This window comes from Streptomyces plumbidurans (assembly GCF_019857225.1).
Taxonomy (GTDB): Bacteria; Actinomycetota; Actinomycetes; order Streptomycetales; family Streptomycetaceae; genus Streptomyces; species Streptomyces plumbidurans.
In genome coordinates this window covers 57524-98065 of sequence record NZ_JAFJSY010000048.1, presented here as the reverse complement: position 1 = coordinate 98065, position 40542 = coordinate 57524, and the positions used below count along the sequence as shown (strand labels likewise).

39 protein-coding genes and 2 tRNA genes (1 of these 41 running past the window's edge) are annotated in these 40542 nt (G+C 68.1%); 19 read left to right on the top strand and 22 right to left on the bottom strand.

The window, feature by feature from the left end:
* The 7 genes from JYK17_RS27325 to JYK17_RS27295 form a co-directional block, all read left to right on the top strand.
* On the top strand, window positions 1–366 hold a 366-nt coding region (locus JYK17_RS27325), incomplete at its 5' end, for an FHA domain-containing protein (RefSeq protein WP_222811376.1).
* A gap of 10 nt (window positions 367–376) precedes the next feature.
* Window positions 377–895, top strand: a complete 519-nt coding sequence (locus tag JYK17_RS27320) for an FHA domain-containing protein FhaB/FipA (RefSeq protein WP_016437088.1) — start codon at window positions 377–379, stop codon at window positions 893–895.
* Window positions 896–982: 87 nt separating this feature from the next.
* Window positions 983–2554 (top strand): Stp1/IreP family PP2C-type Ser/Thr phosphatase, encoded by a 1572-nt coding sequence (locus JYK17_RS27315; RefSeq protein WP_108011086.1) that lies wholly within the window; start codon window positions 983–985, stop codon window positions 2552–2554.
* Window positions 2555–2581: 27 nt separating this feature from the next.
* Complete coding sequence (locus JYK17_RS27310) at window positions 2582–4006, top strand: FtsW/RodA/SpoVE family cell cycle protein (protein WP_108010489.1); 1425 nt, start codon at window positions 2582–2584, stop codon at window positions 4004–4006.
* On the top strand, window positions 4003–5481 hold the full coding sequence (locus tag JYK17_RS27305; protein ID WP_108010487.1) for a peptidoglycan D,D-transpeptidase FtsI family protein: 1479 nt from the start codon (window positions 4003–4005) through the stop codon (window positions 5479–5481). The genes JYK17_RS27310 and JYK17_RS27305 overlap by 4 nt, the downstream gene beginning before the upstream one ends.
* 169 nt (window positions 5482–5650) lie before the next feature.
* On the top strand, window positions 5651–7642 hold the full coding sequence (gene pknB, locus JYK17_RS27300; RefSeq protein ID WP_222811375.1) for a Stk1 family PASTA domain-containing Ser/Thr kinase: 1992 nt from the start codon (window positions 5651–5653) through the stop codon (window positions 7640–7642).
* A 451-nt stretch (window positions 7643–8093) separates the two neighbouring features.
* Window positions 8094–8540 (top strand): hypothetical protein, encoded by a 447-nt coding sequence (locus JYK17_RS27295; RefSeq protein WP_234548021.1) that lies wholly within the window; start codon window positions 8094–8096, stop codon window positions 8538–8540.
* 155 nt (window positions 8541–8695) lie between these two features.
* Here JYK17_RS27295 and JYK17_RS27290 read toward each other — a convergent pair whose 3' ends face one another.
* From JYK17_RS27290 to JYK17_RS27265, 6 genes are read right to left on the bottom strand one after another with little or no spacing between them, the layout of a single operon-like run.
* Window positions 8696–9451: a class E sortase gene (locus tag JYK17_RS27290; protein WP_181362422.1), complete on the bottom strand. Its 756-nt coding sequence runs from the start codon at window positions 9449–9451 to the stop codon at window positions 8696–8698.
* A gap of 6 nt (window positions 9452–9457) precedes the next feature.
* Window positions 9458–10606 (bottom strand): class E sortase, encoded by a 1149-nt coding sequence (locus JYK17_RS27285; protein WP_128802409.1) that lies wholly within the window; start codon window positions 10604–10606, stop codon window positions 9458–9460.
* On the bottom strand, window positions 10603–11241 hold the full coding sequence (locus JYK17_RS27280; RefSeq protein ID WP_108010481.1) for an aminodeoxychorismate/anthranilate synthase component II: 639 nt from the start codon (window positions 11239–11241) through the stop codon (window positions 10603–10605). The genes JYK17_RS27285 and JYK17_RS27280 overlap by 4 nt, the downstream gene beginning before the upstream one ends.
* Window positions 11238–11399 carry a hypothetical protein gene (locus tag JYK17_RS27275; RefSeq protein WP_108010479.1) on the bottom strand — a complete coding sequence of 54 codons (162 nt, stop codon included), beginning with the start codon at window positions 11397–11399 and terminating at the stop codon, window positions 11238–11240. The genes JYK17_RS27280 and JYK17_RS27275 overlap by 4 nt, the downstream gene beginning before the upstream one ends.
* Before the next feature lie 53 nt (window positions 11400–11452).
* Entirely contained in the window at window positions 11453–12145 is a 693-nt protein-coding gene (locus tag JYK17_RS27270; protein WP_128802408.1) for a class E sortase, read from the bottom strand.
* Between the two features lie 25 nt (window positions 12146–12170).
* Window positions 12171–12950 (bottom strand): DUF881 domain-containing protein, encoded by a 780-nt coding sequence (locus JYK17_RS27265; RefSeq protein WP_108010475.1) that lies wholly within the window; start codon window positions 12948–12950, stop codon window positions 12171–12173.
* Window positions 12951–13091: 141 nt separating this feature from the next.
* Between JYK17_RS27265 and crgA the strand changes: the two genes are divergently transcribed.
* Entirely contained in the window at window positions 13092–13346 is a 255-nt protein-coding gene (crgA, locus tag JYK17_RS27260; RefSeq protein ID WP_108010473.1) for a cell division protein CrgA, read from the top strand.
* A 282-nt stretch (window positions 13347–13628) separates the two neighbouring features.
* On the opposite strand, the gene JYK17_RS27255 is transcribed toward crgA, so the two are convergent.
* Window positions 13629–14540 carry a rhomboid family intramembrane serine protease gene (locus tag JYK17_RS27255; RefSeq protein WP_128802407.1) on the bottom strand — a complete coding sequence of 304 codons (912 nt, stop codon included), beginning with the start codon at window positions 14538–14540 and terminating at the stop codon, window positions 13629–13631.
* Window positions 14541–14640: 100 nt separating this feature from the next.
* On the bottom strand, window positions 14641–15174 hold the full coding sequence (locus tag JYK17_RS27250; RefSeq protein ID WP_222811374.1) for a peptidylprolyl isomerase: 534 nt from the start codon (window positions 15172–15174) through the stop codon (window positions 14641–14643).
* 376 nt (window positions 15175–15550) lie between these two features.
* Here JYK17_RS27250 and JYK17_RS27245 point away from each other — a divergent pair, with 376 nt between their 5' ends.
* Window positions 15551–16252, top strand: coding sequence for a DUF5324 family protein (locus JYK17_RS27245; RefSeq protein WP_108010467.1), 702 nt, complete (start codon window positions 15551–15553; stop codon window positions 16250–16252).
* A 139-nt stretch (window positions 16253–16391) separates the two neighbouring features.
* Here the strand turns inward: JYK17_RS27245 and JYK17_RS27240 are convergent, their stop codons facing one another.
* Complete coding sequence (locus JYK17_RS27240) at window positions 16392–17363, bottom strand: NAD-dependent epimerase/dehydratase family protein (protein WP_222811373.1); 972 nt, start codon at window positions 17361–17363, stop codon at window positions 16392–16394.
* Window positions 17364–17600: 237 nt separating this feature from the next.
* On the opposite strand from JYK17_RS27240, the gene JYK17_RS27235 reads away from it, so the two are divergent.
* A complete protein-coding gene (locus tag JYK17_RS27235; RefSeq protein WP_128802404.1) occupies window positions 17601–18320 on the top strand; it encodes a ScbR family autoregulator-binding transcription factor in 720 nt (239 codons plus the stop codon).
* Window positions 18321–18412: 92 nt separating this feature from the next.
* Here JYK17_RS27235 and JYK17_RS27230 read toward each other — a convergent pair.
* Window positions 18413–18485, bottom strand: a tRNA-Ala gene (locus JYK17_RS27230).
* A 181-nt stretch (window positions 18486–18666) separates the two neighbouring features.
* On the opposite strand from JYK17_RS27230, the gene JYK17_RS27225 reads away from it, so the two are divergent.
* Both JYK17_RS27225 and JYK17_RS27220 read left to right on the top strand, forming a co-directional pair.
* Window positions 18667–19215, top strand: a complete 549-nt coding sequence (locus JYK17_RS27225; RefSeq protein ID WP_108010461.1) for a helix-turn-helix domain-containing protein — start codon at window positions 18667–18669, stop codon at window positions 19213–19215.
* Window positions 19216–19409: 194 nt separating this feature from the next.
* Complete coding sequence (locus tag JYK17_RS27220; protein ID WP_222811372.1) at window positions 19410–20996, top strand: serine/threonine protein kinase; 1587 nt, start codon at window positions 19410–19412, stop codon at window positions 20994–20996.
* A gap of 21 nt (window positions 20997–21017) precedes the next feature.
* Here JYK17_RS27220 and JYK17_RS27215 read toward each other — a convergent pair whose 3' ends face one another.
* Together JYK17_RS27215 and JYK17_RS27210 are read right to left on the bottom strand one after the other, a co-directional pair.
* Complete coding sequence (locus JYK17_RS27215; protein WP_222811371.1) at window positions 21018–22391, bottom strand: hypothetical protein; 1374 nt, start codon at window positions 22389–22391, stop codon at window positions 21018–21020.
* A gap of 194 nt (window positions 22392–22585) precedes the next feature.
* Window positions 22586–22714 (bottom strand): DLW-39 family protein, encoded by a 129-nt coding sequence (locus tag JYK17_RS27210; protein ID WP_003999697.1) that lies wholly within the window; start codon window positions 22712–22714, stop codon window positions 22586–22588.
* A gap of 326 nt (window positions 22715–23040) precedes the next feature.
* Here JYK17_RS27210 and JYK17_RS27205 point away from each other — a divergent pair, with 326 nt between their 5' ends.
* The gene (locus JYK17_RS27205; protein ID WP_108010455.1) at window positions 23041–23409 is read left to right on the top strand and encodes a DUF6344 domain-containing protein; all 369 of its coding nucleotides are present in this window, start codon (window positions 23041–23043) and stop codon (window positions 23407–23409) included.
* 128 nt (window positions 23410–23537) lie between these two features.
* Here JYK17_RS27205 and JYK17_RS27200 read toward each other — a convergent pair whose 3' ends face one another.
* From JYK17_RS27200 to dnaA, 10 genes are all read right to left on the bottom strand, one after another.
* Window positions 23538–24329: a hypothetical protein gene (locus tag JYK17_RS27200; RefSeq protein ID WP_222811370.1), complete on the bottom strand. Its 792-nt coding sequence runs from the start codon at window positions 24327–24329 to the stop codon at window positions 23538–23540.
* Between the two features lie 72 nt (window positions 24330–24401).
* Window positions 24402–24478 (bottom strand) — tRNA-Ile (locus tag JYK17_RS27195).
* A gap of 88 nt (window positions 24479–24566) precedes the next feature.
* On the bottom strand, window positions 24567–25340 hold the full coding sequence (locus tag JYK17_RS27190) for a DUF3566 domain-containing protein (protein WP_108010451.1): 774 nt from the start codon (window positions 25338–25340) through the stop codon (window positions 24567–24569).
* Between the two features lie 18 nt (window positions 25341–25358).
* Window positions 25359–27953 carry a DNA gyrase subunit A gene (gene gyrA / locus JYK17_RS27185; protein WP_108010449.1) on the bottom strand — a complete coding sequence of 865 codons (2595 nt, stop codon included), beginning with the start codon at window positions 27951–27953 and terminating at the stop codon, window positions 25359–25361.
* Window positions 27954–27995: 42 nt separating this feature from the next.
* Window positions 27996–30080, bottom strand: a complete 2085-nt coding sequence (gene gyrB, locus JYK17_RS27180) for a DNA topoisomerase (ATP-hydrolyzing) subunit B (RefSeq protein WP_108010447.1) — start codon at window positions 30078–30080, stop codon at window positions 27996–27998.
* A gap of 387 nt (window positions 30081–30467) precedes the next feature.
* Entirely contained in the window at window positions 30468–31013 is a 546-nt protein-coding gene (locus JYK17_RS27175; RefSeq protein WP_222811369.1) for a DciA family protein, read from the bottom strand.
* The gene (gene recF, locus JYK17_RS27170) at window positions 31010–32131 is read right to left on the bottom strand and encodes a DNA replication/repair protein RecF (RefSeq protein ID WP_108010443.1); all 1122 of its coding nucleotides are present in this window, start codon (window positions 32129–32131) and stop codon (window positions 31010–31012) included. Before recF ends, JYK17_RS27175 begins: the two co-directional genes overlap by 4 nt.
* 96 nt (window positions 32132–32227) lie before the next feature.
* Window positions 32228–33103, bottom strand: coding sequence for a phosphogluconate dehydrogenase (NAD(+)-dependent, decarboxylating) (gene gnd / locus JYK17_RS27165; protein WP_108010441.1), 876 nt, complete (start codon window positions 33101–33103; stop codon window positions 32228–32230).
* A 167-nt stretch (window positions 33104–33270) separates the two neighbouring features.
* Window positions 33271–34401 carry a DNA polymerase III subunit beta gene (gene dnaN / locus JYK17_RS27160; protein WP_108010439.1) on the bottom strand — a complete coding sequence of 377 codons (1131 nt, stop codon included), beginning with the start codon at window positions 34399–34401 and terminating at the stop codon, window positions 33271–33273.
* An 869-nt stretch (window positions 34402–35270) separates the two neighbouring features.
* Entirely contained in the window at window positions 35271–37253 is a 1983-nt protein-coding gene (gene dnaA, locus JYK17_RS27155; RefSeq protein ID WP_222811368.1) for a chromosomal replication initiator protein DnaA, read from the bottom strand.
* A 377-nt stretch (window positions 37254–37630) separates the two neighbouring features.
* Here dnaA and rpmH point away from each other — a divergent pair, with 377 nt between their 5' ends.
* The 6 genes from rpmH to rsmG form a co-directional block, all read left to right on the top strand.
* The gene (gene rpmH / locus JYK17_RS27150; protein ID WP_015659252.1) at window positions 37631–37768 is read left to right on the top strand and encodes a 50S ribosomal protein L34; all 138 of its coding nucleotides are present in this window, start codon (window positions 37631–37633) and stop codon (window positions 37766–37768) included.
* A gap of 21 nt (window positions 37769–37789) precedes the next feature.
* The gene (rnpA, locus tag JYK17_RS27145; RefSeq protein WP_078516731.1) at window positions 37790–38161 is read left to right on the top strand and encodes a ribonuclease P protein component; all 372 of its coding nucleotides are present in this window, start codon (window positions 37790–37792) and stop codon (window positions 38159–38161) included.
* Window positions 38158–38511, top strand: coding sequence for a membrane protein insertion efficiency factor YidD (gene yidD / locus JYK17_RS27140; RefSeq protein WP_108010433.1), 354 nt, complete (start codon window positions 38158–38160; stop codon window positions 38509–38511). The genes rnpA and yidD overlap by 4 nt, the downstream gene beginning before the upstream one ends.
* A 3-nt stretch (window positions 38512–38514) precedes the next feature.
* Window positions 38515–39801, top strand: coding sequence for a membrane protein insertase YidC (yidC, locus tag JYK17_RS27135; RefSeq protein ID WP_222811367.1), 1287 nt, complete (start codon window positions 38515–38517; stop codon window positions 39799–39801).
* 15 nt (window positions 39802–39816) lie between these two features.
* Complete coding sequence (locus JYK17_RS27130; RefSeq protein ID WP_222811366.1) at window positions 39817–40329, top strand: Jag family protein; 513 nt, start codon at window positions 39817–39819, stop codon at window positions 40327–40329.
* A 114-nt stretch (window positions 40330–40443) separates the two neighbouring features.
* On the top strand, window positions 40444–40542 hold the start of the coding sequence (gene rsmG, locus JYK17_RS27125; protein WP_108010427.1) for a 16S rRNA (guanine(527)-N(7))-methyltransferase RsmG. Its footprint extends 618 nt past the window's final position; 99 of the gene's 717 nt are visible here — the first part of the coding sequence; it begins with the start codon at window positions 40444–40446; the stop codon falls past the right edge of the window.

Below are 40542 nucleotides of genomic sequence, written 5' to 3'. Positions count from 1 at the left end.
CCGCCCGGCGCGCGCCCCGGAGGCTACGGCTACCCGCAGCCCGCCGGCGGCCCGCGACCCCCTGCCGCCCCGGCGGCGGGCGGCCGTACCCGTCACTGGGTCGAGATCAACGGCACCCGCCACCAGATCTCCCGCGCGACTCTGGTGCTGGGCCGCAGCACCGAAGCCGACGTGCGGATCGACGACCCCGGCGTCTCGCGCCGGCACTGTGAGATCCGGACCGGAACGCCCTCGACGATCCAGGATCTCGGGTCCACCAACGGCATCGTGGTGGACGGGCAGCACACCACCCGCGCTACGCTCCGCGACGGCTCGCGGATCGTCGTGGGCAGCACCACCATCATTTACCGGCAAGCCGAAGGGTGAAGCGGGGGCAATGTCAGAGCTGACCCTCACGGTCATGCGGCTGGGTTTCCTGGCCGTACTGTGGCTGTTCGTGATCGTGGCCGTGCAGGTCATCCGCAGCGACCTGTTCGGCACGCGTGTCACTCAGCGCGGGTCCAGGCGCGAGAGCGGACGGCCTCAGCAGCAGGCGGCACGGCAGCAGGCCGCGCCTCCGCAGCAGCGCCAGCAGGCCGGCGGCGGACGCCAGCGCCGCAACGCACCCACCAAGCTGGTCGTGTCCGAGGGCACCCTCACCGGCACGACCGTCGCGCTGCAGGGCCAGACCATCACGCTGGGCCGGGCCCACGACAGCACGATCGTGCTGGACGACGACTACGCCTCCAGCCGCCATGCCAGGATCTACCCGGACCGCGACGGCAACTGGATCGTCGAGGACCTGGGCTCGACCAACGGGACGTACCTCGACCGGAGCCGGCTGACGACCGCCACGCCGATTCCGCTGGGCGCGCCGATCCGCATCGGCAAGACAGTCATCGAGCTGCGGAAGTAGTACGACAATGAGCGAGCGGAGCGAGCACGCAGCGGCAGCCCCCACGGGTTCCGGCGCGCTCCCGACCGGAGGGTGGGCACCGTGCGGATGTACCCGGAGCCGACGGGCGAGGTGCGCATGAGTCTGTCACTGCGCTTCGCCGCCGGATCGCACAAAGGCATGATCCGGGAGGGCAACGAGGACTCCGGATACGCCGGGCCGCGCCTGCTCGCGATCGCCGACGGCATGGGCGGCGCCGCCGCGGGCGAGGTCGCCTCCTCCGAGGCCATCTCCACCATCGTCGCGCTCGACGACGACGTGCCGGGCTCCGACATCCTCACCTCACTCGGCACCGCCGTGCAGCGCGCCAACGACCAGCTGCGCTCGATGGTCGAGGAGGACCCGCAGCTGGAGGGCATGGGCACCACGCTCACCGCCCTGCTGTGGACCGGCCAGCGCCTCGGCCTCGTACACGTCGGCGACTCGCGCGCGTACCTGCTGCGCGACGGCGTCCTCACCCAGATCACGCAGGACCACACCTGGGTGCAGCGGCTGGTCGACGAGGGCCGCATCACCGAGGAAGAGGCCACCACCCACCCCCAACGCTCCCTGCTGATGCGGGCGTTGGGCAGCGGTGAGCATGTCGAACCCGATCTGTCGATCCGTGAGGTCCGGGCCGGCGACCGCTATCTCATCTGCTCCGACGGCCTGTCCGGCGTGGTCTCCCACCAGACCCTCGAGGACACCCTCGCCAGCTACCAGGGCCCGCAGGAGACCGTGCAGGAGCTGATCCAGCTCGCGCTGCGCGGCGGCGGCCCCGACAACATCACGGTCATCATCGCCGACGTCCTGGACCTGGACACCTCGGACACCCTCGCCGGGCAGCTCTCCGACACCCCGGTCGTGGTCGGCGCGGTGGCCGAGAACCAGCACCAGCATCAGCAGCACGACAACGGCATCATGCAGACGCCCGCCGGCCGCGCCTCCGGCCTCGGCCGCCAGGTGCCCGGACAGGGCGGGGGCGGCGAGTTCGGCCCGCCCGGCTCCGGCGACACCACCGGCTACGTGCCCGCGGGCAGCTTCGGTGACTACACCGACGACGACTTCGTCAAACCCCGCAAGGGACGCAAGTGGGCGAAGAGATCCTTCTACACCGTGCTCGCGCTGGCCGTCGTCGGCGGTGGTCTGTACGGCGGCTGGCGCTGGACGCAGACGCAGTACTACGTCGGTACCAAGGACGAGCACGTCGCGCTGTACCGCGGCATCAGCCAGGACCTCGCCTGGGTGTCGCTGTCGAAGGTCGAGAAGGACCACCCCGAGATCGAACTCAAGTACCTGCCGCCGTACCAGCAGAAGCAGGTCAAGAACACGATCGCCGAGGGCGGTCTGACCGACGCCCAGTCGAAGATCGACGAGCTCGGCGTGCAGGCCTCCGCGTGCAAGAAGGAGTCCGAGCGTCAGGCGGCCGAGAGCGAGAACAACTCGAAGACCGGTGCGGGCGAGGCAGGCGGCACCACGGGGACCACGGGAACCACCAAGACCTCCCTCACGTCCAAGGCATCACCGAGCCCCTCGACCTCACCGACCCCGTCCAAGTCAGCGACCGCTCCCACCCCCAGCCCCGGCCCCAGCCTCTCGGAGGATGAGCAGAAGGTCGTCTCGCTGTGCGGTAAGCAGTAGGCAAGCCGTGAGAGGCCCTGTCACACGATGAGCAGTACTACCAACACACCGACGCACCATACGTCCACGATCGGCGCGATCGGCGCCCCGAGCCGCCGCAACACGGAGCTCGCGCTCCTGGTGTTCGCGGTGGTCATCCCGGTGTTCGCCTATGCCAATGTGGGGCTGGCGATCAATGGCTCGGTGCCGAGCGGTCTGCTCGGCTACGGCCTGGGCCTCGGCCTGCTGGCCGGCGTCGGCCACCTGGTCGTAAGGAAGTTCGCACCGTATGCCGATCCACTGCTGCTGCCGCTCGCGACGCTGCTGAACGGGCTCGGGCTGGTGGTCATCTGGCGGCTGGACCAGTCGCCGAGACTCCAGCAACGCGCCAAGTACCTGTTCGGTGCCTTCAGCCCGGACGCGCCGAAACAGCTGCTCTACTCAGCGCTCGGCATCGCGTTCTTCGCGGTGATCATCGTGTTCCTGAAGGACCACCGGCTCCTGCAGCGCTATACGTACATCTCCATGGTCGTCGCGCTCATCCTGCTCGTCGCACCGGTGTTCTTCCCCGCGGTCAACGGCGCCAAGATCTGGATCAGCATCGGCAGCTTCACCATCCAGCCCGGTGAGTTCGCGAAGATCATCATCGCTATCTTCTTCTCCGGCTACCTGATGGTGAAGCGGGACGCGCTGGCCCTGGCCAGCCGCCGTTTCATCGGCCTGTACCTGCCGCGCGGCCGCGACCTGGGCCCGATCATCACCGTGTGGGCGATGAGCCTGCTCATCCTGATCTTCGAAACCGACCTCGGTACGTCACTGCTGTTCTTCGGCATGTTCGTCGTCGTCCTGTACGTCGCCACCGAGCGCACCAGCTGGATCGTCTTCGGTCTGCTGATGTCATCGGCCGGCGCGGTCGGCGTCGCCTCGTTCGAGCCGCACGTCCAGCAGCGCGTCCAGGCATGGCTGCACCCCTTCTCCGACAAGGTCATGGCACAGAGCGACCAGGTCGCCCAGTCGCTGATGTCCTTCGGCTCAGGCGGCGTTCTCGGCACTGGCCTCGGCCAGGGCAATTCCGACCTCATCGGCTTCGCCGCCAACTCCGACTTCGTCTTCGCCACGTTCGGCGAGGAACTGGGCCTGGCCGGCGTGATGGCGGTCCTGCTGCTGTACGGCCTGATCGTGGAGCGAGGCGTGCGCACCGCACTCGCCGCACGCGACCCCTTCGGAAAGCTCCTCGCGGTCGGCCTCTCCAGCGCATTCGCCATCCAGGTGTTCGTCGTCGGCGGCGGCGTGATGGGCCTCATCCCGCTGTCCGGCATGACGATGCCGTTCGTGGCGTACGGCGGTTCCTCCGTCATCGCCAACTGGGCCCTCATCGGCATCCTGATGCGCATCAGCGACACGGCACGCCGACCGGCCCCGGCCCCCATTGCCAACCCCGACGCCGAGATGACCCAGGTGGTTCGCCCGTGAACAAGCCCCTGCGCCGGATCTCGATCTTCTGTGGTCTGCTGATCCTTGCTCTGCTCGTCCGGGACAACTGGATCCAGTACGTCCAGGCCGACTCCCTGCAGAACAACACGCACAACCGCCGTGTCTCCATCGAGCGCTACGCCCAGCCGCGCGGCGACATCATCGTCGACGGCAAGTCGATCACTGGGTCCACGCAGACCTCGGGCAGCGACTTCAAGTACAAGCGCACGTACAAGGACGGCCCGATGTGGGCGCCGGTCACCGGTTATGCCTCGCAGGCCTTCGGCGCCACCCAGCTCGAGTCCATCGACGACGGCATACTCACCGGCAACGACGACCGGCTCTTCTTCCGCAACACCCTCGACATGATCACGGGCAAGGAGAAGCAGGGCGGCAACGTCGTCACCACGCTCAACGCCGCCGCGCAGAAGGCCGCGTACGACGGTCTGAAGACCCAGGGCGGCAAGGGCGCGGTCGTCGCACTCGACCCGCAGACGGGAGCGATCCTCGCGCTCGCCTCCTACCCTTCGTACGACCCGTCCTCGTTCGCCGGCAACTCCACGACCACGGACACCAAGGCGTGGACGAAGCTGCAGAAGAAGAACAATGCGGACGACCCCCTGCTGAACCGGGCGCTGCGCGAGACCTATCCGCCCGGCTCCACCTTCAAGGTGGTCACCGCGGCCGCGGCCCTGGAGAACGGCCTCTACACGTCCGCCGACCAAAAGACCGACTCGCCGCTGCCCTACACCCTGCCGGACACACACACCGAGCTGAAGAACGAGGGGAACATCCCCTGCAAGAACGCCGACATGCGGACCGCCCTGCAGTACTCCTGCAACACGGTCTTCGGCAAGATCGGTGCCGACCTGGGCAAGGACAAGATGGTCAAGGAGGCCGAGAAATTCGGCTTCAATGCCGAGCAGTTCACGCCGGTGCGCTCCAACGCCGCCGTCTTCCCCAAGACGATGGACCGGCCGCAGACCGCGCTGAGCTCGATCGGTCAGTTCGACACCGCCGCCACCCCGCTGCAGATGGCCATGGTCGCTTCCGCAGTCGCCAATGACGGCAAGCTTATGAAGCCGTACATGGTCGACAAACTGCAGGCGCCGAACCTGGACACGCTCCAGCAGACGGACCCCCAGGAGCTCAGCCAGCCCCTGTCCTCGAAGAACGCCCAGATCCTCCAGTCCATGATGGAGACGGTGGTCGAGAAGGGCACGGGCACCAACGCCAAGATCCCCGGCGTCACCGTAGGCGGCAAGACCGGTACCGCGCAGCACGGCGTCGCCAACAGCAAGAACCCGTACGCCTGGTTCATCTCCTACGCCAAGATGCCCGACGGCAGCTCCCCGGTGGCCGTGGCCACGGTCATCGAGGACGACAACGCCAACCGTGACGACATCTCCGGCGGCGGTCTCGCCGCGCCCATCGCCAAGAGCGTGATGGAGGCGGTCATCCACTCCAAGAAGTGACCCCGCTCACGTCCCCTTCACATCGGTGCACGTTGCGATACCGGTCCTGTATCGGGTCACGGGCTTGGCCAGGTCACACAAAGCGATCCGGGTACGGTAGGCCCGGACGGCAGCCTCCGGCCGCACACGAGTGACGGCCGGGACCGACGGAGAGGGCTGGTAGGTAGCTATGGAAGAGCCGCGTCGCCTCGGCGGCCGGTACGAACTGGGCCAGGTGCTCGGTCGTGGTGGCATGGCGGAGGTCTACCTCGCGCATGACACCCGGCTGGGGCGTCAGGTGGCGGTGAAGACGCTGCGGGCTGATCTCGCGCGCGACCCGTCATTCCAGGCCCGGTTCCGCCGGGAGGCCCAGTCGGCCGCCTCGCTCAACCATCCCGCGATCGTCGCGGTCTACGACACGGGCGAGGACTACATCGACGGGGTCTCGATCCCGTACATCGTGATGGAGTACGTGGACGGCTCCACGCTCCGCGAGCTCCTGCACTCCGGCCGCAAGCTGCTGCCCGAGCGGGCCATGGAGATGACCGTCGGCATCCTCCAGGGCCTGGAGTACGCCCACCGCAGCGGCATCGTCCACCGCGACATCAAGCCGGCCAACGTCATGCTCACGCGCAACGGCCAGGTCAAGGTCATGGACTTCGGCATCGCCCGCGCCATGGGCGACTCCGGCATGACGATGACCCAGACCGCCGCCGTCATCGGCACCGCGCAGTACCTCTCGCCCGAGCAGGCCAAGGGCGAGCAGGTCGACGCCCGCTCCGACCTGTACTCCACGGGCTGCCTGCTCTACGAACTGCTCACCGTACGGCCCCCGTTCGTCGGGGACTCCCCCGTAGCGGTGGCATATCAGCACGTACGTGAAGAAGCACAGGCCCCGTCGGTCTTCGACCCCGAGATCACGCCCGAGATGGACGCGATCGTCCTGAAGGCTCTGGTCAAGGACCCCAACTACCGCTACCAGTCCGCCGACGAGATGCGCGCCGACATCGAGGCCTGCCTCGACGGCCAGCCGGTCGCGGCCACAGCGGCCATGGGCGCGGTCGGCTACGGCGGCTACCCCGACGACCAGCCGACGACCGCCCTGCGCTCCGCAGACGGCGGCGCCACGTCGATGCTGCCGCCGATGAACCCGGACGACGGCGGCTACGGCTACGACGACCGCCCCGACCGCCGCCGCCAGAAGAAGTCCAACACCTCCACGATCCTCCTGGTCGTGGCGGGCATCCTGGTGCTGGTGGGCGCGATCCTGATCGGGAAGTGGGCGTTCGGCGGGAGCGGGGGCGTCGGCAACGACAAGGTCGCCGTGCCCAACCTGGTCAGCCAGTCCGAGGCGGACGCCAGGCAACTGCTGAACAACAGCGACCTCAAGGTCGGCGCGGTCAAGAAACAGCCCTGCGAGGACCAGACCAAGGGCAACGTCTGCTCGCAGGACCCCGGCAAGAACTCCGAAGTGAAGAAGGGCACCGCGGTCGACTTCGTGGTGTCGACCGGGGCGCCGAAGGTGGCTGTGCCGACCGTCCTGGGCAAGAAGCTCGACGAGGCCAAGCAGATCCTCGAAGCCGACAAGTACAAGTTCGTCGTCAAGACGAAGACGCAGGAGTCCGCGGAGGAGCCGAACACGGTTCTGGACCAGGACCCCAACCTCGGTGATGAAGTCCAGAAGGGCTCCACGATCACCCTGACCATCGCCAAGGCCGCCGAGAAGTCTGTCGTCCCCGACGTCTCCGGCAAGACCTGTGACGATGCCAAGGCGCAGATGACGGCCAACAACCTGACCGGCAACTGCACGGAGGTCGACACCCAGGACCCGAACCTCGTGGGCAAGGTCGTCAGCACCGACCCGCAGGCGGGCACCCAGGTCAAGAAGAACTCCGCGGTGAACATCCAGATCGGCAAGGCCCAGCAGAACCAGCAGGTTCAGGTTCCGCCCATCCAGGGCCAGAAGCTCAAGGACGCGCAAAACGCGCTACGGCAGGCTGGTCTGCAGGTGGGCAACATCCAGGGCTCGCAGGACGACAACGCCATCGTCATCAACTCGGACCCGGCCCCGGGCAGCACGGTCAACCAGGGCACCGCGGTGAACCTGGTCACCGCCGGAGGCGGCGGCAACAACGGCGGGAACAACGGCGGCACCAACTTCTTCGGCGGTACCGGCGGCTAGGTCCTCCGTCAGCCAAACCGAGAGCCCCGGCTCCCTGTTCACAGGGGGACCGGGGCTCTCGACGTCGAACGCAACCTGCCCGGCTGGCTCTGTCAGCGCAGTTCCTTCGGTGGCGTCCGTGTAGTAGCCGGCGACGCCGTTGTTGAGGGCGTTCATCGAGGCGCCCTTCTCGACTCTCTACCTGTACTTCTGGCTCCTCCATCGATCGTTTCTTCACATCTGATGACTCGTTGATCGGGAGGGGTGGGCCACAGAAAGCTCTGCCCCAGAGCTGGCAGCGAGCAGCTACCAGGTTCTGACCGGTACGCGACTGGCCCTCTTTAAGAGGGCCAGTGGGATCCAGTCGCGCTCCAAGGCGCTGGCCCTGTTTTCCCGCCGAGCCGTCCTCAACGTCGCCATGCTGCTCCGAGACAGCGAAGTCGCACGTCAGGTCCGCGTGTACCTCCTGGACATGGAGTACCTGGCGCGTAGCCAACCTGTGGATAACTCCCCCTACGGGGAGGCCGTATCCCTGGACGACCGCATCGACCAACGCATCACCCACATCCTCGGCAAGACGGTCGTACCGATGTTCAACGCTTTGATCGAAACCTCGGGCGAACACCGCAGGGAACTGATCGCGCTCCGGACCGGAGTCCAGCGCATCGAACGTCGTCTCCACCAGCACCACGCCCGGTTGAAGCGGCTCGAAGGAGTACGGGACGACCGGCCCGCCATCGGAGTCATGGCCGCCATGGACGCCATGAACGGCCACACGTTCGAGCGCCACGTCGCGAAATTGCTGATCCGCGACGCCTGGTCGTCCAGAGCAAGAGGTGGGCTCCCTACCAGACCATCAGCAGCCCGGACATCCAGAAATTCATCGGCTCGGCGAAGGTTCTGTACAGCTCGGAAGTAGCGCTGTTCGTGGCAACGTGCCCCTTCACCCCGGGAGTGGGGTGCCGGGGAACCGCTGAAGATCCTGGAGTAGGTACCCGCATGACACATAAGGGCCCGAAGCCGCAAAGGGTAGTTGCGGCTTCGGGCCTGGCTCATTGGGGCAGCGCAGTTCTGTCAGCGCAGTTCCTTCGGTGGCGTCCGCTTGTTGTCCACCTTGTCGACGCGGACCAACTCGCCCCACACCACGTACCGATACCGGCTCGTGTAGACCGGGGTGCACGTCGTCAGGGTGATGTAGTGGCCGGCCTTGGTCTTCCCGGACTCCTTCGGGATCTGCGAGAGGACCTTGACGTTGTACTTCGAGGTTTCGTCGAGGATGTCGTAGACCTTGTAGACGTACCACTTGTCCTTCGTCTCGAAGACGATCGGGTCGCCCTTGCGGAGCTTGTCGATGTTGTGGAACTTCGCGCCGTGGCCGTCGCGGTGGGCGGCGAGGGTGAAGTTGCCCTTCTTGCCGGTCATCGGGAGGGCGGCCTTCACGGGGTCCGTGTAATAGCCGGCGACGCCGTTGTTGAGGACGTTCGTCGAGGTGCCCTTCTCGACCAGGACCTCGCCGTTCTTCATGGCGGGCACATGCAGGAAGCCGATGCCGTTCCTGGTGTTGAGCGCGCCGGGCCCGGTGTCCTCCTGGTGGCTCCAGTTGTCGCGCACCCGGTCCGCTTCCTTGTCCGCCTTGCGGTCGGCGACGACGTTCGTCCACCACAGGGAGTAGACGACGAACAGCCCCAGGATCAGGCCCGCCGTGATGAGGAGTTCGCCGAGGAAACTCACCGCCGCCGCGACCGGGCCGGGCCTCCGGCGGCGTGCCGGTGGCGCCGCCGGCGCGTCGGTTCCCTCTTGAGTGCCGTCGGTGGTCGCTGCCACGTTCATCCGCCCCTACTCGACGAGCGCATCCGGCTTGCCCTTGCTGCGCGGCCGTTCCTCGACCATCTTGCCCCAGACGATCAGCCGGTACTTACTGGTGAACTCGGGAGTACAGGTCGTCAGCGTGATGTACCGCCCCGGCCCGGTGAAACCCGACTGCGGCGGCACGGGCCCGATCACACTCGTGTTGCTCGGCGACGTCACCGGCAGCGTCGACGTCATCTTGTAGACGTAGTACTCGTCCTGCGTCTCGACGACGACGTCGTCGCCCTTCTTCAGCCTGTTGATGTACCGGAACGGCTCGCCGTGCGTGTTGCGGTGGCCCGCCAGCGCGAAGTTGCCGGTCTTGGCGGACGGCATCGCCGTCTTCAGCCTGCCCTCGCTGTAGTGACCGACCATGCCCTTGTCCAGCACCTTCTTGTTGCTGACGCCCTCGGCGATCGGCACGACCACGTCCAGTTTGGGGATGTGGAGGATCGCGAAACCCTGCCCCGGCGCGAAGTTGCCCGGCGCGCGCTTGCCGCTCGCCCAGTCGTTCTGCAGGCTGCTGGCCTCCTTGTCCGCCGCGGCGTGGGCGCGCACGTTCGTCCACCACAGCTGATAGCTGACGAACAGCAGCATCAGCACGCCGGTGGTGATGAACAGCTCCCCGATCGCCCGGCTCGCGAGGACACCCGGACTCGGCTTGCGGGCCCGTGCCTGCCGTCGCGCCTCGACCCGCGAGAGCGGCGACTGCCCACCCGCCTCGGACGCCTCACCGGCCGTGGCCGCGGCAGCAGCGCCGCCATGACGCCCATGACGGCGCTTGGCGGCCTTTCTGCGGGCCGCACGGCCGCCCGTGGTGGTTCCTGTGGCGGATGTGGTCGCTGAGGCGGCAGAGGACGATATGGAACCGCCCGGCGGCTCCGGGATCCGCAGCGCCACGGTCTCGTCATCGGTGGGCTGCTGATACGCCGTCTGACCGGTCCCCGACTGATACGCCGTCTGACCGGTCCCCGATTGATACGACGTCTCTTCGACCGGCGGTTGGTACGACGCCTCCTGAGCCGGCGGCTGATACGCCTGCCGTCCCACCGACCACTCCTCGAACGCACCGGACGCCCCGTACGGCTCCTGCCCGTACGAGGTGCCGGACTCGCGCTCGGGGCGCAGCGCGGTCACGCCGTGGCCCTGCCCACCACCGGGGCGAGCCCGGCCGACCTCGCCACCGCACCCTGGTCGCCGCACTCCACCAGCCAGTTGGCCAGCATCAGATGCCCGTGCTCGGTCAGTACCGACTCGGGGTGGAACTGCACGCCCTCGACCGGGAGTTCACGGTGCCTGAGCCCCATGACGATCCCGTCGTGCGTGCGCGCGGTGACCTCCAGCTCGGCCGGAACCGTCAGCGGCTCGGCAGCCAGGGAGTGGTAGCGGGTCGCGGTGAAGGGCGAGGGCAGACCGGCGAAGACGCCCCTGCCCCCGTGCTCGACCAGCGAGGTCTTGCCGTGCAGCAGCTCGGGCGCGCGGTCCACCACACCGCCGTACGCCACCTGCATCGACTGCATGCCCAGGCACACGCCGAAGACCGGCACCCCGGTCGCCGCGCAGTGCCGCACCATCTCGATGCAGACACCGGCCTCCTCAGGCTTGCCCGGTCCCGGCGACAGCAGCACACCGTCGAAGCCGTCCTGGGCGTGCGCGGTCGACACCTCGTCGTTGCGCACCACCTCGCACTCGGCGCCGAGCTGGTACAGGTACTGGACGAGGTTGAAGACGAAGCTGTCGTAGTTGTCGACGACGAGAATCCGTGCACTCACTGGTTGTCCACCGTCACATCGTTGAAGGGCAGCAGCGGTTCGGCCCACGGGAAGACGTACTGGAAGAGGACGTAGACCACCAGCAGCATCAGCGCGAGTGAGATCAGCGCCTTCACCCACACATTGCCCGGCAGATGCCGCCAGATCCAGCCGTACATGCCGTCCCTTCCGTTCCGTCACGGCACCGGATTCACGCCGTACCCGCACCAGACTAACGGCGCAGAGCCGCTGGTTTCCCTGCCTCCACAGGCTGTGTGGAATCCAGATGCGCCCACACGATCAGGCGATGGCTGTGGCCCCACTCCGGATCGCACGTGGTCAGCGTGAGATAGCGGCCCTCCCGCGTATACCCCGACTTACGTGGCACAGGGTCAATCACCTCAACGTCCGTGGGCACGGTTTTGTAGGGCCCTTTGTCGATCCGATACGTGAACCAGGTCGTCCCGTCGGTCAGCACCACCGCGTCCCCGGGCCGCAGCCTGGGGAAGTTCACGAACGGATCGCCGTACGTACGGCGGTGTCCGGCGACCGCGAAGTTGCCCTCCTGGCCGAGCCGGGCGGTGTTCGCGTAGTGCCCGAGCCCCTTCTTCAGGGTGCTCACTTCGGTGTTCTCCAGCACGGGCTTGTTCCACGTGAAACCAAGCCGCGGGATGTACATGATCGCGAAGGGCTTGCCCGCCGCATACGGCGCCGGCGGCGCGGGAGCGGCCGTGGTGCTGGGCGAGGGTGTGGTCGTGGGGTGTGCCGTCTGCTTGGCCCACCGGTCCTGCAGGACGTCGATCTGGTGGTTCATCGCGCCGTCCGCCCTGACACCGGTCCAGAACAGCACATAGACGACGAACAGCACGATCAGCGTGCCGACCGTGATGCAGAGCTCGCTGACGGCCCTGACAACGACACGCACCGGCAGCTCCCGAGAACGGTTCGGCTCACTCCACGGGCTGGGCGTAGTGCAGATCCACTGTGCCCGAGTAGCCGGGCAGAGTCACCGTCCCGTCCTCGGTGACTTTCCAGCCGAGGCCGTAGACATTCACGTACACCATGTAGTTCTGGATCGCCGGGGACGCCGAGAGCGCCTTGTTGAGCTTGTCCGGGTCGCCGATCGCCGTGATCTTGTACGGCGGTGAGTAGACGCGGCCCTGGAGGATCAGGGTGTTGCCCACACAGCGCACGGCGCTGGTGGAGATCAGCCGCTGGTCCATGACCTTGATCCCCTTGGCCCCGCCCTGCCACAGGGCGTTGACCACGGCCTGCAGATCCTGCTGGTGGATGACCAGGTAGTCGGGCTGCGGGTCGGGATAGCCGGGCAGCTTGGCGGTGGCGTCCGGCGGGGCGTCATTGAGCGTGACGGTGATCGCCTTGCCCTTCACCTTCTGCGTGCCCGCGCTCTTCTCCAGTCCCGCGAGCTTCTCGTCCTGCGCCTTGCTGCTGCCGTCGTCGCGCTCGGCGAAGGACTCGACGTCGTGCCGGAGGGAGCCGTTGGACTCGTCCAGTTCGCCGTTCTTGCGGCTGCGTTCCTGGATGAGGTCGGAAAGCTTCAGCAAGGACGTGTCCGTACGGATATTGGTGCCCTTGGCCGTATTGAAACTGGTGAAGAAAATGAGCCCCGCGAGGGCGAAGACGGCCACCGTGAGCACACGCACGGGCCGGAAACCCCGCTTGCGGTCAGGGCTGGATCCGGCCTGGGGGGAGTCGGCAGAATTGCTCAACGTACCCTTATCTCCTTCGGCGCCACGGAAGCACTACGCTAACGGACGCCCGGGGGAGCCAAAGAGTCCCCTTGTACGCTGCCCCGGAGCCAGCCACAGTTCCCTGCGCGGCCACGCAGCGCATCGACAGGAGAGACCCTCGTGCCGAAGTCACGTATCCGCAAGAAGGCCGATTACACGCCGCCGCCGGCGAAGCAGGCCGCCAGCATCAAGCTGACGAGCCGCTCCTGGGTCGCGCCTGTGATGCTGGCCATGTTCATCATCGGGCTCGCCTGGATCGTCGTCTTCTACGTGAGTGACGGTTCGCTGCCCATCGACGCTCTGGACAACTGGAACATCGTGGTGGGCTTCGGCTTCATCGCCGCCGGATTCGGCGTCTCCACGCAGTGGAAGTAGCGCCCGAAGTACCGGCTACGACCCGGTGAACATAGCTCTGCCCAGGGCTATCCGCTGAGTTATCCACAGCCCGCAGAAACATCCACAGAGTCCCTGGGGATAAAGAACGACGATCTGTGGATAACCCATCGGGCGTTGACGCCGGTACGACCATCCCAATGCTCTTCGCAAGTCTGTTCGCCCCCTGCCTGACCTGCACAAACACCGGTCGGTTACAGGGGGCACAGCTGTTCCCGCACCCTATGCACAAGATTCGCCACCCGCTGTGGACAACCGCGCACGTCAGGTGAGCTGAGCGGTCCTGAGCAGGGTCATGACCACGACGGCCACCAGAACGACCGCACAGGTGCCGTACTGCACCAGGTTCCGGTGCTCGCGTGGGGCGTGCACCATCGCGTACCCGGTGATCACGCCGGCGACGAGGCCGCCGATGTGGGCCTGCCAGGCGATGTTGCTCCAGCCGAACGTGAAGATCAGGTTGATCACCAGCAGCGCGATGACCGGCCGCATGTCGTACCTGAGCCGGCGCAACAGGACCGCGGTCGCGCCGAAGAGCCCGAAGATCGCGCCGGAGGCGCCGAGCGAGGGCTGGTTGGGGGCGGCGATCAGATAGGTGAGCGCGCTGCCGGCCAGTCCGGAGACGAAGTAGAGGGCCAGATAGCGTGCACGGCCGAGGGCCGCTTCCAGGGGCCCGCCGATCCACCACAGGCTGAGCATGTTGAACAGGATGTGGATATAGCTGCCGTGCAGGAACATCGCGGTCAGCATCCGGTAGTAGTCGCCCTGCGCGATGCCCTCGACGCCGTTGAGCACGGGCACATAGGCCTGGCCGAGCAGCTCGAACCGGTTGGTGAAGCGGTCCCCGACGGACAGCTGGACCAGGTACACCGCGAGGTTGATGCCGATCAGCACTTTGGTCATCAGGCGCGGGTCCGCGGTGACGCTGCCGCCGGCGAGTGTGCGGGGGCGGGAGGCGGCCGGTGCGTGGCCGGTGCCGGAGTCGCCGCGGGCGCAGTCGGGGCACTGGAAGCCGACGGAGGCGTTGACCATGCACTCGGGGCAGATCGGGCGGTCGCAGCGGGTGCAGCGGATGCCGGTCTCGCGGTCGGGGTGGCGGTAGCAGCCGGGCAGGCTCTGGGCGTGCTGAGGCTCCCTGTCCTCCGGGCCCTGAGGGCTGCCGGGCGCCTGGTCCATGAGTTCCCCTAGGTCGTCGTACGTGCGCCGTGCACACCATGCACCGCCCCGCCCATCTTTACGGATGAGCGGGGCGTTTGGTTCCTGCCCTGCGTGGAGTTCAGCCCTCGCGGGTCTCGACGACGACCGATTCGATGACGACGTCGGTGACCGGGCGGTCGGTGCGCGGGTTGGTCTTGGCGGTGGCGATCGCGTCGACGACCTTCTGGCTGCCGGTGTCGGTGACCTCGCCGAAGATCGTGTGCTTGCGGTTCAGCCAGGTCGTGGGGGCGAGGGTGATGAAGAACTGCGAGCCATTGGTGCCTGGGCCCGCGTTGGCCATGGCCAGCAGGTAGGGCCGGTTGAAGGACAGGTCGGGGTGGAACTCGTCCTCGAACTGGTAGCCGGGGCCGCCGGTGCCGTTGCCCAGCGGGTCGCCGCCCTGGATCATGAATCCGCTGATCACCCGGTGGAAGACTGTGCCGTCGTAGAGCTTGTCCGTGGATTGCTCACCTGTGCTGGGGTTGATCCACTCCCGCTCGCCCTGGGCGAGTTCGACGAAGTTGCGGACCGTCTTGGGCGCGTGGTTCGGCAGCAGCCGGACTTCGATGTCGCCGTTGTTGGTCTTCAAGGTGGCGTACAGCTGCTCGGCCACGATCTGCCTTCCGTCGTCCTTCCGTGACCCCTCGATCCTCCCATGGTCCGCACCACGCGTCCCCTGTCGGCCTGTCTGGGAACGCGGATCCGGGGAAACCGCCTGGAGAAAAGCAGCCGAGTCCGTCCGGGCCGGGGGCGCTCGTCGTCGATCCGTGGCATTGTCGACGACAAGCGCCTGTTGCCCCGTATTCATCCTCTATAGGACTCGCTCGGCTCTTGGTCAGCTCTGGATGAGTTTGTTGATCGGAGATGGTCCGGAGTCGCTGTGCATGACCCGGATGCCCGCCCTCACATGCCCCGGGGTCAGTTGGAAGGCATGATCCGTAAAAGGGTGGAAAGTCGAAATACCGTACGCCACCGAGGAGGAGGAACCCGTGACCCGCATCGACAGCGTGCGCGCCGCGACCGGTTCGGCGAAGGACAGCGTGCTGCACGCCGCGGAAGTGGTGGCGCCCTACGCCGACACGGCCAAGGACAGGGCCGCGCACTACGCACACGAGGCACGCGTACGGCTCGCGCCGAAGGTGTCCCAGGCCGCCGATCAGGCCCGCGTCCAGTACGGCGCCCATGTCGCGCCGCGCCTGGAGCAGGCCCGTACCCATGTACCGCCGAAGGTCGACCAGGCCGCCCATGAGGCCGCCGTCCGTACCGCGCTGGCCGCCCGGCAGGCCGCCGACTACTCCCGCCCGCGGCTGGAGCAGGCGATGGCCGCCGCCGGTCCCGTCCGGGACGAGGCCACCGCGCGCGGTGTCGCGGCGATGGCCGCGCTGCGCGGTCAGATCTCGCCCAAGGAGATCCAGAAGCTGGTCCGCAAGCATGAGCGCAGGGCCAGGGCCGGCCGTGCCATGAAGATGCTGCTGGTGGTCGGCGCTCTCGCGGGCGGTGCCTTCGCCGCCTGGAAGTGGTGGGACAAGCAGGCCAACCCGGACTGGCTGGTGGAGCCGCCCGCCGCGACGGAGGTTCCCGAGTCGGGTCGGCTGACCTCGGTGGACGGCAGCGGTCAGTCGGTACTGGACCCTGAGGTCCAGGCCAAGCAGGCTGAGGACGAGGCCGCGCAGCGCGACGACGGCCGGTGACATTTTGCGCGCCTAACTGCCCGGTGGGGCGGGAGACTTGAGGGTCTCCCGCCCCATCGCTGTGTTTCACGTGAAACACCGCTGTTGGTGTGAGCGAGACCGTCGTGCCGGGTCACGCGGGTTCACCGGCGGCGGGCGTTCATTGCGGCGTGAGCAGCTTTCGGTACCAGGGGGCGGCCTCGCTCAGCCGGGTGTGATGGCCGGGTCCCGGTGAGCAGTCGATGCGGGACCAGAGGGTGGAGCGGTACCAGCGGTCCTCGGCCAGCAGCCCCGCCTGATGTGCGCTGACCTTTCCGGGCGTCTCGCGCAGCCGGGCCAGGTAGTCGTCGAGGGCGAGGCCCTCCGTGGGCACCGGCAGACCGAGCGTCTCGCCGAGCAGGGAGACGAACTCGCGCAGGCTGGGTGCGTAGGGGTGGGCGGCGTGGTGTGTGGTGCCGGGCGGCAGGAGGTCCGGCGTCCGGGCGAGGGTGGCGAGCAGCCGGGCCAGGTCGTCGACCGCCACCAGCGACAGCCGGGCCCGGCCGTCCTCCGGCAACGCCTGTACACGGCGCAGGAGTTCGGCGAGAGAGGGGACCACCCAGATGTCCCCGGCGCCATAGACGAGCGGCGGCCTGAGCACCGTGCCGCCGGCCGCGAGCACGGCTTCTTCGGCCTGCAGGCGGGTGCGGCTGGTGGGCGAGGTGGGCTGGGGCACGCGTTCGTTCTCGGTGAGATCATGATGCGGTCCGGCGCCGTAGACCGCGGTCGTACTGACGAGGACGGTCCGCCGGACCCCGGCGCGCTCCGCCTCGGCCAGGAGCGCCCTGGTGCCGTCGACGTTGACCGACCGGTTCCGCTCCTCGTCGGCGCCGATGTAGGAGGCGCAGTGGAGCACGGTGCCGACCTTGTCGCACACCCCGTGCAGGGAGGCCGGGTCGGTGAGATCGCCCGTGACGTACTCGACTCCGTGCAGTGCGTCGGACGCGTCCGGTATCCGTCTCACCAGTGCCTTCACCGCTCCGGTCGGCGGTGGGCCGTCGTCGGTCAGCGCACGCAGCGCGGCCGAGCCGATGAAGCCCGTACCTCCGACGACAAGGACAGCTTTTTGTTTGTCTCCACGCGTGAGGTGCACGCTCAGATGGAACTCCGGTAGCCGCGCCCCTCGCAAGGCAACCGAAACAGACCAAGCGGTCTCTTCTCCTTACAAGAACTGTGGTCGATGCCATAGGGACCACCTCACCAGCCGAGAGGACGGGCCGTCAGAGAAGGCGCCCGCTTGTACGGGACTGCACTGATGGCGCTACGGAAACAGACCGGGTGGTCGGGTAGAGTTGCCGGCAGAACCTATGCGTCGGAGGGAAAGAAAGAAATGGCCAAGCAGGCTCGCGCGCTGCAGACGCGGCGCACGATCGTGGAGGCCGCGGCGAGTGTCTTCGCCGAGTACGGCTATGAACGCGCGGCCACGTCCGAGATCCTGCGCCGGGCGAACGTCACCAAGGGCGCGATGTACTTCCACTTCCCCTCCAAGGAGTCGCTCGCCCAGGCGATCATGGACGAGCAGACCGGCCTGGTGAACGTGGAGCCCGGGCTCTCCCCTCTGCAGTCGATCATCGACATCACGCACCAGTTCGCGTACGGGCTGCGGCACGACCCCATCGCCAGGGCGGGTACGCGGCTGTCCATAGAGGGTGTGTTCTTCAACGGCACGCACCCGTGGGGCGATTGGTTCGACCTCACCACCCGGCTGCTGGCCGAGGGGCAGGAACAGGGTGAGGTGCTGCCCCAGGTCGTCCCGCGGGAGACCGCGGAGTTCGTCGTCGGCACCTTCACGGGCGTCCAGTTGGTCTCCGAGGCCATCAACCGCCGGGCAGACCTCCGCGGGCGGGTCGTCGTGATGTGGCGTCACATCCTGCCGTCCATCGCCCATCCCGCCACCATCGCCCGGCTGCACCCGGAGGGCGTCACAGACCCGGCAGCGGCGACGGCACGAAACGCTTCCCTCGACGCCGCACAAGACGAGACCCGGGACGAGAACCGGAGCGAGACCCGGAACGGTGCGCGGAACGAGGTCGGGGCCGGCGCCGGCTGAGACGACCGGTCCAGGACAGCCGTAGGTGACGCTGGACCGAACAAAAGGCCCCTCCCGCCTGTGTTTCCGCAGACCGGAGGGGCTTTTCGTTGTGGAGCCTAGGGGAGTCGAACCCCTGACATCTGCCATGCAAAGACAGCGCTCTACCAACTGAGCTAAGGCCCCGTAATGGGAGCATCCCCCGGAAAAACCGCTTACCGGTGGGCGCCGCAGACCAGACTACCGGGTCACCCCGGGGATCTCGCAAAAAGATTGGGGCTCCCCGTGTACGACCACGCTTCGTAAGATGCTCGGCGTGGTTCGCTACAGCGAACCACAGTACTTGGGGAAGCGATGGGGAGACGCAATGGACGCCGCACAGCAGGAAGCCACCGCAAGAGCGCGGGAACTGCAGCGGAACTGGTACGGGGAGCCGTTGGGGGCGCTCTTCCGTAAGCTCATAGAAGACCTGGGCCTCAACCAGGCCCGTCTGGCGGGGGTACTGGGCCTGTCCGCACCGATGCTGTCGCAGCTGATGAGCGGCCAGCGGGCGAAGATCGGCAATCCGGCCGTCGTTCAGCGGGTGCAGCTGCTGCAGGACCTGGCGGGGCAGGTCGCGGACGGCAGCGTGAGCGCGGCGGAGGCCACCGAGCGCATGGAAGAGATCAAGAAGTCGCAGGGGGGCTCGGTGCTCAGCAACACCACGACCACGACCAGCAGTTCGGGTGCGCCCACGGTCAAGCGGGTGGTCCGCGAGATCCAGTCACTGCTGCGCTCGGTCGCCGCCGCGGGAGACATCATCGAGGCCGCGGACAGTCTCGCGCCGAGTCACCCGGAACTGGCAGAGTTCCTCCGGGTGTACGGCGCCGGCCGCACCTCCGACGCGGTCACGCACTACCAGGCGCACCAGAACTGAGCCCGGGGCCCGGTCGCCGAAGGGGGTTCGGCGACCGGACCGACGGCAGGGGAGAGGCGCAGAAGCGGGACGCCGGGGCCCGTATCACTCATCACACTCGTCGACGTACGACGCGAGGGGGCGCAGGGGGAGTCGTACCGCTCGTCGAGGGGCAGGCAAGGGGGTAGCCGCAGGGGGAGGAGCGACGCGCAGCCATGGGTGAGGTCTTCGCCGGCCGGTACGAACTGGTCGACCCGATCGGACGCGGAGGCGTCGGCGCCGTCTGGCGTGCCTGGGACCACCGCCGCCGCCGCTATGTGGCCGCCAAGGTCCTGCAGCAGAGTGATGCGCACTCCCTGATGCGCTTCGTCCGCGAGCAAGCGCTGCGGATCGATCACCCCCATGTGCTCGCGCCCGCCAGCTGGGCCGCCGACGACGACAAGGTCCTGTTCACTATGGACCTCGTCGCCGGCGGCTCGCTGGTGCATCTGATCGGCGACTACGGCCCCCTGCCCCCGGCGTATGTCTGCACTCTGCTCGACCAGCTCCTGTCGGGGCTGGCCGCGGTGCACGGGGAGGGTGTCGTGCACCGCGACATCAAGCCGGCCAACGTGCTGCTGGAGGCCACCGGTACCGCGCGTCCGCGGCTGCGGCTGTCCGACTTCGGCATCGCGATGCGGCTGGGCGAGCCCCGGCTGACCGAGACCAACCTCGTGGTGGGCACGCCGGGTTATCTCGCACCCGAGCAGATGATGGGCTCGGAACCCGACTTCCCGGCGGATCTGTTCGCCGTAGGGCTGGTCGCGCTGTATCTGCTGGAGGGTGCCAAGCCGGACGCCAAGGCGCTGGTGCAGTACTTCGCTGCGCACGGGACGCCGAGCGCGCCCAAGAGCATCCCGGAGCCGCTGTGGGAGGTCGTGGCGACGCTGCTGCAGCCGGACCCGGATACGCGGTTCCGCACGGCCACGGGGGCGCGCAAGGCCCTTGCCGCCGCCGTGGAGTTGCTGCCGGAGCCCGGCCCGGACGACGAGCTGATCGAAGTCTTCGACCAACTCGGGCCGCTGCCACCGGGGTTCGGCCCCACCGGGCCTCTCAATCCCGCGCCGGGAGTGGCGGCCGGACGGCAGCCGGACACCTCCGGGACCGTCACAAGTGCCGCTCCCCCGCAGTCCGTTGAGGCCGGAGCGGCGTCCACAGGCAGCACACCCCCGCGCGATCCCCGAACGAACACGAACACGGACACGAGCGCGGGCACCGCCCCGGAACCGTCCACCCCCACGCCACAGCCCTCCATGTCGGACACCGGGAGCTTCCAACTGCCGCCCCCGCAGGCGACCGTCTCCTCTGTCCGAACTCCCGCTCCCCGGACGCCGGCTCCACCCCAAGCGCCGGCGCAGCCCCACGCACAGCCCCACCAGGACCATCATCGTCAGCAGCAGCACGGCCACGTCTCCCCCCACGACCCCACGCATGTGCTGCCCTCCTCCCCCTCGCACGCACCGCAGTACTCCGCCGAGGCCCTGAACCCGGCGCCCCACCAGCGCGCCGATGCCTCTACTGCTTCGTACACCGCCCAGGTCCCGCAGGTTCCACTCTCCGCGCAGGGAATTTCGTGGGAGCCGGGAATGTCGCAGGGGCAGGGAATCGCGCAGGGGCAGGGGATTTCGCAGGAGACCACGCGCCGCAATCACCGGGCCCGCCCCGCACGCCGTCCCGGCCCGCCCGCCAAGGTCGCGATCCCGCTCCTGCTGCTGGCGCTCGCCTGCTACGCCGTGGGGTTCTGGGCGCTGACGCGGATCTGACCGGGCCGCACAACGGGCCGCTCAACGGGCCGCGGCCCCTGCCCCTGTCCTCCGCCGGGCCGTGACCGTCCACACGCCGAGCACGGCGAGCACCACCGTGCCCGCGCCGATACCGCCCACGGCCACCGCCGTCATCGTGGCGTCACCGGTCCCGGTCCCGCCCGCCGCCGCAGCTTCACGGTCGTCCGCCGTGACCTCGAAGAGGTGGTGCGGCACCGACTGCCCCGAGTAGCCGGGGCCCGCCTGCGCCGCGCCGCCGAGCCGTACACGCAGCTTGAGCCCGAACGGGCCGTTGCCGAACGTGTCGGCCACTCCTTCGGCGAGGTGCACCACGAGGTAGTAGGAGCCGGCGAAGCGCATGGCGTTCACCTGGTCGGTGACGGCGTAGCGATTGGCGTACTCGACGGGCGGCACAGGGGCGAGCGAGGCCGACTTCTGCAGACCGTCGTAGCCGACGCTCGCGTCCTCGACGCCGGCGCGCGCGGGATTGTAGAGCGCCAGGTCCAGGGCGCCCACCGTGTAGCCGTGGCCGCCGCCGCTCGCGCTGCCCAGTTCGGCGGTGGCGGACAGCTGCCGTCCCCAGTCGACGGGGACCTTGTAGAAGAGCGTCTGGCCGGGCGAGATGTCGGTGCGCCAGACGCCCTGTCCCACGGCGGTGGCCCGGGAGAACCCGGCGCCGCCCTCACTGCGCTTCGCCGGCCCAGAGACGGGGGCGGGCGAGGCGGAGTTCCATGACGTGGGCGGGCTGGTCGAGTCGGCCTTCTTCACCGGCGGCTCGGATACGGCGGCGAGTTCCAGGTCCCAGGCGCCGGGCGAGGACTTCGCCGTACCGACGCGCTCGACGACGACGTAGTAGGTGCCGGCGCCCTTGCACACCGGGTTGGCCGGGGAAGTGGTCCGCGCGCCCCAGGCCGTCACCGGGTGCGGGCTGTTGGCGGCACCGAAGCTCGCGCTCTCGTAGGAACAGGAGTTGCTGTCCTTGTTCTGCAGCGACACCCTGATGCCGTCCTGGACGGAAAGCGCGGCTCCCGCGCGCGGGACGGCCGTGACGGAGACGTACGTGTTCGACTCGGCGTCCAGGTCGAGGCTGTAGTAGAGCTTCTCGCCCTTGGAGAGAGAGCTGCGGTACGTCCTGCCGACCTCCAGGCCCGGGGCGTCCGTGGTCCCTTTCGCCCCGTCGACCTTCTGTGCGCCCTCCGCGAAGGCGTAGGCGGTGGCACCGGAGGAGTCGTCGGCGTTCGGAGCCCCGGCCGCCGCGTCGGCGACGGCGGGCCAGGCGGCCGGCACCGTCAGCGCGCACAGCACCGCTGCCGCGGCCGCCACGCGCGCGCGTGCGGCAGAGGAACGACCGCGCCGCCATGCCCCCGTACGCCACCACGCCGTACGCCGCCCCATCACGCGCCACCCCTCCCGTCGTCCGCGCCCTCGTCCGCGCCTTCGTCGGCGCCCTCGTACGAGCCCTCGTCCGGTCGCTCGTCCGGACCGCCGAACGTGGCCCATCCTGCCCTGCGCGACCGCCCCTCATCCGGGCAACACAAAACCCCGACCGCAAGGACGGCCGGGGTCTGCTCAGATTCCGTTGTCGATACTCAAGAACCCGTGGGCACGGAGTCAGTCGCCTCCGTCCACAGATCCTGCTCGGCGCGATCCGCCTGGATCTGGCGGTACACGAGGAGTCCGCCGATGGCGGCCAGTGCGACCAGGAGAAGCTTCTTCACCGCGCGACCTCGTCCTTCTTGACGTAGGGGACCTCTGGCGCCCGACTATACACACCGACCGATACCGATCGGTGACCTGTGTGGGCGCCCAACTCCCCTCCGGCGTACCCCAGTAGAACCGGACAACACCGCTCGGATCTGACGGTGATCACATCCTCACGGACGGTTACTTTCCACCCGATTCTTATCTTTTCTTGCGGTTTGCGCCCATCCGAGTGGTGTTCATCCGAACTTCGACGCGCCACGGCGCCAGGTCCAACACTTCGCGGCCCCCATACACATCATGAGGAAAGTACGCAAATCGCCCGACCCGAAAGTGAGGGGCCATGGCCCGGAACCAGGTCACGAAGCTGTGGACCACCATCGTCACCGCCTTCCTCGCGCTGTGCACGGCGCTCGGACTCATCACGACGACCGCCGCCGCGGCCGTACCTCAGCCCGAGCCGGCCGGCAACAGCACGAACACGACGCCCGTGACGACGCCGACGCTCCCACAGTGGTCCTGGACCTTCGCCGCAGCCCTGCCCCCCACGATGAAACAGCGCATCAGCGCCGAGGCCCACGGGAAGTCCCCCAGCTGCCGACTGCGGCCCTCGGCGGACACGGACGAGTGCGCGCCCACGAGCGTGGACCTGGACGTACGGACGGACACCTTCGCCTCAGTCCCCAAGCAGGCCACTCCCCTCCAGCTCTGAGCGCCCCGCCCCGCACCCCGACCCAACGGCGAACTTGCGTATTGCGTACCAGATCCGCCACACGAAGACCCCCGACCCCATCCGGTCGGGGGTCTTCGCACGTGATCGACGCGGATCGACAGTTGGGCTCAGGACAAAGGCGGCAGGATCTTCGCCTTCGGAGGCTTGTCGATCCTCGGACTGACGCCGTAGTCCGCCCATGTCGTGATGAAGAGATGCTTCCCGTCACGGCCTACGGCCCGCAGCGGCACCGGCTCACCGGTGGTGGCCAGGTAAGTGGTGCTCTCCAGACCGCCCTGCTCGGCCTTCACCGCCAGGACCGGCCGCCCCTTCAGTCGGGCCTCGGACCCCTTCGTGACCGTGAAGTGCTGCTGCTTCAGGACGGAGAAGCGCAGATGGCAGGCTGCCTTGGTGTGCTGTGCCAACTTTCCGGCGAAACCCGGTGAGTCGACCTCGACCGGCAGGTAGCGCCCCGGCTCCACCGGGGCGCCTGTCCGGTCAGCCAGCTTCGCACTGCGCTGCTGAGGGGTGATCCAGGTCCGTTCGCCGAGGGTGGTGAAGCGCCAGGCGAAGCCCTGGTCACCGGTGAGCACGCCGCTGCAGTCGTCGCCGCCATGCAGCGCGTGAACGTCACTGACCCGGTGGCCGTCCGACACCTGCACGGTGTGCACCGACGCCGCATCCAACGCCTTGTCCACGCGGGCGAAGATACGGTCCACCGACTGCCCCTCGATCCCGTTGGGCTCGATCCCGTTGGGCTTGGTCCCGTTGGGCTCGATCCCGTTGGGCTTGGTCCCGTTGGGCTTGGTCCCGTTGGGCCCGCCGCCCGAGCCGTCCCCGCTCGATGAGCAGCCGGCCGTCATCGCCACGGCGGCCAGGCCGATTCCGAACGCGTAGAACGCCTGTCTGCCACGCCTCAACCCTGGCAAAGCCCCCACCATCCCCCTGGATGTCAAAGACCCCCAACCATGACTGGTTGGGGGTCTACATGCTGGTGGGGCTAACAGGATTTGAACCTGTGGCCTCATCCTTATCAGGGATGCGCTCTAACCAACTGAGCTATAGCCCCGCCGCGCTCTGCGGTGTGTGTCCCGCGCGCTGACCCCTGAAGATTAGCGCACGACAAGGGCAGTCCCAAAATCGATAGTCAGGGGGGCTCACTCGTCCTCGGCGAGCGTCAGCTCGACGCCGCCGACGAAGCCCGCGGACAGGTTGTAGATGAAGGCGCCGAGGGTCGCGAGAGCCGTCGCGAGGACGACGTCGATGACCGCGATGATCGACGCGAACATCAGGACGTGCGGGAGCGAGAGGAAGGACTGCAGGTCGAAGCCGTTCGACTCGTTGGAGCCGGTGGCCTCGGAGATGGTGCCGCCGACCGTGGAGAAGACGCCCATGGCGTCCATCACCATCCACAGCACGGCGGACGCGACGATCGTGCAGATGCCCAGCGCGATGGAGAGCAGGAAGCTCACCTTCATGACCGACCAGGGATCGGCCTTGGCCACGCGCAGCCGTGCCTTGCGGATACGGGGCGTGGTGCGCGCGCCGGTGCGCGGGCGCCGTACGCCGCCGGTCGGGGCCTGGGCCTGGTTCTGGTAGGCCTGCGGCGGGTGGTACGGCCCTGCGGGCTGTTGCTGCTGACGCTCCCCTGGGAGCGGGGAGACCGGCTGCGGCGGCGCGGGCTGGGGCTGGGCGCCCGGCGCGGCCGGGCCCGCTCCAGCCTGCTGCTGGGTCTGCGGGCCTCGGGTGTCCGTCACAGTTCCCCCCTGGGATCCATGAGTGTCGTGCGAGGGCTGGTCCTGCCCGCCGGCGTCGATCTTGCGCAGTTGGGTCGTGTGCGGATCCGCCGCACGCGCGGCGGAGCCACGGCCGCCGCCGTCCGTCTCCGTACTGGAGGTACCGGCCGATCCGGCGCCCGTGGCTCCGCTCACGCTGACTCACTCCTCGTGCTACTCGGCCGAGGGCGCCTCACCCTCGTCCGTGCCGGTCGTCGCGGCACCCTCGGCGGTCTCGTCCACGGCATCGGCGCCGTCGACCTCCTCCGCCTCGCGTCCCGCCTCGGCGTTACGTGCGATACCGACCACGGCATCGCGCTTGCCCAGGTTGATCAGTTGGACGCCCATGGTGTCACGGCCCGTCTCCCTGACCTCGCTGACTCGCGTACGAATCACACCGCCCGACAGCGTGATGGCGAGGATCTCGTCGGCCTCCTCGACCACCAGCGCGCCGACGAGCGACCCGCGATCCTCCACGATCTTGGCGGCCTTGATGCCGAGGCCGCCGCGACCCTGGATGCGGTACTCGTCGACGGCGGTCCGCTTCGCGTACCCGCCGTCTGTGGCAGTGAACACGAACGTACCGGGTCGAACAACATTCATCGACAGAAGTTCGTCGCCCTCGCGGAAACTCATGCCCTTGACACCGGAGGTGGCCCTGCCCATGGGGCGCAGGCTCTCGTCGGTGGCGGTGAACCTGATCGACTGGGCCTTCTTGCTGATCAGAAGCAGGTCATCATCGGCCGAAACCAGCTCTGCTCCGATCAGTTCGTCGTCGGAACCGTCCGCCGTCTCCCGGAGGTTGATCGCGATGACACCACCGGAGCGGGGCGAATCGTAATCCTTCAAAGACGTCTTCTTGACCAGGCCGCCCTTGGTGGCCAGGACCAGGTACGGCGCCGCCTCGTAGTCGCGGATCGCCAGGATCTCGGCGATCGACTCGTCCGGCTGGAAGGCCAGCAGGTTCGCGACGTGCTGACCGCGCGCGTCACGGCCGGCGTCGGGCAGCTCGTACGCCTTCGCCCGGTAGACCCGGCCCTTGTTGGTGAAGAACAGCAGCCAGTGGTGGGTGGTCGAGACGAAGAAGTGGTCGACGATGTCGTCTTCCTTCAGCTTCGTGCCGCGCACGCCCTTGCCGCCGCGCTTCTGCGCGCGGTAGTCGTCCGTCTTGGTGCGCTTGACGTAGCCGCCGCGCGAGACGGTGACGACGATGTCCTCCTCGGCGATGAGGTCCTCGATGGACATGTCGCCGTCGAAGGGCACCAGCATCGTCTTGCGGTCGTCGCCGTACTTCTCGACGATCGCGGCGAGTTCCTCGCTGACGATGCCGCGCTGACGGGCCTCGGAGGACAGGATCGCGTTGTACTCGGTGATCTTCGCCTGGAGTTCGTCGTGCTCCTGGACGATCTTCTGGCGCTCCAGGGCGGCCAGTCGGCGCAGCTGCATCTCGAGGATGGCGTTCGCCTGGATCTCGTCGATCTCCAGGAGGTCCATCAGGCCCCCGCGCGCGATCTCGACGGTCTCACTGCGCCGGATCAGCGCGATGACCTCGTCGATGGCGTCCAGGGCCTTCAGCAGGCCGCGCAGGATGTGCGCCCGCTCCTCGGCCTTGCGCAGCCGGAAGCGCGTACGGCGGACGATGACCTCGATCTGGTGCGCCACCCAGTGGCGGATGAACGCGTCCAGGGAGAGGGTGCGCGGGACGCCGTCGACCAGCGCCAGCATGTTGGCGCCGAAGTTCGTCTGCAGGTCGGTGTGCTTGTAGAGGTTGTTCAGCACGACCTTGGCGACCGCGTCCCGCTTCAGCACGATCACGAGCCGCTGGCCGGTACGGGAACTCGTCTCGTCGCGGACGTCCGCGATGCCGCCGATCTTGCCGTCCTTCACCAGGTCGGCGATCTTCTGCGCGAGGTTGTCCGGGTTCGTCTGGTACGGCAGCTCCGTGACCACCAGGCACTGGCGGTTCTGGATCTCCTCGACCTCGACGACCGCGCGCATGGTGATGGAGCCGCGACCGGTGCGGTACGCCTCCTCGATGCCCTTGCGGCCCACGACCAACGCACCGGTCGGGAAGTCGGGGCCCTTGATGCGCTCGATCAGCGCGTCCAGGAGCTCCTCGTGCGAGGCGTCCGGGTTCTCCAGGTACCACTGGGCACCGGAGGCCACCTCGCGCAGGTTGTGCGGCGGGATGTTGGTCGCCATGCCGACCGCGATACCGGCCGAGCCGTTGATCAGCAGGTTCGGGAACCGGGCCGGCAGGACGGTCGGCTCCTGGGAGCGGCCGTCGTAGTTGTCCATGAAGTCGACGGTTTCCTCGTCGATGTCACGGACCATCTCCATCGACAGCGGCGCCATCTTGCACTCGGTGTAGCGCATGGCCGCCGCCGGGTCGTTGCCCGGAGAGCCGAAGTTGCCGTTGGAGTCCACCAGCGGCATCCGCATCGACCACGGCTGCGCGAGGCGGACCAGCGCGTCGTAGATCGAGGAGTCGCCGTGCGGGTGGTAGCTGCCCATGACGTCGCCGACGACACGGGCGCACTTGTAGAAGCCGCGCTCGGGGCGGTAGCCGCCGTCGTACATGGCGTACAGGACCCGGCGGTGGACGGGCTTGAGGCCGTCACGGACGTCGGGCAGCGCACGCGAGACGATGACGGACATCGCGTAGTCGAGGTACGAGCGCTGCATCTCCGTCTCGAGCCCGACGGGCTCGAGACGCTGGGCGATGACGCCGCCCTCGTCAGAGGGGGCAGGAGTGTTCTCGTCGGCCATTGCTGGTGAAGGTCCTTCCTGGTGCGGTCAGCTGAGACCGACTCAGATGTCGAGGAAGCGGACGTCCTTGGCGTTGCGCTGGATGAACTGGCGGCGGGCCTCGACGTCCTCGCCCATCAGGACCGAGAACAGGTCGTCGGCCTGGGCGGCGTCGTCGAGGGTGACCTGGCCGAGGACGCGGTGCTCCTGGTCCATGGTCGTGATGCGCAGTTCCTCGGCGTTCATCTCGCCGAGACCCTTGAAGCGCTGGATCGTGTCTTCCTTGATGCGCTTGCCGCGCTGGCGGCCGAGTTCGACCAGGGCGTCGCGCTCGCGGTCGGAGTAGGCGTACTCGACCTCGTCCCGGCCCCACTTGAGCTTGTAGAGCGGGGGACGGGACAGGAACACGTGACCCGCCTCGACGAGCGGGCGCATGAAGCGGAACAGGAAGGTCAGCAGCAGGGTGCTGATGTGCTGGCCGTCGACGTCGGCGTCCGCCATCAGGATGATCTTGTGATAGCGGAGCTTCTCGATGTCGAAGTCCTCGTGCACGCCCGTGCCGAAGGCGGAGATCAGCGCCTGGATCTCCTGGTTCTGCAGGATCTTGTCGATCCTGGCCTTCTCCACGTTGAGGATCTTGCCGCGGATCGGGAGGATCGCCTGGTACTGCGGGTTGCGGCCGGACTTGGCCGAGCCGCCGGCGGAGTCGCCCTCGACGATGAAGATCTCGCACTTGGTGGGGTCGTTGGACTGGCAGTCCGAGAGCTTGCCGGGCAGCGACGCCGTCTCCAGCAGGCCCTTGCGCCGGGTCAGGTCGCGGGCCTTGCGGGCCGCCACGCGCGCGGTGGCCGCCTGGATGCCCTTGCGGATGATGTCCGCGGCCTCGACCGGATTGCGGTCCAGCCAGTCGTTCAGGTGCTCGTAGACCGCCTTCTGCACGAAGGTCTTGGCCTCCGTGTTGCCCAGCTTGGTCTTCGTCTGGCCCTCGAACTGCGGCTCGCTCAGCTTGACCGAGATGATCGCGGTCAGGCCCTCACGGATGTCGTCACCGGTGAGGTTGTCGTCCTTCTCGCGCAGCAGCTTCTTGTCGCGCGCGTACTTGTTGATCAGCGACGTCAGCGCGGCCCGGAAGCCCTCTTCGTGCGTACCGCCCTCGTGCGTGTGGATGATGTTGGCGAAGGAGTACACGCCCTCGCTGTAACCGCTGTTCCACTGCATCGCGACCTCGAGGGACAGGCTCTTGTCCTTGTCCTCCGCCTCCAGGTCGATGACGGTGTTGTGGACCACGTCCCCCTTGCGGGAGTTGAGGTACTTCACGAAGTCGACGATGCCGCCCTCGTAGTGGTACGTGACGGCCTTGACCTCGGCCTTCTCGTCCGCACCCGCCTCGTCCGCACCGGTGGTGGCCTTCGCCGACTCGCGCTCATCAGTGAGTTTGATCGTCAAACCCTTGTTGAGGAACGCCATCTCCTGAAAGCGCCGCGAGAGCGTCTCGAAGGAGTACTCGGTGGTCTCGAAGATGTCCGGGTCGGCCCAGAAGGTGACCGCGGTACCGGTCACGTCGGTGGCCTCGTGCTGGGCGAGCGGTGCAGTGGGGACGCCCATCTTGTAGTCCTGCGTCCAGCGGTGGCCGTCGGTCTTCACCTCTACGGCGACCTTCGCCGACAGCGCGTTGACGACGGACACACCCACGCCGTGCAGACCGCCGGAGACCGCGTAGCCGCCACCGCCGAACTTGCCGCCCGCGTGCAGCACGGTCAGCACGACCTCGAGGGCGGGCTTGCCCTCGGAGGCGACGATGCCGACCGGGATGCCACGGCCGTTGTCGACGACGCGCACGCCGCCGTCGGCGAGGATCGTCACGTCGATGGTGTCCGCGTGGCCGGCGAGCGCCTCGTCGACGGAGTTGTCGACCACCTCGTACACGAGGTGGTGCAGTCCTCGCTCACCGGTGGAGCCGATGTACATACCGGGGCGCTTGCGGACCGCGTCCAGGCCTTCGAGGACGGTGATGGCGCTGGCGTCGTACGAGGCGGTGACCTCGCCGTTCGACGAGGTCACCGCGCCGTTCTCGCCGGCGTCGGTGGACGGGATGTTCTCGTTGGGGTTGCCGGAATCGGCCACGAAGCGCCCTTTCTGGCACAGCACGAGCCAGGCTCTGGGGGTCCCCCCTCCGGAGGGTTGCCGGAGCGGCTGCGGCATGTTGCGTTGGTAAGCCTTGTTCAGCGTTGCTCAGCTTTTCCCGGACGGTCCCCACGAATGGGGCGGGATTGGCCTCCAGTCTACCGGTAGCGCCGACAGTGATGGGGGTTTGCCGGTACCTGAGTCCGCATGTGCCGCCCTCAACCGGCGTCTTCCGGGTCCCCATATACGGAACGGGGCTCCAAGAGGCTCACAGCGGCACTCAGCGCTTCCGGCTGTCAACCCTTGGCTACTTGGGAGTCAGATAGGCATTCGCATCCGCACGCCGGGGTGCAACGAAGCGGCCGCCGGCGCATCGAGAAGAGCGCCGGCGGCCGGTGAATGTGAGGTCTGTCACCCATACGTGTCGCCGGGTCCCCTGCTGCCCGGGGCACGCAGGGGACCGTAGCGACGAGCGGGCCCGTTGGGGCCGTTCACCTTGATCACCCGCACCGCGCCGTGCCCGAGATCCTCGTTGAGACGGGCGACGAGCGTCGGGGCCAGCAGGCGCAGATTCGTCGCCCAGGCCGTGGAGTCGCAGCGCACGACGAGCACCCGCTCGTCCTCGTCGTACTTCTCCGGCTCGCAGTGCTTGGCCACGTCCTCGCCGACGATCTGCGGCCAGCGGCCCATCACCCCGCCCACCGCCGCGGGGGTCTCCCAGCCGCGCTCGGTGATGAGCCGGTTGATCGCAGCGCCGAGCGCCATGGGGTCGCGTCCGTCGGCGCGCGCGCCGGAGCGCAGGCCCCCACGCCGCGCCTGCTTCTTCTGCTGCGCCGCGTCCCCACGCGCGCGTGCGTATTCCTTGGCCGCCCTGAGCGCCACGCGCGCGAGGTCGACTCCGGACGGCTCGGGGGTCTTGTCGGGTACCGGCTCTGGTACCGGCTCTTCGTTCGTCATACGCGCTCCACCGTCCCGTCCGACACGGAGAACCGCGTCCCGGCCAGTACGTGCGGTACGTCGTCGTCGACCGCGGCCGTCACCAGCACCTGCTCACCCGGCGCGACCAGCTCCGCCAGGCGCTCGCGGCGGCGGGTGTCGAGCTCGGCGAAGACGTCGTCGAGAACGAGCACCGGCTCGTTCCCCTCGGCCCGCAGCAGGTCGTACGAGGCCAGGCGCAGCGCCAGCGCGTACGACCAGGACTCGCCGTGGGAGGCGTAGCCCTTGGCGGGCAACTGGCCGAGTTTGAGCAGCAGATCGTCCCGGTGCGGGCCCACGAGGGTGACGCCCCGCTCGATCTCCTGCTTGCGCGCCTCGGCGATGGCGGCCATCACCTGCTCGTGAAGGTCCTCGCGCGTGTGCGCCTCGCCGGGGGCGGACGGCTTGTACTCCAGGGCCACCGGGCCGCCCCCCGGGGCCAGTTGCTCGTACGCCTTGTCGGCCAGCGGCTGGAGCGCGGCGATCAGATCGAGGCGCTGGGCGAGCAACTCCGCGCCGACGCGCGCCAGATGCTGGTCCCAGACGTCGAGCGTGGACAGGTCCATGGAGCGGCCGCCGTGGCGTCGGGCCAGCGCCGCCGACTTCAGCAGCGTGTTGCGCTGCTTGAGGACCCGCTCGTAGTCGGAGCGCACGCCGGCCATGCGCGGGGAGCGGGCGGTGATCAGCTCGTCGAGGAAGCGGCGCCGCTCGCCGGGGTCGCCCTTGACCAGGGCGAGGTCCTCGGGCGCGAACAGCACGGTCCGTACGATGCCCAGCACGTCACGGGGCCTGACCTGCGAGGATCTGTTGATACGGGCCCGGTTGGCCTTGCCGGGGTTCAGCTCCAGCTCGATCAGCTGCTGCCGTTCGCCCTGCCGGACCTGGGCGCGGATGACCGCGCGGTCGGCGCCCATGCGGACCAGGGGCGCGTCGGAGGCGACCCGGTGGCTGCCGAGGGTGGCGAGATAGCCGACGGCCTCGACGAGGTTCGTCTTGCCCTGGCCGTTGGGTCCTACGAAGGCGGTGACGCCCGGGTCGAGCGGAACTTCGACCCGGGCGTACGAGCGGAAGTCGGCCAGCGACAGATGCGTGACGTGCATGGTCGTTCGCCGACCTCCCCCAGCGTTCGTGGATCCTCGGCCGGGTGGGGGCCGGTGGATCGGTGGACTGTTCTGTCGTGTCTGTCGTGCTGTGGACTACTTCTTCTCGACCGCGTGGCCGCCGAACTGGTTGCGCAGCGCCGCGATCATCTTCATCTGCGGCGAGTCCTCCTGGCGGGAGGAGAACCGCGCGAAGAGCGAGGCCGTGATCGCCGGCAGCGGCACGGCGTTGTCGATGGCGGCTTCCACAGTCCAGCGTCCCTCACCGGAGTCCTGTGCAAAACCCTTAAGCCTGTCGAGGTGCTCGTCCTCGTCCAGGGCGTTCACCGCGAGGTCCAGCAGCCAGGAGCGGATGACCGTGCCCTCCTGCCAGGACCGGAAGACCTCGCGCACGTCCGTGACCGAGTCGACCTTCTCCAGCAGCTCCCAGCCCTCGGCGTAGGCCTGCATCATCGCGTACTCGATGCCGTTGTGGACCATCTTCGCGAAGTGGCCCGCACCGGCCTTGCCCGCGTGCACCGCGCCGAAGGTCCCCTCGGGCTTGAGGGCGTCGAACACCGGCTGCACCCTGGCGACGTTCTCCGCGTCGCCGCCGTACATCAGCGCATAGCCGTTCTCCAGGCCCCAGACGCCCCCGGAGACGCCGCAGTCGACGAATCCGATGCCCTTGGCCGCCAGCTCCTCGGCGTGCTTCTCGTCGTCCGTCCAGCGGGAGTTGCCGCCGTCCACGACGACGTCGCCGGGCTCCAGCAGGTCGGCGAGCTCGTCGATGGTGGACTGGGTGGGGGCTCCGGCCGGGACCATCACCCAGACCACGCGGGGGCCGCTGAGCTTGCCCACAAGCTCGTCGAGGCTGTGGACATCGGCAAGGTCCGGGTTGCGGTCGTATCCGATGACGGTGTGGCCTGCGCGGCGTATCCGCTCGCGCATGTTGCCGCCCATCTTGCCGAGGCCGACGAGACCGAGCTCCATCAGTTGTTCCTTAGGTTGCTGTGTGGCGTGTGGGGCACGTTCGTACCTGTGTCCGAGCCTAGACCCGGACGTCCACGCACAGCTGTGGGCATACCCGCTCAAACGTGACCCCCAACCCGGCCCGACCTGCGGGTACCCACAAGGCCGGGGGTCACTGTGGACAACGCTCAGCCGCTGAGCCGCACCGGCATGATCAGGTACTTGTAGGCCTCGTCCGCCTCCGCGTCCAGAGCGGGCTTGCCGCTCAGCAGCGCGGGCTTCGTGGAGGTCGTGAACGACAGCTGGGCCACCGGGGAGTCGATCGCGCTCAGGCCGTCCAGCAGGAACGTCGGGTTGAAGGCGATGGAGATGTCGTCGCCCTCCAGCTGCGCGTCCACCCTTTCCACAGCCTGTGCGTCATCGCTGGAGCCGGCCTCCAGGATGAGCACGCCCTGCTCGAAGCTGAGGCGCACCGGGGTGTTGCGCTCGGCGACCAGGGCCACACGCTTGACGGCCTCCACGAAGGGGGCGGTCTCGATCACGGCGACGGAGTTGAACTCCGTCGGGAACAGCGTGCGGTACTTCGGGAGGTCGCCCTCCAGCAGGCGGGTCGTCGTACGCCGCCCGGCGCCCTCGAAGCCGATCAGGCCCTCGCCCGCACCCGAGCCGGACAGCGCCAGGATCACACTGTCGCCGCTGGTCAGCGCCTTGGCGGTGTCCAGGAGCGTCTTGGCGGGCACCAGCGCGACCGCGGAGGCCTCCGGGTTCTCCGGCTTCCACAGGAACTCGCGGACCGCGAAGCGGTAGCGGTCGGTGGAGGCCAGCGTGACGGTGTCGCCCTCGATCTCGATGCGCACACCCGTCAGCACGGGCAGCGTGTCGTCCCGGCCGGCGGCGATGGCCACCTGGGAGGCGGCGGAGGCGAAGACCTCACCGGGGACGGTGCCCGTCGCGTTCGGCATCTGCGGCAGTGCCGGGTACTCCTCCACAGGCAGGGTGTGGAGTGTGAAGCGCGAGGAGCCGCAGACCACGGTCGCCCGTACACCGTCTGTGGAAATCTCCACCGGGCGGTTGGGCAGAGCGCGGCAGATGTCGGCGAGCAGTCGGCCGGAGACGAGGACGGTGCCCTCTTCCTCGACCTCCGTCTCCACGGACACGCGCGCGGAGACCTCGTAGTCGAAGCTGGACAGGCTCAGGGCGCCGTCCTCGGCCTTCAGCAGAAGGCCGGCGAGGACAGGCGCCGGCGGACGGGCCGGGAGGCTGCGCGCCGCCCAGGCCACTGCCTCCGCGAGTACGTCGCGTTCCACCCGGATCTTCACTGTTGCCGCCTCCTGCTGTTGCCGGCGCTTCTCGCCCTGCCTGGCTCCGTCGTCTGTCTCGGTGTCGCCGGTCCCGGTGAAGGGAAGGACACCGGGGAACAGTCTGACGCACGGCACTGACAGTAGGTGCCTCTCGGGGTCAAGTCGTGACGAGGGGCAGCCGGGCACCGGACGGCGAGTTGTGCACAGGACCCACTTCGAAGCGAACTTCTCCCTCTCTCTAGTTGGGAGTAGTAGTAGGGGCTGTGGAAACCGTGGATAACCCCGTTTGCCCAGCTCAGGGCCGAGATTTTGTCCACCGCCCCTGTGGGCGGAGGCAGTGGACAACTCCGGGGTTCTGTGGAGAACAGAAAGTTCTGCACACCCCGTGCACAGCCTGAGGCGACTTCTCCCCAGGCTCGTCCCCAGCTTTGACCGGCTTTCCCACAGCCCGCCCCGGCAGCTTGGTGTGACGCCTTTCACTCGACACGGTGATCAGGCGCGTCGTGTTGCCGAACAGTGGACAGCCATGTGGAGAAGCGGCCGATCGCTGGGGACAACCGGGCCCAGCCTGTGGGTTGTCGGTGGACAACTTCGTGCACAGCTTGTGGATCACTTCTTCGTCCACAGTCTGTGGAGATCCTTTGTCCACGAATCCACAGCCACCTGACCTGCCTCGATGGGTTGTGGGCAGGTCTCCTGTGGATCGTGTTCTGGACAACTTCGCGGTCCCCAGGATGTGGAAGGAAAAAAGTCCCGCAATCTGTGGAGAGAGACCGTAACCCGGCAGGTAATCGAACAGCGGCCTGCGACCGACACGACGAAGGGCGCCCACCGGATCTCCTCCGGGGGCGCCCTGCAGACGTGTCGGGGACGGGGCGGTGCCGCCGTCAGCCGTTCTTGATGCGGTTCGTCAGCTCCGTCACCTGGTTGTAGATGGAGCGCCGCTCGGCCATCAGATTGCGGATCTTGCGGTCCGCGTGCATCACCGTGGTGTGGTCGCGGCCGCCGAACAGCGCGCCGATCTTCGGCAGGGAGAGGTCCGTCAGCTCCCGGCACAGGTACATGGCGATCTGGCGGGCCGTCACCAGGGCGCGGCCGCGCGAGGTTCCGCACAGGTCCTCGACCGTGAGCCCGAAGTAGTCGGCGGTGGCGCTCATGATGGCGGTGGAGGTGATCTCGGGGGCCGAGTCCTCCCCGCCGGGGATCAGGTCCTTGAGGACGATCTCCGTCAGACCCAGGTCGACCGGCTGCCGGTTGAGCGAGGCGAAGGCCGTCACCCGGATCAGCGCCCCCTCCAGCTCGCGGATGTTGCGCGAGATGCGGGAGGCGATGAACTCCAGTACCTCCGGCGGGGCGTTGAGCTGTTCCTGCACCGCCTTCTTGCGCAGGATCGCGATACGGGTCTCCAGCTCGGGCGGCTGGACGTCGGTGATCAGACCCCACTCGAAGCGGTTGCGCAGCCGGTCCTCCAGCGTCACCAGCTGCTTGGGCGGCCGGTCGCTGGAGAGCACGATCTGCTTGTTGGCGTTGTGGAGCGTGTTGAAGGTGTGGAAGAACTCCTCCTGCGTCGACTCCTTGTCCGCCAGGAACTGGATGTCGTCGACGAGCAGGATGTCCATCTCGCGGTAGCGCTTGCGGAAGCTGTCGCCCTTGCCGTCGCGGATGGAGTTGATGAACTCGTTGGTGAACTCCTCCGAGCTGACATACCGCACGCGCGTGCCGGGGTAGAGGCTGCGGGCGTAGTGCCCGATCGCGTGCAGCAGGTGCGTCTTGCCGAGCCCCGACTCCCCGTAGATGAACAGGGGGTTGTAGGCCTTCGCGGGTGCCTCGGCGACGGCGACCGCGGCCGCGTGGGCGAAGCGGTTGGAGGCGCCGATGACGAACGTGTCGAAGAGGTACTTGGGGTTCAGGCGTGCGGTGGGCTCACCGGGGCCGGGCGCCGGCGCGGGCTGCGCTGCCAGCGGGCCGGGGGCGCCGGAGGCGGGCAGGTTGGGGCCGACGGGGCCGCCCCGGTGGACGTGCCCGGAGCCGGTCGCCTGTTCGGGCAGCTCCCGGCGGGCGTCGCGCTGGTCGTAGTCCTGGCGCGACTGGTCGTAGTCGGAACGCTGCTGCTCGTACTCGGAGCGCTGGGGCTCGTAGGGCGGACGCTCCATCGGCTGCGGCCGGTAGTCCTGCGAGGGCGGGGCGTAGGTGTCCTGGGTCTGCGATCCGTACGAGTCCTGTCCGGACGGTCCGTAGGAGTCCTGGGAGGGCGAGGCGTAGGGATCGCGCTCGGGGAAGCCGAGGCGCTGCTGCTGCCAGCTGTACTCGTCCTGCGAGGGGCGCGGCCAGGAGCCGGGCTCGGGGCGCTGGTATTCGCCGGGGTAGGCCGGGCGCGCGGTGGGGAGCTGGTCGGTGCGCGGATGCGGCAGCTGTTCGGGCCGGGGGTGGGGCAGCTGGTCGCCGGGGGCGCCGGGGAGCTGCTCGGAGCGGGCGGGGCGGTGGTCGTCGCCGCGGTGGCGGCCGTAGCCCTCGTACTGGCCGGAGGGGAGCTCGGGCTCCTCGTAGCGCTGCTGGGAGCGGGCCGGGGGCGCGGGTGGGCCGGCGGGCTCGCCCGCGGAGTCGTCGACGGTGATCGCGATGCGGATGGGGCGGCCGCACTCGCGGCTCAGGGTCTCGCTGACGATCGGGGCGAGCCGGCCCTCCAGGACGCCCTTGGCGAATTCGTTCGGGACGGCGAGCAGTGCGGTGTCGGCGACCAGCGCGAGGGGCTGGCAGCGGCGGATCCAGTGCTCGTCCTTCGTCTCCACTCCCTGCCCTCGCCCCTCACCGAGGAGTTGCTCGAGTACTCGTGGCCACACTGCGGCAAGATCGGCAGGTACGTCAGCCACAGGGCACGCTCTCTCACGGGGGTCCCACGAACGTGTGGTTCTGGGACGAGTCGGGATTCAAATGGGGTGGAGCAGGTAGAGGGGAACGAATCGGAGTTCAGCCACGGTAGTCAGGGCGACGGGTGCGGTTCAAGTTGTTGTCCCCAGCCTGTGGATAGTGTCTCTCAGTGACCACTGGTTTGACCGGATGGCGTAGCCCCGCGTACCGTAACCAGGTCGAGTTGTCGATGGCTGCTGCCGCCTGCCTCCGAAGGGCACAGATCGCGTCAGGTGATCGGGAAGCGGTGCACTCGGGCGTAACTGCGAGCTACTCGTGGGCGCACGGTGACAGCCAGCACGGCATTCGCAACCACCGATTTGACTTCTGGAGCCCCCGAGTGAGCAAGCGCACCTTCCAGCCGAACAACCGTCGTCGTGCCAAGACCCACGGCTTCCGCCTGCGGATGCGTACCCGTGCCGGGCGCGCGATTCTGGCGAACCGTCGTGCCAAGGGCCGCGCCAGCCTGTCCGCCTGATCCCGGTCAGGTCATGCCGTCGTGCTGCCCACCGAGAACCGGCTGAGGCGGCGCGAGGACTTCGCGACCGCGGTACGACGCGGGCGTCGGGCAGGTCGCCCGACCCTCGTCGTCCACCTTCGTAGCGGTGCCACGGACCCGCATGCGCCTGGGGAGAGCGCCTCCCCGACGCGTGCGGGTTTCGTCGTGAGCAAAGCCGTGGGCGGCGCGGTCGTACGCAACAAGGTCAAGCGAAGGTTGCGTCATCTGATGCGGGACCGAGTAGCTCTGTTGCCCCCCGGTAGCCTGGTAGTCGTACGAGCGCTGCCCGGTGCGGGTGACGCCGACCATGCACAACTGGCCCAAGACCTGGATGCCGCCATCGAGCGGCTGCTGGGAGGGGGCGCGCGATGAAGTACCCGCTGCTGGCTCTGATCAAGCTGTACCAGTGGACGATCAGTCCACTCCTGGGGCCGGTGTGCAAGTACTACCCGTCGTGTTCCCACTACGGCTATACGGCCATCGACCGGCACGGCGCGGTCAAGGGCACGGCGCTCACGGCCTGGCGCATCCTCCGATGCAATCCGTGGTCGCTGGGCGGCGTGGATCATGTCCCGCCGCGCAAGCGCCCGCGATGGCACGAAATGCTGCGCAACTCGTGGCACGCACGCAAGGGCGGGTCCTCCGCCGCCGATTCGGCCACCGAGGGAAGCGTTCCTTCGAGCCCGGCCGCAGAGACCTCGTCCCATGTCCAAGGAGCATGATTAGTGGACACGATTGCCAGCCTCTTCAGCTTCATCACGACACCCGTCTCATGGGTCATCGTCCAGTTCCACTCGATGTACGGGAAGATCTTCGGTCCCGACACGGGCTGGGCCTGGGGCCTGTCCATCGTGTCCCTGGTGATTCTGATTCGTATCTGCTTGATCCCGCTGTTCGTGAAGCAGATCAAGTCGACCCGGGCGATGCAGACGCTGCAGCCCGAGATGAAGAAGATCCAGGAGCGCTACAAGAGCGACAAGCAGCGCCAGTCCGAAGAGATGATGAAGCTGTACAAGGAGACGGGTACCAACCCGCTCTCCTCGTGCCTTCCCATCCTGGCGCAGTCGCCGTTCTTCTTCGCCCTCTATCACGTGCTGAACGGCATCGCGACGGGCAAGACGATCGGCGTCATCGACGATCAGCTGCTCGCCAGCGCCCGTAAGGCACACATCTTCGGTGCCCCGCTCGCCGCGAAGTTCACGGACAGCTCGGACAAGGTCGCCCAGCTGGGCGCCACGCTCACCGATGTCCGCGTCGTCACCGCCATCATGATCGTCCTGATGTCGGCGTCGCAGTTCTACACGCAGCGTCAGCTGATGACGAAGAACGTCGACACCACGGTGAAGACGCCGTTCATGCAGCAGCAGAAGATGCTGATGTACGTCTTCCCGGTCATGTTCGCCGTCTTCGGCATCAACTTCCCGGTCGGTGTCCTCGTCTACTGGCTGACCACCAACGTGTGGACCATGGGCCAGCAGATGTACGTCATCCACAACAACCCGACCCCGGGTTCCAAGGCTCAGGCCGCCTACCTGGAGCGCCTCACCAAGCACGTCACGCACCACGGCAAGACCCGCCGGCGCAGCGAGCGCACGATCATCAAGGCGATCGTCGCCAAGGGCCGTGACCGCAACGAGTTCGAGCGCAAGTTCATCAACGCTCTGAACAAGGCGGGCCTCGCTGCCCAGACCGACGGCAACGTGGTGAGGAGCGAGAACGCCGCCGCTGCCCAGACCGAGGACGGTACGCCCACGACCGGCGCCGGCACCGCCGCCCCCAGGCGTCAGCAGCCCAAGCGCCAGTCGAAGTCGCAGCGTCAGTCCGGGGCCACGAAGCCGGCCGACTCCGGGTCGCCCACGTCGCTGAGCAAGTCCGACGAGCCCGAGGACGCCAAGCCGGCCTCCGCCGCCAAGAAGGCTCAGCCGAAGCAGCCCGGCAGCGGCACCCGCAGCAAGGCCCAGTCCGGGCAGCGCAAGGGCCCGCAGCGCCCCAAGTCCCCGTCCAAGAAGTAAGAAGGAGCCCATCCCGTGACGGAAGGCACCACCTCCGCTGCTGCCGAGGGTGCAGACACCCTGACCCGCCTGGAGCAGGAGGGCGAGATCGCGGCGGACTACCTCGAGGGTCTGCTGGACATCGCCGATCTCGACGGCGACATCGACATGGACGTCGAGGCCGACCGCGCCGCTGTGTCGATCATCAGCGACGCGAACAGCCGAGACCTGCAGAAGCTGGTCGGCCGTGACGGTGAGGTGCTGGAGGCTCTCCAGGAGCTCACGCGACTGGCGGTGAACCGGGAGACCGGCGACCGCAGCCGGCTGATGCTGGACATCGCGGGCTTCCGGGCCAGGAAGCGTGCCGAGCTCTCCGAGCTGGGCGCCAAGGCCGCCGCGGAGGTCAAGAACACGGGCGAGCCCGTGAAGATGAAGCCGATGACGCCCTTCGAGCGCAAGGTCGTGCACGACGCGGTCAAGGCCGCTGGTCTGCGCAGCGAGTCCGAGGGCGAGGAGCCGCAGCGCTTCGTCGTCGTGCTGCCCGCCTGACCGGTTCGTAGGTTCCCCGGCCCCGTCTGTTGCGCAGACGGGGCCGAACTTTGTCAGCCTGATAGTTCTGTTGGTCGGCGCGATGCGCCGAAGCGGTACGGAAGGACGGTCCCCGTGACGGAGGCAGCGGAACTCCCCCCTGCGCCCGAGCAGGCGCGTGAGGTGTTCGGTGATCGCTACGCGGACGCCGTCCGCTATGCGGAGCTGCTCGCT

Bases quoted from the DNA above. Each gene is read 5' to 3' on its own strand.
- JYK17_RS27235 (WP_128802404.1), top strand. From the start codon at position 17,601: ATGGCCAAGCAGGCTCGCGCGCTGCAGACGCGGCGCACGATCGTGGAG.
- JYK17_RS27175 (WP_222811369.1), bottom strand. From the start codon at position 31,013: ATGACGAACGAAGAGCCGGTACCAGAGCCGGTACCCGACAAGACCCCC.
- JYK17_RS27225 (WP_108010461.1), top strand. From the start codon at position 18,667: ATGGACGCCGCACAGCAGGAAGCCACCGCAAGAGCGCGGGAACTGCAG.
- gnd (WP_108010441.1), bottom strand. From the start codon at position 33,103: ATGGAGCTCGGTCTCGTCGGCCTCGGCAAGATGGGCGGCAACATGCGC.
- JYK17_RS27220 (WP_222811372.1), top strand. From the start codon at position 19,410: ATGGGTGAGGTCTTCGCCGGCCGGTACGAACTGGTCGACCCGATCGGA.
- JYK17_RS27290 (WP_181362422.1), bottom strand. From the start codon at position 9,451: ATGAACGTGGCAGCGACCACCGACGGCACTCAAGAGGGAACCGACGCG.
- JYK17_RS27275 (WP_108010479.1), bottom strand. From the start codon at position 11,399: ATGTACGGCTGGATCTGGCGGCATCTGCCGGGCAATGTGTGGGTGAAG.
- JYK17_RS27310 (WP_108010489.1), top strand. From the start codon at position 2,582: ATGAGCAGTACTACCAACACACCGACGCACCATACGTCCACGATCGGC.
- JYK17_RS27215 (WP_222811371.1), bottom strand. From the start codon at position 22,391: ATGGGGCGGCGTACGGCGTGGTGGCGTACGGGGGCATGGCGGCGCGGT.
- gyrA (WP_108010449.1), bottom strand. From the start codon at position 27,953: ATGGCCGACGAGAACACTCCTGCCCCCTCTGACGAGGGCGGCGTCATC.
- JYK17_RS27320 (WP_016437088.1), top strand. From the start codon at position 377: ATGTCAGAGCTGACCCTCACGGTCATGCGGCTGGGTTTCCTGGCCGTA.
- JYK17_RS27205 (WP_108010455.1), top strand. From the start codon at position 23,041: ATGGCCCGGAACCAGGTCACGAAGCTGTGGACCACCATCGTCACCGCC.
- JYK17_RS27255 (WP_128802407.1), bottom strand. From the start codon at position 14,540: ATGGACCAGGCGCCCGGCAGCCCTCAGGGCCCGGAGGACAGGGAGCCT.
- pknB (WP_222811375.1), top strand. From the start codon at position 5,651: ATGGAAGAGCCGCGTCGCCTCGGCGGCCGGTACGAACTGGGCCAGGTG.
- recF (WP_108010443.1), bottom strand. From the start codon at position 32,131: ATGCACGTCACGCATCTGTCGCTGGCCGACTTCCGCTCGTACGCCCGG.
- JYK17_RS27315 (WP_108011086.1), top strand. From the start codon at position 983: ATGTACCCGGAGCCGACGGGCGAGGTGCGCATGAGTCTGTCACTGCGC.
- yidD (WP_108010433.1), top strand. From the start codon at position 38,158: ATGAAGTACCCGCTGCTGGCTCTGATCAAGCTGTACCAGTGGACGATC.
- JYK17_RS27295 (WP_234548021.1), top strand. From the start codon at position 8,094: ATGGAGTACCTGGCGCGTAGCCAACCTGTGGATAACTCCCCCTACGGG.